The organism is Actinoplanes sp. NPDC051388, from assembly GCF_055586225.1.
In genome coordinates, this window is sequence record NZ_JBVJIP010000022.1 from 82,722 (window position 1) to 138,865 (window position 56,144).

At 67.5% G+C, this 56,144-nt stretch carries 51 protein-coding genes, 3 tRNA genes and 2 pseudogenes (1 of these 56 only partly in view); 21 read left to right on the forward strand and 35 right to left on the reverse strand.

Annotated elements, in window-relative coordinates; all coding sequences use genetic code 11:
- Positions 1-170: 170 nt before the first annotated feature.
- Both ACZ6TI_RS40180 and ACZ6TI_RS40185 read right to left on the reverse strand, forming a co-directional pair.
- Complete coding sequence (locus ACZ6TI_RS40180; protein ID WP_465350511.1) at positions 171-1,490, reverse strand: ABC transporter substrate-binding protein; 1,320 nt, start codon at positions 1,488-1,490, stop codon at positions 171-173.
- A 3-nt stretch (positions 1,491-1,493) separates the two neighbouring features.
- Positions 1,494-4,286 carry a family 78 glycoside hydrolase catalytic domain gene (locus ACZ6TI_RS40185; RefSeq protein WP_465350512.1) on the reverse strand — a complete coding sequence of 931 codons (2,793 nt, stop codon included), beginning with the start codon at positions 4,284-4,286 and terminating at the stop codon, positions 1,494-1,496.
- A 170-nt stretch (positions 4,287-4,456) separates the two neighbouring features.
- Here ACZ6TI_RS40185 and ACZ6TI_RS40190 point away from each other — a divergent pair, with 170 nt between their 5' ends.
- On the forward strand, positions 4,457-5,362 hold the full coding sequence (locus tag ACZ6TI_RS40190) for an AraC family transcriptional regulator (protein ID WP_465350513.1): 906 nt from the start codon (positions 4,457-4,459) through the stop codon (positions 5,360-5,362).
- Positions 5,363-5,407: 45 nt separating this feature from the next.
- On the opposite strand, the gene ACZ6TI_RS40195 is transcribed toward ACZ6TI_RS40190, so the two are convergent.
- The 5 genes from ACZ6TI_RS40195 to cbiE all read right to left on the reverse strand — a co-directional run bounded on the left by ACZ6TI_RS40195 (position 5,408) and on the right by cbiE (position 11,335).
- Positions 5,408-6,436, reverse strand: a complete 1,029-nt coding sequence (locus ACZ6TI_RS40195) for a hypothetical protein (RefSeq protein WP_465350514.1) — start codon at positions 6,434-6,436, stop codon at positions 5,408-5,410.
- Positions 6,437-6,481: 45 nt separating this feature from the next.
- Positions 6,482-8,116 (reverse strand): VWA domain-containing protein, encoded by a 1,635-nt coding sequence (locus tag ACZ6TI_RS40200; RefSeq protein WP_465350515.1) that lies wholly within the window; start codon positions 8,114-8,116, stop codon positions 6,482-6,484.
- Between the two features lie 206 nt (positions 8,117-8,322).
- A complete protein-coding gene (locus ACZ6TI_RS40205; RefSeq protein WP_465350516.1) occupies positions 8,323-9,351 on the reverse strand; it encodes a cobalt-precorrin-6A reductase in 1,029 nt (342 codons plus the stop codon).
- A 38-nt stretch (positions 9,352-9,389) separates the two neighbouring features.
- Positions 9,390-10,178 (reverse strand): precorrin-4 C(11)-methyltransferase, encoded by a 789-nt coding sequence (gene cobM, locus ACZ6TI_RS40210; protein WP_465350517.1) that lies wholly within the window; start codon positions 10,176-10,178, stop codon positions 9,390-9,392.
- A complete protein-coding gene (gene cbiE / locus ACZ6TI_RS40215; RefSeq protein WP_465350518.1) occupies positions 10,130-11,335 on the reverse strand; it encodes a precorrin-6y C5,15-methyltransferase (decarboxylating) subunit CbiE in 1,206 nt (401 codons plus the stop codon). Before cbiE ends, cobM begins: the two co-directional genes overlap by 49 nt.
- Positions 11,336-11,502: 167 nt before the next feature.
- On the opposite strand from cbiE, the gene ACZ6TI_RS40220 reads away from it, so the two are divergent.
- From ACZ6TI_RS40220 to ACZ6TI_RS40235, 4 genes are all read left to right on the forward strand, one after another.
- Complete coding sequence (locus ACZ6TI_RS40220; protein ID WP_465350519.1) at positions 11,503-13,068, forward strand: ferredoxin reductase family protein; 1,566 nt, start codon at positions 11,503-11,505, stop codon at positions 13,066-13,068.
- 34 nt (positions 13,069-13,102) lie between these two features.
- On the forward strand, positions 13,103-13,609 hold the full coding sequence (locus tag ACZ6TI_RS40225) for an FMN-binding protein (RefSeq protein WP_465350520.1): 507 nt from the start codon (positions 13,103-13,105) through the stop codon (positions 13,607-13,609).
- A 32-nt stretch (positions 13,610-13,641) separates the two neighbouring features.
- Complete coding sequence (locus ACZ6TI_RS40230; RefSeq protein ID WP_465350601.1) at positions 13,642-14,331, forward strand: FAD:protein FMN transferase; 690 nt, start codon at positions 13,642-13,644, stop codon at positions 14,329-14,331.
- 79 nt (positions 14,332-14,410) lie between these two features.
- Positions 14,411-15,019, forward strand: a complete 609-nt coding sequence (locus ACZ6TI_RS40235; protein ID WP_465350521.1) for a hypothetical protein — start codon at positions 14,411-14,413, stop codon at positions 15,017-15,019.
- A 103-nt stretch (positions 15,020-15,122) separates the two neighbouring features.
- On the opposite strand, the gene ACZ6TI_RS40240 is transcribed toward ACZ6TI_RS40235, so the two are convergent.
- On the reverse strand, positions 15,123-16,292 hold the full coding sequence (locus ACZ6TI_RS40240) for a GNAT family N-acetyltransferase (RefSeq protein WP_465350522.1): 1,170 nt from the start codon (positions 16,290-16,292) through the stop codon (positions 15,123-15,125).
- 383 nt (positions 16,293-16,675) lie between these two features.
- Here ACZ6TI_RS40240 and ACZ6TI_RS40245 point away from each other — a divergent pair.
- The 3 genes from ACZ6TI_RS40245 to ACZ6TI_RS40255 all read left to right on the forward strand — a co-directional run bounded on the left by ACZ6TI_RS40245 (position 16,676) and on the right by ACZ6TI_RS40255 (position 16,949).
- Positions 16,676-16,748: transfer RNA gene (locus tag ACZ6TI_RS40245), tRNA-Gly, on the forward strand.
- 37 nt (positions 16,749-16,785) lie between these two features.
- Positions 16,786-16,856: transfer RNA gene (locus ACZ6TI_RS40250), tRNA-Cys, on the forward strand.
- An 18-nt stretch (positions 16,857-16,874) separates the two neighbouring features.
- A tRNA-Val gene (locus ACZ6TI_RS40255) sits at positions 16,875-16,949 on the forward strand.
- A gap of 64 nt (positions 16,950-17,013) precedes the next feature.
- On the opposite strand, the gene ACZ6TI_RS40260 is transcribed toward ACZ6TI_RS40255, so the two are convergent.
- The 18 genes from ACZ6TI_RS40260 to ACZ6TI_RS40345 all read right to left on the reverse strand — a co-directional run bounded on the left by ACZ6TI_RS40260 (position 17,014) and on the right by ACZ6TI_RS40345 (position 27,778).
- Positions 17,014-18,180, reverse strand: coding sequence for a site-specific integrase (locus tag ACZ6TI_RS40260; RefSeq protein ID WP_465350523.1), 1,167 nt, complete (start codon positions 18,178-18,180; stop codon positions 17,014-17,016).
- Positions 18,177-18,389, reverse strand: coding sequence for a helix-turn-helix domain-containing protein (locus tag ACZ6TI_RS40265; protein WP_465350524.1), 213 nt, complete (start codon positions 18,387-18,389; stop codon positions 18,177-18,179). Before ACZ6TI_RS40265 ends, ACZ6TI_RS40260 begins: the two co-directional genes overlap by 4 nt.
- Positions 18,390-18,405: 16 nt before the next feature.
- Positions 18,406-20,247 carry a replication initiator gene (locus tag ACZ6TI_RS40270; protein WP_465350525.1) on the reverse strand — a complete coding sequence of 614 codons (1,842 nt, stop codon included), beginning with the start codon at positions 20,245-20,247 and terminating at the stop codon, positions 18,406-18,408.
- A 3-nt stretch (positions 20,248-20,250) separates the two neighbouring features.
- Positions 20,251-20,673: a hypothetical protein gene (locus ACZ6TI_RS40275; protein WP_465350526.1), complete on the reverse strand. Its 423-nt coding sequence runs from the start codon at positions 20,671-20,673 to the stop codon at positions 20,251-20,253.
- A complete protein-coding gene (locus ACZ6TI_RS40280) occupies positions 20,670-21,473 on the reverse strand; it encodes a DUF2637 domain-containing protein (protein WP_465350527.1) in 804 nt (267 codons plus the stop codon). Before ACZ6TI_RS40280 ends, ACZ6TI_RS40275 begins: the two co-directional genes overlap by 4 nt.
- A complete protein-coding gene (locus ACZ6TI_RS40285) occupies positions 21,470-21,760 on the reverse strand; it encodes a hypothetical protein (protein ID WP_465350528.1) in 291 nt (96 codons plus the stop codon). The genes ACZ6TI_RS40280 and ACZ6TI_RS40285 overlap by 4 nt, the downstream gene beginning before the upstream one ends.
- Positions 21,757-22,173 carry an RRQRL motif-containing zinc-binding protein gene (locus ACZ6TI_RS40290; protein ID WP_465350529.1) on the reverse strand — a complete coding sequence of 139 codons (417 nt, stop codon included), beginning with the start codon at positions 22,171-22,173 and terminating at the stop codon, positions 21,757-21,759. The genes ACZ6TI_RS40285 and ACZ6TI_RS40290 overlap by 4 nt, the downstream gene beginning before the upstream one ends.
- Complete coding sequence (locus ACZ6TI_RS40295) at positions 22,170-22,496, reverse strand: hypothetical protein (RefSeq protein ID WP_465350530.1); 327 nt, start codon at positions 22,494-22,496, stop codon at positions 22,170-22,172. Before ACZ6TI_RS40295 ends, ACZ6TI_RS40290 begins: the two co-directional genes overlap by 4 nt.
- A complete protein-coding gene (locus ACZ6TI_RS40300; RefSeq protein WP_465350531.1) occupies positions 22,493-23,029 on the reverse strand; it encodes a DUF6197 family protein in 537 nt (178 codons plus the stop codon). Before ACZ6TI_RS40300 ends, ACZ6TI_RS40295 begins: the two co-directional genes overlap by 4 nt.
- A 34-nt stretch (positions 23,030-23,063) precedes the next feature.
- Positions 23,064-23,570: a hypothetical protein gene (locus ACZ6TI_RS40305; RefSeq protein WP_465350532.1), complete on the reverse strand. Its 507-nt coding sequence runs from the start codon at positions 23,568-23,570 to the stop codon at positions 23,064-23,066.
- Positions 23,567-24,445: an FtsK/SpoIIIE domain-containing protein gene (locus ACZ6TI_RS40310; RefSeq protein ID WP_465350533.1), complete on the reverse strand. Its 879-nt coding sequence runs from the start codon at positions 24,443-24,445 to the stop codon at positions 23,567-23,569. Before ACZ6TI_RS40310 ends, ACZ6TI_RS40305 begins: the two co-directional genes overlap by 4 nt.
- 92 nt (positions 24,446-24,537) lie before the next feature.
- Complete coding sequence (locus ACZ6TI_RS40315) at positions 24,538-24,915, reverse strand: hypothetical protein (RefSeq protein WP_465350534.1); 378 nt, start codon at positions 24,913-24,915, stop codon at positions 24,538-24,540.
- Between the two features lie 15 nt (positions 24,916-24,930).
- Positions 24,931-25,143, reverse strand: a complete 213-nt coding sequence (locus ACZ6TI_RS40320; RefSeq protein ID WP_465350535.1) for a hypothetical protein — start codon at positions 25,141-25,143, stop codon at positions 24,931-24,933.
- A gap of 14 nt (positions 25,144-25,157) precedes the next feature.
- Positions 25,158-26,078 (reverse strand): hypothetical protein, encoded by a 921-nt coding sequence (locus ACZ6TI_RS40325; RefSeq protein WP_465350536.1) that lies wholly within the window; start codon positions 26,076-26,078, stop codon positions 25,158-25,160.
- Between the two features lie 93 nt (positions 26,079-26,171).
- Positions 26,172-26,447 (reverse strand): hypothetical protein, encoded by a 276-nt coding sequence (locus ACZ6TI_RS40330; protein ID WP_465350537.1) that lies wholly within the window; start codon positions 26,445-26,447, stop codon positions 26,172-26,174.
- A gap of 124 nt (positions 26,448-26,571) precedes the next feature.
- Positions 26,572-26,751 carry a hypothetical protein gene (locus tag ACZ6TI_RS40335; RefSeq protein WP_465350538.1) on the reverse strand — a complete coding sequence of 60 codons (180 nt, stop codon included), beginning with the start codon at positions 26,749-26,751 and terminating at the stop codon, positions 26,572-26,574.
- Positions 26,752-26,776: 25 nt separating this feature from the next.
- Positions 26,777-27,202 carry a DUF3307 domain-containing protein gene (locus ACZ6TI_RS40340; RefSeq protein ID WP_465350539.1) on the reverse strand — a complete coding sequence of 142 codons (426 nt, stop codon included), beginning with the start codon at positions 27,200-27,202 and terminating at the stop codon, positions 26,777-26,779.
- Between the two features lie 255 nt (positions 27,203-27,457).
- Positions 27,458-27,778, reverse strand: a complete 321-nt coding sequence (locus ACZ6TI_RS40345) for a hypothetical protein (RefSeq protein WP_253237660.1) — start codon at positions 27,776-27,778, stop codon at positions 27,458-27,460.
- A 210-nt stretch (positions 27,779-27,988) separates the two neighbouring features.
- On the opposite strand from ACZ6TI_RS40345, the gene ACZ6TI_RS40350 reads away from it, so the two are divergent.
- The 3 genes from ACZ6TI_RS40350 to ACZ6TI_RS40360 all read left to right on the forward strand — a co-directional run bounded on the left by ACZ6TI_RS40350 (position 27,989) and on the right by ACZ6TI_RS40360 (position 31,746).
- Positions 27,989-29,077: a hypothetical protein gene (locus ACZ6TI_RS40350; RefSeq protein ID WP_465350540.1), complete on the forward strand. Its 1,089-nt coding sequence runs from the start codon at positions 27,989-27,991 to the stop codon at positions 29,075-29,077.
- On the forward strand, positions 29,064-30,227 hold the full coding sequence (locus ACZ6TI_RS40355) for a hypothetical protein (protein ID WP_465350541.1): 1,164 nt from the start codon (positions 29,064-29,066) through the stop codon (positions 30,225-30,227). The genes ACZ6TI_RS40350 and ACZ6TI_RS40355 overlap by 14 nt, the downstream gene beginning before the upstream one ends.
- 88 nt (positions 30,228-30,315) lie before the next feature.
- Positions 30,316-31,746: an ApeA N-terminal domain 1-containing protein gene (locus ACZ6TI_RS40360; RefSeq protein WP_465350542.1), complete on the forward strand. Its 1,431-nt coding sequence runs from the start codon at positions 30,316-30,318 to the stop codon at positions 31,744-31,746.
- A 664-nt stretch (positions 31,747-32,410) separates the two neighbouring features.
- On the opposite strand, the gene ACZ6TI_RS40365 is transcribed toward ACZ6TI_RS40360, so the two are convergent.
- From ACZ6TI_RS40365 to ACZ6TI_RS40375, 3 genes are all read right to left on the reverse strand, one after another.
- Entirely contained in the window at positions 32,411-34,006 is a 1,596-nt protein-coding gene (locus ACZ6TI_RS40365; protein ID WP_465350543.1) for a Shedu anti-phage system protein SduA domain-containing protein, read from the reverse strand.
- Positions 34,007-34,256: 250 nt separating this feature from the next.
- The gene (locus ACZ6TI_RS40370) at positions 34,257-35,444 is read right to left on the reverse strand and encodes a hypothetical protein (RefSeq protein WP_465350544.1); all 1,188 of its coding nucleotides are present in this window, start codon (positions 35,442-35,444) and stop codon (positions 34,257-34,259) included.
- 387 nt (positions 35,445-35,831) lie between these two features.
- Positions 35,832-36,653 carry a DUF4231 domain-containing protein gene (locus ACZ6TI_RS40375; RefSeq protein ID WP_465350545.1) on the reverse strand — a complete coding sequence of 274 codons (822 nt, stop codon included), beginning with the start codon at positions 36,651-36,653 and terminating at the stop codon, positions 35,832-35,834.
- 244 nt (positions 36,654-36,897) lie between these two features.
- Between ACZ6TI_RS40375 and ACZ6TI_RS40380 the strand changes: the two genes are divergently transcribed.
- The 3 genes from ACZ6TI_RS40380 (at position 36,898) to ACZ6TI_RS40390 (ending at position 39,076) form a co-directional block, all read left to right on the forward strand.
- Entirely contained in the window at positions 36,898-37,290 is a 393-nt protein-coding gene (locus ACZ6TI_RS40380; RefSeq protein WP_465350546.1) for an NUDIX hydrolase, read from the forward strand.
- Positions 37,291-37,755: 465 nt separating this feature from the next.
- Positions 37,756-38,322 carry a hypothetical protein gene (locus tag ACZ6TI_RS40385; protein ID WP_465350547.1) on the forward strand — a complete coding sequence of 189 codons (567 nt, stop codon included), beginning with the start codon at positions 37,756-37,758 and terminating at the stop codon, positions 38,320-38,322.
- A 4-nt stretch (positions 38,323-38,326) separates the two neighbouring features.
- Entirely contained in the window at positions 38,327-39,076 is a 750-nt protein-coding gene (locus ACZ6TI_RS40390) for a hypothetical protein (protein ID WP_465350548.1), read from the forward strand.
- 441 nt (positions 39,077-39,517) lie between these two features.
- Here ACZ6TI_RS40390 and ACZ6TI_RS40395 read toward each other — a convergent pair.
- The 4 genes and pseudogenes from ACZ6TI_RS40395 to ACZ6TI_RS40410 all read right to left on the reverse strand — a co-directional run.
- A pseudogene (locus ACZ6TI_RS40395) lies at positions 39,518-40,309 on the reverse strand (IS5 family transposase); the annotation flags it as partial.
- A 470-nt stretch (positions 40,310-40,779) separates the two neighbouring features.
- Positions 40,780-41,468, reverse strand: a pseudogene (locus ACZ6TI_RS40400) (TRM11 family SAM-dependent methyltransferase); the annotation flags it as partial.
- Between the two features lie 19 nt (positions 41,469-41,487).
- Positions 41,488-41,802 carry a hypothetical protein gene (locus ACZ6TI_RS40405; RefSeq protein ID WP_465350549.1) on the reverse strand — a complete coding sequence of 105 codons (315 nt, stop codon included), beginning with the start codon at positions 41,800-41,802 and terminating at the stop codon, positions 41,488-41,490.
- Positions 41,799-42,284: a hypothetical protein gene (locus tag ACZ6TI_RS40410; protein WP_465350550.1), complete on the reverse strand. Its 486-nt coding sequence runs from the start codon at positions 42,282-42,284 to the stop codon at positions 41,799-41,801. Before ACZ6TI_RS40410 ends, ACZ6TI_RS40405 begins: the two co-directional genes overlap by 4 nt.
- A gap of 416 nt (positions 42,285-42,700) precedes the next feature.
- Here ACZ6TI_RS40410 and ACZ6TI_RS40415 point away from each other — a divergent pair, with 416 nt between their 5' ends.
- The 6 genes from ACZ6TI_RS40415 to ACZ6TI_RS40440 all read left to right on the forward strand — a co-directional run bounded on the left by ACZ6TI_RS40415 (position 42,701) and on the right by ACZ6TI_RS40440 (position 51,443).
- A complete protein-coding gene (locus ACZ6TI_RS40415; protein WP_465350551.1) occupies positions 42,701-45,784 on the forward strand; it encodes a winged helix-turn-helix domain-containing protein in 3,084 nt (1,027 codons plus the stop codon).
- 114 nt (positions 45,785-45,898) lie between these two features.
- On the forward strand, positions 45,899-46,720 hold the full coding sequence (locus tag ACZ6TI_RS40420; protein ID WP_465350552.1) for a class I SAM-dependent methyltransferase: 822 nt from the start codon (positions 45,899-45,901) through the stop codon (positions 46,718-46,720).
- Between the two features lie 8 nt (positions 46,721-46,728).
- Complete coding sequence (locus ACZ6TI_RS40425) at positions 46,729-47,064, forward strand: hypothetical protein (RefSeq protein ID WP_465350553.1); 336 nt, start codon at positions 46,729-46,731, stop codon at positions 47,062-47,064.
- A 248-nt stretch (positions 47,065-47,312) separates the two neighbouring features.
- Positions 47,313-48,818: an FAD-dependent monooxygenase gene (locus ACZ6TI_RS40430; RefSeq protein ID WP_465350554.1), complete on the forward strand. Its 1,506-nt coding sequence runs from the start codon at positions 47,313-47,315 to the stop codon at positions 48,816-48,818.
- A gap of 1,032 nt (positions 48,819-49,850) precedes the next feature.
- Complete coding sequence (locus ACZ6TI_RS40435) at positions 49,851-50,075, forward strand: hypothetical protein (RefSeq protein ID WP_465350555.1); 225 nt, start codon at positions 49,851-49,853, stop codon at positions 50,073-50,075.
- Between the two features lie 702 nt (positions 50,076-50,777).
- Positions 50,778-51,443, forward strand: coding sequence for a response regulator (locus ACZ6TI_RS40440; RefSeq protein ID WP_465350556.1), 666 nt, complete (start codon positions 50,778-50,780; stop codon positions 51,441-51,443).
- Positions 51,444-51,613: 170 nt separating this feature from the next.
- Here ACZ6TI_RS40440 and ACZ6TI_RS40445 read toward each other — a convergent pair whose 3' ends face one another.
- Entirely contained in the window at positions 51,614-52,822 is a 1,209-nt protein-coding gene (locus tag ACZ6TI_RS40445) for a monooxygenase (protein WP_465350557.1), read from the reverse strand.
- 260 nt (positions 52,823-53,082) lie between these two features.
- Here ACZ6TI_RS40445 and ACZ6TI_RS40450 point away from each other — a divergent pair, with 260 nt between their 5' ends.
- A complete protein-coding gene (locus tag ACZ6TI_RS40450) occupies positions 53,083-55,233 on the forward strand; it encodes an MMPL family transporter (protein ID WP_465350558.1) in 2,151 nt (716 codons plus the stop codon).
- A gap of 55 nt (positions 55,234-55,288) precedes the next feature.
- Here the strand turns inward: ACZ6TI_RS40450 and ACZ6TI_RS40455 are convergent, their stop codons facing one another.
- On the reverse strand, positions 55,289-56,144 hold the 3' portion of the coding sequence (locus ACZ6TI_RS40455; protein ID WP_465350559.1) for a sensor histidine kinase. It continues 566 nt past the right edge of the window; 856 of the gene's 1,422 nt are visible here — the last part of the coding sequence; the start codon falls outside the window, past its right edge; it ends in the stop codon at positions 55,289-55,291.

Below are 56,144 nucleotides of genomic sequence, written 5' to 3' on the forward strand. Positions count from 1 at the left end.
GGGGAAAACGACGCCGCGGTGGAGACAAGAAAAAGAACCCTAGAGCCCACCCCCGCGAAAAAAAAAACCCGTTCAGAGCACTTCCTCGGCCCCTCCCCCCCGCCGCCTTCCCCCCCCCCCGGCCCCGTGGCCGCCCGAGCCTGGTGGGGCGCGGACGTGGTCGCCATGCTCTACCAGCCTTCCAACCCGAGCTGCTGTGCCTGCTTTTTCACATCTTCGTCATACAGGGCGGCCGCGGCATCGGCCTTGCGGATGCCCGATCCGACCTCGACGCAGATCTGCTCGAGCGCCGGGCCCTTCACCGGGGAGAGGAACTCCAGCGCCAGGCTGGACTTGCCGGCGTCGATGTAGGTCGTCATGTCCTTGACCACCTGCGGCACGTCGGCCGGCAGCGTGCAGCCCTCGACCGCGAAGGCGCCGGTCGGGGTGGACGCGGTGGCCTGCGCGGCGCAGCCGTCCGGGCTGGCGATGAACGCGACGAACTTCTTGGCCGCCTCCAGCTTGGCCCCCGTGGTGCTGGTCGGGATGTAGGTGCCGGCCGGGCTCCACACGGTCAGGCCGTTCTTCGACGCGTCGGCGCCCGGGATCGGGAACAGGCCGATGTCCTGCTGCTTGCCGGGGTTGTCGGCGATCAGCTGGCTGATCGTGGCGGACAGGATCGGGTAGTGCGCGCCCTTGCCGTCGGCGAGCTGCTTCAGCCCGTCGGCCAGCTTGGCCGAGGCGAAGTCCTTGTTCTCGTACCCGAGGTCGTGCACCTCCTGCAGGTGCTGGAAGCCGGCCTTGGCGGCCGCGGAGGTCGCGTACTTGGCCTTGTTCTTCGTGTAGTCGTCGGCGAAGTTGGGCTCGGCCGCGCTCACGTTGTGGAAGTCGCCGAGGACGAACAGCTGCGACGTCCAGGTCTCCTGGTAGGTCTGGATCACCGGCGCGACGCCGTCCGCCTTGATCTTGGCGTTGTTGGCCATGAACTCGGCCCAGGTGGTCGGCACGGTGAGGCCGAGCTTGGCGTAGACCGCGCGGTTGTACATGATCGCGCCGGCCATGAAGTTGCCCCACGGCGCGCCGTAGACCTTGCCGTCCGAGGTGACCGTGGTCGAGAAGTTCTTGTCCAGCTTGCCGACCCATTCCTGATCGGCGAGCGACACCAGGTTCTTCTGCGGCGCCAGCGCCTGGAACAGCGAACCGGTGTTGTACATGAACACGTCGCTCATGTCGCCGGTGGACAGCCGGGTCTTGACGATGTTGTCGCCGTCGGTGCCCGCCGGCCGGGTCTCCATCTTGAGGGTGATGTCCGGGTTCTTCGCGGTGAAGTCCTTGATCAGCTGCTCGCCGACCTTCACCGTCTCGGGACCGTTGTCCACCAGGAAGGACAGCGTCACCTTGCCGCCGCCCTCGTCGTCACTCGAGCCGAGGCTGCCGGCGCTGCACGCGTTCAGTGTCATGGCAGTCGCCGCGAGCGCGGCGAGCAGTGCGGTGCTCATTCTTTTGCGCATTGGTCACTCCTGAGTGGGGGAACGGTCGGTGCGGAGAAGAGAGTCGAGACGGGTACGCAGCACGTCGGCGCCGGGCACGAAGCCGCCCGCGGTGGCCGCGTCCACCAGTTGCGTGATCGGGGCGTCGAGGAATCGCTCGAGGCGGTCGGCCATCCCGGCGTCATCGGCCGCGATGCCCGCTTCCTTCGCCGCGGCGCCGATCGCGAGCCAGGTCGGCTCGTGGTCCATGGCCTGCCGGATGGTCGGGTCGGCGGGCAGTGCGGGCGGGGTGGCGCAGGGGTCGTCCACCGCCCACTCGTGACTGCCGTGGCCCACCCGCACCGGCTCGGCCGCGCCCGGCAGCCGCACCTCCGCGGTGGCGCCGACCGGCACGGTCAGGCTCAGCCGGAAGGTTCCGCCGCCGCGTTCCCAGGCCACCGCCGCCTCGCCGTACGGGGTGAGGTGGCGGGCCGACGCGGAGGTGAGCTGTCCGGTCGGGATCGGGTCGACGAGCAGCGTCCGGTATCCGGGCGAACCCGGCGCCAGCCCGGCCACCCGCCGGTGCAGCCAGTCCGCGACCGCGCCCAGCGCGTAGTGGTTGAACGAGGTCATCTCGCCCGGGTTGATGCTGCCGTCCGGCAGCATGCTGTCCCAGCGCTCCCACACCGTGGTGGCGCCCATCGTCACCGGGAAGAGCCAGGACGGGCACTGCGTCTGCAGCAGCAGGCGATAGGCCAGTTCCGGCTCGCCCGCGTCGGCCAGCGCGTCCGCCATCAGCGGTGTGCCGACGAACCCGGTGCCGATCCGGAACCCGGCGATCCGCACCAGATCGGCCAGCCGCCGCCCGGCCCGGTCGCGCTGCACCTCGGTGGGCAGCAGCGCCCACTGCAGGGCCAGCGCATAGGTCGTGGTGGCGTCGCTGAGCACCCGTCCGCCGGCCGTCGCGTATTCGTCCGCGAACGCCCGGCGCACCCGCTCGGCGAGGTCGCCGTAGGTGCGGGCGTCCGCCTCGGCGCCGACCACCGCGGCCGCCTTCGACACGATCTCGGCCGACCGGGCCAGGTGCGCGGTGGCGATCACGTCGGGGTCGGCCAGCGCACGGAACGGGTCGGCCGGCGGCGCCTTCGGGTCGAGCCAGTCGCCGAACTGGAAGCCGCCGGCCCACAGCAGGTCCGGGCCGGCCAGGTCGGCGATCCGGTCCACCCAGGCGCGCATGCTGGGCAGCTGCCGGGCGAGCAGGCCGCGGTCGCCGGTGCGCTCGTAGACCACCCAGGGCACCACGGCGGCGGCGTCACCCCAGGCGGCTGCGGCCGGGCCGGGCTGGCGGATCACGTCCGGGATCACGTACGGGACCGAGCCGTCCTTCTGCTGCTCGGCGGCCAGGTCGGCGAGCCAGTTGGTGAGGAAGCCGGCGCTGTCGTAGAGGAAGCTCGCGGTGGGGGTGAAGACCTGGATGTCACCGGTCCAGCCGAGCCGCTCGTCGCGCTGCGGGCAGTCCGTGGGCACGTCCACGAAGTTGCCGCGCATGCCCCAGACGACGTTCTCGTGGAAGCGGTTGAGCAGCTCGTGCGAGGACTCGAACCAGCCGGTGCGGCGCATATCCGAGTGGATCACGACCGCCTCGAGATCGGCGGTGGTCAGGTCCGGCACGCCGGTGACCTCGGCATAGCGGAATCCGTGGAAGGTCAGCTCCGGGTCCAGCGTGACCTCCTCCGGGCCGGCCAGCACGAACGTGTCGGTGGCCCGCGCGGTGCGCAGCGGGCGTACCCCGAGCTCGCCGTCCTCGAGCACCTCGGCGTGCCGCAGCACGATCTCGTGCCCGGCGGCGTGGCCGCGCACGGTGAGCCGCACCCGGCCGACCACGTTCTGGCCGAAGTCCACCAGCGTGCGCCCGGACGGCGAGGTGCTGATCCCGGCCGCCGGCACCACCTCGGTGATCCGGATCGGCGGGCCGTCCGGGGCGACCAGCACCCGCGGGTCGCTGTCCAGCACCTCGACCGGCGTCGCGGGCCCGGGGGTGCGGCGCAGGTCGGTGTGCTGCCCGTCGTAGAGGTCGTCGCTGACCACCGTGCTCTCCCGGGCGGTCCAGGTGCCGTCGCTGGCCAGCGCGTGCACCGTGCCGTCCGCGGTGGTCGCCTCGAGCTGGGCCAGCACCGCCAGCCGGTCGCCGTAGACGCCCTTGCGGCCCTGGAAACCGAGCCGGCCGCGGTACCAGCCGTTGCCCAACTGGAACGCGAGCGTGTTCGAGCCGGCCACGACCAGCTCGGTGACGTCGTAGGTCTGGTAGCGCAGCCGGTGGTCGTAGGCGGTCCAGCCGGGCGCGAGCTGGTGGTCGCCGACCCGCGCGCCGTTGAGCTCGGGCAGGTAGACGCCGTGCGCGGTGGCGTAGAGCCGGGCCTTGACGACGCCGTCCGGCAGCTCTCCGCCGCCCGTGACGATCGGCCCGTCGCCGCTGGTGGCCGGTCCGACGAAGCGGGCGGTCCAGTCGCCGTCGGTCAGCAGGCCGGCCTCGACCGTCGCGGGCTCGCTCCACCCGCTCCACTCGTCGCCGCGCACCCGCACCCGGACCCGCGCGGTCTCCCGCGACGCCAGCGGCCGGGCCGGCCACGGCACGAGGACCTGGTCGGTGGAGTCCACGGTGTGGATCTCCGGCTCGGCGTCACCGAGGCCCACTTCGATCTGGTACGCGGACTGCCGGTACCCGTCGCCGGCGGCGGGAACGGTCCAGGACAGCCTCGGTTGTGCGGTGCCGATGCCCAGCGCGGGGCCGGTGTGGTGCTCGAAGCGGACGGGCGACGGGGCGTCGGCTCGCGTCATCTGACCTCCTGAAACGATTCATCCTCGCCGCGGCACATGATCGACAACGATTACGGGATTGTGGCGATACTGTTTCGCCGTCTCCCGATCCTGCGGTTCGAGCAGGTCGGGGCCTACTCCTGACTGCACCGGTGGTAGCACGAAATGCACTTCCGGGCCTATCGTGAGGCATGCACGAGCCCCCGGTGGAGAGCCGCGGAACGCTGGTTCACTTCGTCGACGGCCACGTCGCCTTCGCCGGGCACTGGATGCACGAGGGCACCCACGAGGCGCACACCCACAGCTTCTTCGAACTGGCCGTGATGACCGGCGGCGCCGGGGTGCACCACAGCCTGGCCGGGCGCCGGCGACTCGGCGTCGGCGACGTGATGCTGCTGCGCCCCGGCGTGTGGCACGGCTACGAGGAGTGCCGCCACCTGGACATGTACAACTGCTGCTTCTCGGCCGACCTGCTCCGGCACGAGCTGGCCTGGACCCGCGAGGACCCGCTGCTGGGATACCTGCTGTGGACCGGGCCCTATTCGGATCAGCGCCGCGGCGTGCTCACCACCCACCTCGACGGCCCCGGATTCGCCGAGTGCATCGATCACCTGGCCGCCCTGAGCGAGCTGCGGGACGCCCCGCTGGAACGGCACCGCGGCGACATCATCGGCCGCCTCTCGCTGATCCTCAGCTGCGTGGCCCGCGCGGCGGTGGCCGGCGCCGAGGCCGGTGCGCCGGCCGGCCGCACCCACGCGGCGGTGCTCGACGCGATGCGCATGATGGAGGCCCGGCCGGCCCACCAGTGGTCGCTCGCCGAACTGGCCGCGGAGCAGCACCTGGCGCCGGGTTATCTGGTGCGGCTCTTCAAGTCGGCGACCGGGCTGCCGCCGATCGCCTATCTCTCCCGGCACCGGGTCGAACTGGCCGCGGACCGGCTGCTGCACACCGACGAGCAGATCAGCCGGATCGGCGAGGCGGTCGGCTGGCCGGACCAGAACTACTTCGCCCGCCGCTTCCGCTCGCACTACGGCATGAGCGCCACCGCCTATCGTGCCCACTTCACCCGCAACGAGGTCCGCATCCCCAAGCACTGAGCGCCGGACCGGCGGTGCCGATGCCGGAAGCGCTCGGCGCCTACATCAACCCGCCGAGGCCGGGATGAGGCGCACGAAGACGGTCTCCGGGTGGTCGTACTTCTCCAGGAAGCGCCGGGTCGCCTCGGCCTGGTCGCCGGCCAGCACCTCGACCCGATAGACCCGCTCCGGCGTGTGCCGCAGGACCGCGCGCAGCCGGTCGCCGCCGGCCCGCGCGATGTGCGCGACCACCTCCGGATCGGCCAGGTAGCAGTGCTCGCCAATGGTCAGGAACCGCGACGTGTACGACCGTTGCTGCTGCTCGCCCGCGATAGTGACGTGCGCGTGCCAGTAGTCGTCGACCGGCGTGCTGCGCTCCCACAGGTCGTCGAACCGCTCCGAGACGAAACCGCCGAGCGGGGAGTCGTCCGCGACCTCGAGCTGGGCGTGGTCGCCGGACAGCCGGCCCAGCGGCAGGAACGAGGCCAGCAGCCGATCGTCCCAGCAGTAGACCTGCACGGACGCCGAGGTGGAGTAGAGCCGCACCTCGAACCGGTGTCGCAGGCTGTCGTCCAGGGTGCGGTGGAAACGGTCCAGGGTCTGCAGGTTGCGGCGCGACTCGATGGCCACGTCGCCCAGCCCGGCCAACTCGGCGGTGCGCTGGGCGGCGCCGATCGAGTCCGGGTGCATCAGCAGGATCCGGGCCGTGCCGCCACGCCGCAGCAGGTCCGTCGCCGCGGTCAGGAAGCGCTGGTCGAACGGCGGCAGCAGCAGGCGGGAGAAGGTGTGCAGGATCCGGATGCCGGTGGTGGCGGCCCGCACCCGGTCGATGTACCAGTCGAAGTCGAGATGCCGGTGCTCGCGCACCCGGCCCCGCTCGGCGCGCCGGATGATCGGGGTCAGCGCGAAGATGACCACCAGCGTGCCGATGAACTCGGAACCCAGGTTGAGCGCCAGGCCGGGGCCGTACCCCTCACCGCCGCGGGCCAGCCACAGCAGGACCACCGAGACGGCCGCGAAGACCACCAGCACCGGCAGGGTCCGCGACCGCAGGCCGTGGACCAGCGCGGCCCGCGCCGAGCGCACCCAAGCCATCCCCGTCACCATGGGGTCCACTGTGGCCGCCAGGTGCAAAATCGGTCAATGCCGCAGGCCACCCGCGGCGACGTGGATGAAGACCGCGGCCACCTCGTTCGCCGTGCCGAGCACGTCGACGTAGCCCTCGACCGGCTGCACCGCGTTCTCCACGATCTTGGCCTCGGCCGGCTTGCCGAAGGTGACCACGCTGAGCAGCACCGGCCGCTTCGGGTCCGCGGCCTGCCGCAGCCGTTGCGCCAGCTGCTGCGCGGTCAGCGAGTTCTCGTCCGACTCGTTGCGCCCGTCCGTGAAGATCAAGACCTGGTTGGGCACGCCCGCCCGATAACTGTTCCGCGCCGACGTGTACGCGGCCAGAATCGTGTCGTAGAGCCCGGTGCCGGTCTCCTGCGCCGCGAGCCTGTCGATCGAGCCGCGCATCGCCGTGCGGTGCGGCGCGTCCAGCCCGTTCATCGCGACCAGCTGCCGGTAGTCCCGGCTCCCGTCCAGCTCGCTGCCGAACTCCCACAGGCCCATCCGGGAGTCGTCCGGCAGCAGGGCGACCAGCGACCGCGAGCCCTGCCGCACCAGGTCGATCCGGGACGCCGCCGAGCCCGGCGTGGCCGCCGCCATCGACCCCGACACGTCGACCGCGACCAGCAGATTCGTGCGCCGATCCGCCGCGTACCAGGTGGCGAAGACGTGGTCGACGTTGTGCGCACCCAGCAACCCGAACGCGGGCGCCTTCAGGGCCGGCGTCTTCCCGACGGCGGCTTGCGCCTCGGCCACCGTACGCAAGCCCGCGGTCTTGACGGCGGCGGCGCCGGACGGGCCGACCAGCTTGAGCCGCAGCCGCTCGATCGACGCCGCGCGCGCCGGGTCGGCCAGGCCGGAGGTGAGCGGATACCAGGTGTAGCGCAACATCGCGGTGTGGTCGGTGCCGGGCAGGAGCACCGGCTGGGTGCCCGCCGCGGGCGTCTTGGCCAGCGCGTATTCCGGCACCACACCCACCTCGCCGGCCTTGGCCGGAGTGGCCGCGCCGCCGGTGACGATCCGGGTCTTGCGCTGCGCCCTGGCGAGCCAGAGCGCGGACGCGTCCATGTCCACGTCCGCCCACACCGCCTCGGCGACGGATCCGGCCGCGACCATCCCGTCGCCGGAGCCGATCGGGTCCCGGATCACCAGGCGCACGTCGCGCTCGCGGTCGACCAGCTTGGAGAGGCTCAGCCAGCCGCCGCCGGCGGTGGTCAGCCGGGCGCCGGTCGCCTTGTCCGTCACCATGAAGAGCGGGCTGGTGGCGAGCACCGCCCCGGCGCCGGCCAGCGGCGCCTGGGCCAGGCTGAGCGCCCCCGCCGATCCGGCCCAGGATCCGTCGTCCGGAATCCAGACGTCCGCACCGACCTCGACCGCCCGGGTGATCGCGGCCCGCCCGTCCGCCACCGTGACGTCGAGCCGGATGCAGTCGTCGCCCTTCTCCAGTTCGGGGGTCAGCGCGGTGAGCACCGGCGCGAACGACGACGCGGTGACCACCCGGACAGGCTGGTCACAGGGCAGCCGTGCGGCGTTGCCGGCGCGCTCCGGCGTCGAGTCGTCGTTCAGAGCGGTCACCGCGACACCGACGACCAGCCCCAGCACGGCAAGCACGCCCGCAAGGGGCAGAATCCACCGATCGACGCCCTTTCCGGCGCGATGCTTGGCCATTCGTCCGATCCGTCCTGTAGCCCCTCCGGCGCGAGGCCGGACCACTCAACGGGCATGGATGCGCACGCTGCGGTGCACACGAGATTGCGCTCCGATCATGGCCACGTTCGGAGCGTGCTCACATCACCCGCGCGACCGAGATGCATCGTCCCTTCGGACCGCCCTGACCAGCACGCACGTCAATGTCACCGCACGTGTTCAAGCATTTACATCTTTCGGTGCGTCAGCCCTTCGATCCAGCCCACCGCATCCGCCACCGACCCGACAACCGCCGCGTCCCCAAAGGAAGCAGAGCGCTCTGCTTCCTCTGGGCCAGCGCCCGGCCGTGCTGCCTCTGAGGGCGCAGAGCGCTCTGCTTCCTCTGGGCCAGCGCCCGGCCGTGCTGCCTCTGAGGGTGCAGAGCGCTCTGCTTCCTCTGGGCCAGCGCCCGGCCGTGCTGCCTCTGAGGGTGCAGAGCGCTCTGCTTCCTCTGGGCCAGCGCCCGGCCGTGCTGCCTCTGAGGGCGCAGAGCGCTCTGCTTCCTCTGAGCCAGCGCCCGGCCGGGCTCGCCCGGCGATTCCCGGCAGCGCCGGCCGATCCACCATGACGACCGGAATGCCCACCGCCCGAGCCGCCTCCAGCTTGGCCGCCGCCCCGCCGCTGTCCTTGGTCACCAGCACGTCGATCCGATGCTCCCGCAGCAGCGCCGTCTCACCCTCGACGGTGAACGGCCCCCGATCCAGCAGCACCTGCAGCCGGGCCGGCATCGGCGGCTCCGGCGGCTCGACCGACCGCGCCAGAAACCAGCAGTCGTCCCGCCCGGCGAACGCGTCGATGCCCTGCCGCCCGGTCGTCAGAAACACCCGCCCGCCGGTCAGCAGCGCCGCGGCGTCTTCCAGCGACGGCACTCGCCGCCAGTCGTCGCCGGGCCCTTCCGACCACCCCGGCCGGCGCAGAATCAGCAGCGGCACGCCGGTCTCGGCCGCCGCCGCGCAGGCGTGCTCGGTCATCGTCCGCGCAAAGGTGTGCGTGGCATCGACCACCGCGTCGATCCCCTCGTCGCGCAGATAGGCGACCAGCCCGGCCACCCCGCCGAACCCACCGATCCGCAGCTCACCGGCCGGAATGATCGGATCCGCGGTCCGCCCGGCCAGCGAGCTCACCGTGGCGACGTGGGGGAGCGCGGCACACGCGGCGGCCAGCAGCCGCCCTTCGGTGGTCCCGCCGAGAATCAGCACCCTGCGCTTTCTCTGCACACCTGTACGCAACACCCCGGCGCCGGCGGGCTGCCCGCTCACGGCCGGCATCGGTCCGCCGAATACAGGTGGCTGTCCGGGAACTGCGAAGCGGTCAGTGCCGCCCCCACCACGATCACCGCGGTCCGCTTGATCCCCGCCTCCCGCACCCGGCCGGCGATGTCGGCCAGCGTCCCGCGCACGATCAGTTCATCCGCCCGCGACGCCCGAGCCACCACCGCCACCGGGCAGTCCGCGCCATAGGACCCGACCAGGTCGGCGACCACCGCCTCGATCCGCTGCACCGCCAGATGCAGCACCATCGTGGACCGGCTCGCGCCCAGCGTGGCCAGATCCTCGCCGGGCGGCATCGCGGTGGCTCGCTCGGCGGTCCGCGTCAGGATCACGGTCTGCGCCACCCCGGGCACGGTGAACTCGCGGGCCAGCGACGCGGCGGCCGCGGCGAACGCGGGCACCCCGGGCACCACGTCATAGGGCACACCCGCCGCGTCCAGCCGGCGCATCTGCTCGGCCATCGCGCTGAACACCGCCGGATCCCCGGAGCAGAGCCGGGCCACATCGAGGCCCGAAGAGTGCGCGGCGACCATCTCGGCCACGATCTGGTCCAGGTCGAGCCCCGCGGTGTCCACCAGCCGAGCGCCGGGCGGGCAGACCGCGAGCAGGGCGGGCGGCACCAGGCTGCCGGCGTAGAGGCACACTGGGCTGGCGGCGAGCAGGCGCTGGCCGCGTACCGTGATCAGGTCTTCGGCGCCGGGGCCCGCCCCGATGAAGTGGACCGTCACGCCTTGACCACCGACCAGGTCGTCACCGGCATCATCGAGCGCCATCCGGTGAAACCGCCGACCGGCGTGGCCCGTTGTACCGCCACTCTGGTCAGCGAACCGCCGAGCTTGCCGTGCCAGGCGGTCAGCACGGCTTCCGATTCGAGCGTGACCGCGTTGGCGACCAGCCGGCCGCCCGGCGACAGGGCGTCCAGGCAGGCTTCGACCAGGCCGTCGCCGGTGACGCCGCCGCCGATGAAGACCGCGTCGGGCGCGGGCAGGCCGGCCAGCGCGTCCGGCGCGCGGCCGCAGACCACCCGCAATCCGGGTACGCCGAGCGCGGCCGCGTTGGCGGTGATGGTCGCGACCCGGTCCAGAGCGGATTCGACGGCAACGGCCCGGCACGACGGGTGTGCGCGCATCCACTCGATGCCGATGCTGCCCGAGCCCGCGCCGACGTCCCACAGCAGTTCGCCGGGGACCGGCCCGAGCGTGGCCAGGGTGACCGCGCGAACCTCCCGCTTCGTCAGCTGACCATCCGAAATGTACGAATCATCGGAAAGGCCGAAGCCAACCGGTGTGGCCGGGCCGGAGCAGGAGATCGCGACCACGTGCAGCGGATCGACCACGCGAGCGTCCCAGTCGCCGGCCGCAAGCGTGACGATCTCCTCGGACTCGCCGCCCAGCTGCGACAAAACGGTCATCGAACTCTCTCCGAAACCGCGTTCGACCAGCACGCACGCCACCTCGGCAGGGGAGACCGCACCCAGCACGAGAATGCGCCGCCCCGGATTCAGCAGCCGATGCAGCGCGGTGACGGGGGTGGTGACCAGGCTCAGCACGTCGACGTCGGCCAGCGGCCAGCCCAGGCGCGCGGCCGCCAGCGACGCCGACGACGGATGCGGCAGCACGCGCAGCCGGGACGGCCCGACCAGCCGGGCCAGCGTCGCGCCGATCCCGTGGAACATCGGATCACCGCTGGCCAGCACGCAGACCCGCCGTCCACGATGCGCTTCGAGCAGGCCGGGCAGGGCGGGCAGCAGCGGCGACGGCCAGGCGACCCGGTCGCCCGGCACCGACAGGGGGAGCAGGTCCAGCTGGCGGCGGCTGCCCAGGATCACCTCGGCGGACGTGAGCGCGCTCTCACTCGTACGGGAAAGGTCGGTGAACGAGCCGGCGCCGATGCCGACCACCGTGAGCAGGTCGGGGTTGTCGGCGGTCACGTCAGGACGCTACCGCGACCGAGAACGAGGAACTTTCTCGGCCGATGGTTGAGCCATCGCGGCCGGGGCTGCGTACAACCAGCCGACGGCCCACCCGAAACAGGTCGTCACGCCGGCCGATGGGGGTCGACCGGCGCCGACAGACGACTTGCTGAGGGTGAGGACGAATGGCGCGGGCCTACAACGACACCGCAGACCAGCAGTTCCGTACCTTCGAGGACCAGCGTTACGCCCGGGAACAGCCGGTCGAGACCGCTCGCTACCTCGCGGAAGCGCGACCGTCGCCGGAACAGCCGGACAACTGGTGGCAGGACGACGCCTACCAGCGCAGTGACGTCGTGCTCGAATCGCACACCGACCCCACCGGCTGGAAGGCGCAGTCTCTCGCCCCGGCCATCGACGACCGCCCGCCGGCCGAGGCCACCTCCGGGAACCGCCTGCTCACGGTCCTGTTGTTCTTCGCCGGCCTGGGCACCAGCGTGTCCCTCTGGCTGTTCGAGACCGAGGCCGGCGACGTCAGCGACACGGCCTCGCTGATGATGGCGGTCGGCCGGATCACCGGGCTGATCGCCGGCTACCTGCTCTTCATCCAGCTCCTGATGATGAGCCGGGTGTCCTGGCTCGAGGAGTGGGTCGGCGCCCGCGACCTGCTGAAATGGCATCGGTGGCTGGGCACGTCACTGGTGGTCATGGTCCTGACCCACGCGGTCTTCATCATTTACGGGTACGCGCTGACGGCCGAAACCGGCGTCGTCGAGCAGGGCAAGACGATCATCACGTCGCTGCCGGACATGATCAGTGCCACCGTGGCCGCCGGCCTGCTCGTGCTGATCAGCCTGATTTCGATCCGGGGCATGAAGAACCTGCTGCCGTACGAGCTGTGGCACCTGATCCACCTGTCCGGTTACGCGGTCCTGCTGCTCGGCTACGGCCACCAGGTCGCGACCGGCGCCAACCTCAGCGGCCCGTACGCCAGCATCTGGTGGCCGGGGCTCGCCGCGCTGGTCATCGCCGCGCTGGTCTGGGGCCGCCTGATCGAGCCGGTCTGGCTCAACGTGCGGCACCGCTTCGAGGTGGCCGAGGTGGTCGCCGAGGGCTCGAACACGTTCTCCATCTACATCGACGGCAAGCGGCTCGAGCGGCTCCCCGCGCAGGCCGGCCAGTTCATGCGGTGGCGCTTCCTGACCGCGAACGGCTGGTGGCAGTCGCACCCGTTCTCGCTGTCCGCCGCGCCCAACCCCGAGTGGCTCCGGCTGACCATCACCGCGGTCGGCGGGCACACCGCCAAGCTGGCCGAGATGGAGCCCGGCACGCCGGTCTGGGCCGAGGGTCCCTTCGGTACGTTCACCGCCGAGCGGCGTACCCGTCGTCGTGCTCTGCTCATCGCCGGCGGCAGCGGCATCGCGCCGATCCGGGCGCTCCTCGAGGACATGCCGGCCGACACCATCGTGATCTACCGGGCCAGCCGGCCCGAGGAACTGGTGTTCCGCGCCGAGCTGGAGGACCTCGCCGAGCGCCGCGACGCGTGGGTCCGCTACATCGTCGGCTCCCGCAACGACCCCGGCCCGCGCCGCCTGTTCACCCCGAACGGCCTGCTCGGCCTCGTGCCCGACGTGAACCGCCGGGACGTCTACCTGTGCGGCCCGCCCGGCCTGGTCGACGCCGCCGTGGCGACGCTGCACGAACTCGAGGTGCCGGACAGCCAGATGCACCTCGACCCGTTCGAGTTCTGACCATCCCCGATCCCCTATCGACGGAGTTCTTCTGATGCGACGTAGCACCGCAGCAGCCGTGGGCACCCTGACCGGCGCCGCCCTCATCGTCGGGGTCCGGCTCAGCGTGCAGGCGCCAGAGGCGCCCGCGGCGTCCGCGCCCGTCGACGTGGCGGCGACCGAGCCCGCTGGGGACTCCGCCGGGGCGGCCGGCGCCGACAAGAAGAAGCCGGCCCCCGAGAAGTCGGATAAGAAGGAAGAAGAGGCTCCGCCGGCCGACGAGGGCAAGTTCAAGAACGGCACCTACGCGACCAAGGCGAAGTACGTCTACGGCACGATCGAGCTGTCCCTCAAGGTGACCGGCGGCAAGATTGCGACGGTGCAGGCCACGTACCCCACCGCGAACGACAGCGCCACGATCAACCCGCCGGCCATCGCGTCGCTCAAGGCCGCGACGCTCGAGGCGCAGAGCGCCGAGGTGGACGCGGTGTCCGGCGCGACGCTGACCAGCGAGGCCTACATCAAGGGCCTGCAGGCCGCGCTGGACCAGGCCGCGAAGTAGGCTCCCGGTCCGTGCGCCACGTCGAGCAGGTCATGGGTACGGCCGTGAGCATCGAGCTGGACTCCGCTGCTCTGCTGCCCGATGTCTGCGCGTGGCTGCATCTTGTCGATGCCCGCTTCAGCACCTACAAGCCGGATAGCGAGGTCAACCGCTTCCAGCGGCGTGAGCTGGCTCTGTCCGAGTTGTCGCCGGACATGCGGCATGTGCTGGACGCGTGCGCGGATCTGTGGAAGTCGACCGAGGGTTACTTCGACGCCTATGCGGCCGGGCCGCTCGACCCGTCGGGTTACGTGAAGGGCTGGTCGGTCGAGGTGGCGTCGGAGCGGCTGGCGGCGGCCGGGTCGACGCGGCACTACATCAACGCCGGCGGCGACATCCGGGTGCGCGGCGGGCCGTGGCGGATCGGCATCCGGCACCCGTGGGAGGCCGACAAGCTGGCCTGGGTGCTGTCCGTCTCGGATGGCGCGGTCGCCACGTCCGGCGTCTACGAGCGCGGGCAGCACGTGTGGAACCCGCGCACCCGGCAGCCGGCGTCGGGGTTGCGCTCGGTGACGGTGGTCGGGGCCGATCTGGCGGTCGCCGACGCGTACGCGACGACCGCTCTCGCGATGGGCGAAAACGGCATCGACTGGCTCGCCAAGCTGGTCGCAGACGGTTATGAGTCCGCGGTAGTGACCGACGACGGCCGGGCGTTCACCTCACCCGGCCTGCCCATCGGTTGACCGATCGGTTTATCGCATTTGTCCCTATGGCGGCCCGTCGTAGGCGTTGTTGCTCCGCCGCGGCGCTTACCTTGACGGTGTGAAGCGAAATGTAATTATTGCTGCTTTCGCCCTGGTCAGCCTGGGTGGGTGCTCGTCCACGGATCTCGCCGAATGGGAGTCTGCTCCGGCGTCGGAGACCAGTGGTTTGCCGGCATCCTCCCCGATCCTTGCCACGCCTGGCATCCCGCTCCCGCCGGCGGCTGTCGGGCTGGCCCCGGACGGCCGTCTCGTCACCGGAAGCCGGGTCCCGGACGGCCGCTCGTTCACCGGCGGACTGGCTCCGGACGGCCACCAGGTGATCGAACGCGCCGGCCGGCCGGCGCTGACCCTGGCCGGGACCGTCACGCCGGCCGTGCGCCCCGGGGTGGTGGATTCCGGTGCCGGTCTCGGCCTTCCGGGGCTCGAGGCGCCGCCCGACCCCACCCCGACGTCCGCCCCCGACCCCGGTCCCGTCCTCACCGACCCCGACCCCGTTGTCGCTGATCCCGACCCCGATCCCGTCATCGTCGCCGATCCCGATCCGGTCGTTGCCGATCCCGATCCGGTTGTGGAGCCCGAGCCCGAGCCCGATCCCGTCGTGGAATCCGATCCCGTCGTCGCCCCCGAGCCCGACCTCCCGAGTGCTGCTCCGACACCGTCCAGTTGAACCGGAAGGTGCCGCTGAACGGCCGTTCCCGGTCACCGTCGAACCGACCACTCGCACTCGTCCCCGGTCCGCGAGTCCCGCACCTTGATCGTCCCGTTCGTGCTTAGAAATCCGCGAAGACGTAGGGCATCTCGCGGGGGAACATCGACCGCAGCGGCTCGACGGCGCTCGGGTCGATCTCGCCGAGCCCGCGGGTGATCACCTCGACCGGATCCAGCACGCCGTAGACCAGCCCGCTGAGGCCCGCCGCGGTCAGCTTTGCTGCGGGGTTCTTTCCGCCGCTGATTCTCATCCGGCCGGCGTCGCTCTCCAGCTCATGCACGCCACCGATGAACTCGTCGTCGACCACTTCGATGGTTACCCTGCCCGGCCCGGTGCGGATGCCGTCCAGCCCGCCGAGGTCGAGGATGCGGGCCATCGGGGCGTTGAACCGGGGCGAGCCCACCAGGCCCTGGGTGGTCACCTCCATGTCGACGCCCCACAACTCCGGCACCTCGTCCACGCCGACCTTGACCTCGACCCGGCTGACCTGGTCGACGTGCCCGCCGAAGAACTGCAGCAGCAGCGCCCGCCCGAGCGGCCCGGTGGTCAGCAGATCCTGCCCGAGCAGCGTCCCGCCGAACCGATCGATCCGATACCGGATGGCGCCGACCACCTCACCCTCCACCCGAGCGACCGCGACCAGCAGCTCGTCCGTGGCGTATTCAGCGGTCCTCACGTCGTCATAGACCGCGAACCCGTGGCGTTCGCCCGCCAGGCGCCGGCTGAGGGCATCCCAGGCCCCGAAGCCGTCGCGCATGGACACGCTCTCCACCTCGCCCGGAAGTTCCCGCCGGCCGATCCCCTCCGGGGCGAACGAGACCCGGCGAGCCCGGATGAGCCCCACATAACCGAACCGGGCGTAGAACGAAGGCCGGAAGGGATAGAGCACGCTGACCGGACACCCCTGGTCCCGCATCTGCCGCAGAAGCTGGTTGAGCAGTGCCCGCACATACCCCCGCCGCCGACTGGCCGGATGCGAAGCAACAGAGGCAACCCCAGCCATGTCGACGAGCAGGCCACGAACGTTCTGCCGCATCGGAAAGGCGGCCACACAGGCCCTGACCTGCCCCCCTTCCTCAGCGATGAGGCTGGTAGAGGTCTCGTAGTAGCGCATCCGCCCCCGATAGCGCTCGCGCATCTCCTCGAGCGGCCCGGTGGGTTCAAACGCATAGGCTTGCAGCGGAAACATGGTTTCCGGCCGCTCGGCAGCACCAACCTGACGGATCTCCATCCCCCCATCCTCACCCGGGCCCCTGCACCGGCGCAGGCCCGTCGATCTCCAAGCTCACCCCACGCCGGCCCCCGTCCGGCCCACTTGCCGGGCCCGCTTGTGGATCTCCCGCCGCCGGCCTCTTATCTCACGCTGCCCCTCGCCGGTCCAGCCCGTTGATCTCCAGGCGCGGCCTCGTCTGCCTAGCTCAGCTCGATCGCCGGCTCCGGCCTGTAGATCTTCGCGCCTGCCCTTGCTGGCCTCGCCTGACGCTTTGCCGACGTTGGCCCCTGGATCTCCATGCCCTGTCATACCGACTCGCCCAGGGGTACCCCGGTTTGGCAAGGCGCGAGGGGACCAAGTACAGTTCCTATCCGTCGCCGGGGAAAGTTTTCCGGGGGCAAGCGGACGTAGCGCAGCTGGTAGCGCATCACCTTGCCAAGGTGAGGGTCGCGGGTTCGAATCCCGTCGTCCGCTCGGAGTGGCCGCCACAGGTTACGTGCGGGGCCGGCTCGGTGGAGTGGCCGAGAGGCGAGGCAACGGCCTGCAAAGCCGTCTACACGGGTTCAAATCCCGTCTCCACCTCGGCAAGACCCTTGGCACGGGCGATTGGCGCAGCGGGAGCGCGCTTCCTTGACACGGAAGAGGTCACTGGTTCGATCCCAGTATCGCCCACCAGCTCAGAGGCCATGTCCGACCCCGGACATGGCCCCTTTTTGTAGCTGGGTGACTAACTGGGTGACTAAGCCTGATCGGCGAGGTTGGCCGGGAAGATCCGGTCCATAGCCGCAGCGCCCTTGAGCAGGACGGGCCGCAGTTGATGCCGGTACACCCGTTCGGTGACCGAGGTGCCCGAGTGGCCGCACAGGTCGGCGATGTCGTTGATCGAGACGCCGTCGTCGGAGAGCAGCGAGACGAAGCTGTGCCGAAGATCGCGGGGCGACCAGCCGGACGGATTCAGTCCGGCAGCTTTGATGATGCGTCGGAAGGCCCGCCGGACGTTTGCGGCGTCAAGCGCGGTACCGGTCAGTGATGCGAAGACGAGGCCGAGATCGTGCCAGTCGTTGCCGGCCTTCTGGCGGTCCTCGTCTTGAAACGCCTTGTGAGCTCGCAGGGCCACGACACCGCGTGACGGGATGGCGAGAGTGCGGCGGGACTTGCGTGTCTTGGTGTCGCCCGACTCGCGGACGGAGACCCACACCTGGATCGAGGGTGGGATGGGATCGTCAGCTTCCGGCTTGCCCTCCAGGTCGACGAGGGACCAGGTGAGGGCGCGGAGTTCCTCGGTGCGTGCACCGGTCAGCAGGGACAGCACGACATATGCGTAGAGGCGGCTGTCTTCGGCTGCTGCGAGAACTGCTTTGGCGGCTTCCAGCGTGAGCGACTTGGACGGACGTCCGGGGAGTCCGGTCGGCACCTCGCAGAGGGCGGCCACGTTCTTCTTGACCTTGTCGCGGGCGACAGCGCGGTCAACTGCCCTATTGAGGCATTCGTGGATTCGTTGCACAGTGCTTGTGCTGAGAATTTTGGCGAGGCTTAGTAGCCATTTGTCGACTTCCGTGGCGCTGAGTTCGCGAAGCTTGCGCGCGCCAAGCCCGGCAATGATGTGTCGGCAGAGGTATCGGTTCTTCTCGACGGTGTTTCGTGATCGGCCGGATAGTCCGTAAGCGAGCCAATCCTCAACGGCTTGCGTGACTGTAAATCCGGTCTGGCTTTGTGAAAGGCCATCCTCGTATTCGCGGACCTTCTCGCGGAGAGATTTGTTGGCCGCGGTCTTACTCTTTCCCGTTCCTTTTCGGACGATGCGTTTACCGGCAGGGGTGTAGCCGACGGTGGCTGTGGCGATCCAGCGTTGACGCTGCTCGTCCCAGTACAGGCCGCCGTCTCCCCGGCTGCGGCGTTCGGTCATGCAGCGGTTCTCCCTTCGCTTTCGTGTTCGAGGAGGGTGACGTACGCGTCGATAGCGCTGGCGGGTACCAGCCTGGTTCGCCCCTCCTTGACAGTGTGTAGACGGCCGGATCGGATCAGCTCATAGATGACCGACCGGCTGAGGCTCAACATTCGCATTGCCTCGGGAATGCGGTAGAGAGCCTTCGGGGTGGTGTTGTCCAACAGCATTACCTTTCTCTAGTCACTATGCAATCTTCAAAGAACGAATGGGAGCCTGCCCGGCTTCGTGCGCGAGTTCTTCTCGTCCGGCTTCGTGTCGAGCCCGCGCCATGGCGGCGGCGGTGTTGGCGAGCATGGCGTCGCCGTTGTTGTGCCAGCCGACTCCCGCAAAGGTGAGAGTCCCGACGATGAGGGTCGTTTCCTCGCCTTGGTGATCGAACGCGCGCACGGTGCCGGTGTCGGGATCGACGGGGTTTTCGGTACGGCGGAAGTTGATGCGGGTTTCGCGGAGGGTGGCGAAGCGGACGACACGGCGACGGGTTTTGGTGAGGAAGTGTCCGGCGAAGCCGAAGCGGTGAGCCCATCGGCGGAGCCGGGTGTAGGGACTGGTGGCCGCGTCGCTGCCGGCCGGTTTGGTGTCAAGGCTGGCTTGACGCTCGGCGACGCAGACGGGGCAGGCCCGGTAGCGGGTGTGCGTGCCGCAGTCTGGGCAGTCCCAGGGCTCAACGAAGGGTCCACCGAGGGGGGCGACGTAGGCGCGGTGGGCGCGTAGCCCTTCATCTCGGTGGGTGCTGTGATTGGCGGGATCGCGGCCGAGACGCCAGCACGCGGCGAGGAGCCGGGCGATGTGGTCGCCGCCGGGGTGGGCCAGGCCGCCGATGCTGTCGTCGTCGAGGCGGGTGGAGGAGAAACCGGTGGCCTCGGTGCTCTTGGTGGTGTACTTCGCGAGGTAGCCGGCCTTTTGGGAGGCGACCTGTTCGGCGACGAGTTCGTCGGTGATGCCGCCGTCGCCTGACAGGGTCAGGGGTTGCGCGTCGAAACCCTTGTCGGGGTCGCCCCAGCGGATGTCCCAGCCTTGCGGCCGGTCGGGGTGTGCCGGGGTGGTGAAGGCTTCTTTGCGGACGGCGTGGTCGAACGCGGCGATGACGTCGTCGACGTCCAGGCCGGGTGGTGGGATGAGCACGGCGTCGGGGTCGGTGGGGTGGACGCCGTCGAGGCGGACCAGGGCGTGGAAGTGCACGACGGCCCGGCGTTGCATCTCGGCGGCCTTGCCGTGGGTGAGCTGGGCTGGCGGGACCATCCGGACCCGCCCGGTGAGCGACATCTTTGGGACGCGGGGGATGCCGCGGGTTTTGCAGAGCCGGGCGAGGTAGCGGTCGGCGGTCTGTTTGGTGCGGTGCCACAGTTCGGTGGAGAACAGGTTCCAGACGACGTGGTGGTCGTGGTCGTAGCAGTCCAGGCACAGCGGTCGGCCGAGGGCGGGGTCGTCGGTGGTGTGCCGGGCCCAGCAGACGACCGGCTGCTCGTGGGGGCACAGGCCGGGGGTGTCGCGGCGAGCGTGGCAGGGGTCGGGGCGGCAGTCGCACCGGCGCCGGTGCGTGCAGGTGTGTTTGCGCACGTTGCGGGTGTGGACGGTCCCGAAGCTGGGGGCGGTGAAGGTGAGGAATGCACCCGGGTGTTTGGTGACGGTGGCGGGGATGCCTTTGCCGCCGATCAGCATCGAGTGCAGGATCTGGTAGGCGTCGCGCTGGTAGGTGCGGGCGCAGGACGGGCAGACCGAGGCGAGCCGGGTGCCGCAGGCTTTGTAGATGGCGGCGTCGGGGAGCTGGTCGGTGTGCCGGGAGTCGAGCAGGGTCCCGGCCGGGCTGTAGGTGTCGAGGGTGCCGGACAGGCGGACCGGGCGGGTGCAGCCGGAGGCGGCTTGCACGTGGGTTAGCCAGTCGTCGTAGTCCGGGCGTAAGGCGCGAGCGAGGGCTTGCCCGGCGGCGGACGAGGCGGCGAACGGGGGCATCCAGTCGGGTTCGGCGTTCGAGCTCGTGCCCCGGGCATGGTGCTCCCGGGGTACGAGATCCAGCGTCGAACTCATGGGTTAGGCAGCGTTCCGGTTGGCGGTGTGCTGCGGCTTGTGCCAGGGCTGGCAGAGCAGGTGGACGCCGTGGTCGGCGAGGATCGCGGCGAGTGGCTGCTTGCAGATCCGGCAGGACCGGGCGGCGTGCCTGGCCGGGGTCGGCTGGGTGGCCGGTTGACGGGTGATGGTGAGGGGCAGGGTAAAGGTCACCGCGTGTTCGATGACGGTGATGCGGCAGGCCGGGCACCGCTGTTCGCGGGGTACGTGGCGTCCGCAGGCGATGACGGCGGTGTTGTCTCCGGATCGGATGGTGATCGGGTTCCGGCAGGGGCCGCCGGGTGCGACGGCGACGATGGTGCGCCGGGTGTCGTAGGGGTGCGGCTCGGCAGGGTTGGCCGGGCAGATGTGGGTGTAGTGGTGGACGTCGACCTGGATGGCGGTCATCGGACACCGCCGAGGGCGGGTGTGTGGCCGTTGATCCGGGCCGGGGCCGGGTTGTCGATCGTGGCCAGAAGTTGCGCGGCGAGCGCGGGGCTGGTGTTGAGCCGGACGGCGAGCTGGTCGGCGGTGATGGGCTCGGTGGCGGTTTGCCGGTGCTGCACGGTGATCATGCGGGCGGCCGACACGAGCCGGGCCGGGACGTCGGAGGTCGGGTGACCGTCGGTGGTGGCCGGCGTTGCGGTAAGCACGGGTGTGAGCGGCGCGACCGGGTTGCTCGTGTCCGAGTTGTTGGCAGTGGTTGTGTTTGCCAGGGTCGCCGCGCTGCTGGCCTTGATTTTGTTGACGGCGGCGAGAAGTTCCGCGGCTTGTTTCTCGATGGCGGTGAAGTCCGGGCGGATTCGTCCGGCGACGAGTTCAACGCCGATCACGAGGACGACGACCAGGGCGAAGACCATGCGCAATCCGAGGTCGCCAGGGGCGGCGAAATTGACGGTGGACGAGAGCAGGGCTGCGCCGATGAACACGACCATTGCGGCGCGTTTGGCGTCCCTGGCGATGCCGTGGGTGCGGACGACGATAAGCATGGACACCATCGCGGTGTCGAAGATCGCCGGTGGCAGGTAGGCGAAGAGGCCAGCGCCTTTGCCCGCGAGGTAGTGGGCTTGGTGCAGGTAGCTGGTGACGAGCGCGAGAATGAGGGTGGCCCGGTTGTAGCGCTTGACGCTGTTGATGGCTTTGAGCATGTTCGGCACCGCGCTTTTGGCGTACTCGGTGGCGAACTGTTCGGTGAGATTGTTGGTCATCGGAGGCCTCCGTCGTTGGTGAGCGGGAGGACGGCGGTGATGCCGTTGCATTGCGAGCACCAGACTGCGGCGTAGCCGTCGCCGAGCATCTCGTTGATGCGGTCGTCGAGGGTTTCCCACTCGGCCGGGAACAGTGAGGTATCACCGCATTCGCCGCACCAGGTCTGGGTGGGGCAGAGACGCAGGACGGGCCCGAGTTCGGGGTGGATGCCGACGGGAGTCATGCCGTCGACGCACCACAGGCAGTGCGGTGCGGTTTCCGCGTCGTGCCTGTCGAAAAGACTCATCGGGGGCCTCCGGGTTCGCAGATCAGGCAGGCGCCGGTGGAGCGTGGGATGTAGTAAGGCCGGGTGGTGCCGCAGTGGCGGCAGGTGCGGCGGGCGAGGAGCATCTTGGCGATTACGGCCATTTGGGCCGGGGTGGCGACGCGCTTGGGTGCGGCGAGGTCGCGGCGGTAGAGGTGCGCGATGCGGATCTGTCGGCGGTGCCGCCACAGGATTTGCGCGACGGGGTCGTATCCGTTGGGGCACAGGCCTTCTGCCCGCAGTTGACGGCGAGTGGCCAGGTTGTCGGGGGCGTAGCGAAACGGGAAGGTCGGGAAGCCGTAGCGGCTGCCGGTGGGGTCGTAGAACTCGACGCGGATGCCGGTGCGCTGGCCGAGCGCTTCGAGGAACTCGTTGCTCAGGGCCGATGCGGTCATTGGTCGTCGCCTCCCCAGCGTTGTTGGGCTGCTTGGCGGCTGATGCCGAGGCGTTGGCCGATTTCGGCCCAGGAGTAGCCGTGGCCGCGAAGGCCGATGACGGCTTCGCCGATGGCGTCGTCGAGCAGGGAGGACAGTCCGACCATGTCGGTGAGGGCTTCGACGTCGCCGGTGGCGACGCGCTTGGCGTAGGCGCGGATGATGCGCCGGACGAAGGCGGCGTATTCGTCGTTCTCGACGACGTCGCGGCGGCGTGGCTTGGGTGGCCGGCTGTCGCCGGATGAGTGGAGTGTCAAGGCTTGGTTGACGTAGGACAGGCTCACCGGGCACCGCCGGTGGGGTGTGCACGGTCGTAGTCGTTTGCGGCGTCGTTGAGCGCCTCGATGACTTCGGTGACGGTGCGGCCTTGGTCGTCGTTCCAGTCGCCGATGACGTCGATCGAGCTGATCGTGTATGCCTCGGAGGGGTCGGGTCCGCCGTTGAGGAAGTCGGCGAGGATCCGCATGGCTCGCATGGCGGCGGCGATCTCGGGGTCTTCTTCGTCCTCGGTGAAGAACGTGTCGGTGACGCATCGGCCGCATGCGGCGGTGAGGATTGCGCCGGAGGCGCAGGCGGGCATGAACGGGCCATCGGTGTTGTCGAGGTACTCGAAGAACTGGCCTTTGGTCCAGCCGTGGTTGGTGAGGTAGAGGGCGGCACCGCGGAGCAGCTCAGGCGGTGTCATGGCGGTGTCGTTGTCGGAAATGGGCAGCGTGTGGGTAGCCTTCACGGCAGCCACGTCCTTTCTTCGGATGGGCGTTCGGTGAGGGACAGGACCGGTCGTTGCTGCCAGGCGTGGGCCGGTCCTGTCGTCCATTGGGTCTATGCAGTTGTGGTGTGGGCTCTTTGTTTCAGCAGCCGGGGCAGTGCCGACGGCCGGAGGAGCTGCGGCGTGCCGCGAGGGCGGCGAGGATGGCCACCAGGGCCAGGACGCCGAGGATCAGACCGGCGTGTGTGGTGACGAGTTCGACCAGCTGGCCGAGCAGGTGAGCGGCTGCGGCGAGCAGCCCGGCGAGCGCGCCGGAGACGGCCAAGGCGATGGCGGCGACGCGGGTGTGACGGGGCCGTGGTGGCACCGGTGTGCCGAGGGTGGAGGCGAGCGGTCGGCCGGCAGGCCGGTATCCGTTCGGGAACGGCGTTGGCGCGGTGTCGTGGATGACGTTGCGCAGGCGCAGCTTGACTGCGGCGTCGGCGGGTCCGATGGTTTGGGGCGCGGTGGCGTGCACCAGGGTGCCGTTGTCGACGTGCAGGGCGATCAGTGCTTGCAGGTCGGTGAGCGGTCCGGTGATGTAGAAGTCGCGGGCGTCGCCGTGGGCGCCGACGATCCGGGATTTGATGGGTGTGGGTCGGGTGTTCATGCGGCCATCTCCCATTGGTTGGTGGTGGGTGGTGCGGGGGTGGTGATGCCGGACGGGCGTCGCATCCAGGCGGCGTAGTCGGCGATGGCGTAGATGTCCTCGTCGGACAGCCAGGCGGCTTTGATCCGGCGGGGGATTCCGCCTTCGGCGAGGAGCCAGGCGGCTCCCCGGTTGTCGGGGTCGATGTCGGTGGCGGAGTAGCCGAGGTCGGCCCAGCCCTGGCCGAGGATCACGTCCGATGAACCGTTGGTGGTGCAGCGGAACGCGCACCGGTAGCCGAACAGGTCCCGCAGGCTGGCGGGGATGATGTCCCAGGAGGTGCGCTGCGTGGCAGCGATGACGGGCATGCCGCAGGCGCGGCCGAGGGAGACGAGCCCGCGAAGCAGGCCTTCGAATTCCTCTTGCTTGGCTTTGTTGCCGAGCACGGTGGAGAACATGGCGAGTTCGTCGATGATGGTGACGATCACGCTGAGCTGGTCCTCGCGGCGGACTTTGCGCCGGCGCTGCGAGAGGATCCACAGGTAGCGGTTACGGGCGACGGTCAGTAGCCGTTGCAGGACGCTGATAGCGGCGTCGATGTCGTCGCCGATGAACGCATCAGCGCACTGGCGGTAAGGGCCGAGTTCTACGTACTTGGCGTCGAGGAGCACAAGGCGGGTGTTGTCCGACAGGGCCGCCGTCGATGCGGCGAGGTTGACGAGTCCGGATTTGCCGCCGCCGGGTTCTCCGGCGATCAGCAGGTTGCGATAGACGGTGTCGAGCGTTACGTGCTCGCCGAATTCGTTGATGCCAATGAACATGGGATCGAACATCGACATGCCAGGGCCGACAGGCACGCGATCGGTGCCCGGCGGTGAGAGGGCGTTGACGGTCATGGAAGTGGCCTCCAGTAGGCGATAAGCTGCGGAGACCGACGCGGAGGACGCTGGTTGTTGGAGGCCGGTGCGGCCTTCGCGTCGGTTCCGTTCTAGGCAGCGGTGGGTGTGGTGATGGGATCCCAGCCCGCGTTGACTCGCTTCATGCGGCGGCGTTGCGCCTCCTGCACGTAGAGGTTCGCGTTGTAGGTGCAGGTCGAGGCGAGCGTCAGGAGCTGGTGACGCTGGTGGTCGGTGTATCCGTCTCCGGCTGTGCCGGTGGCGTGGTCGTAGCCGTCCTCGAGGAACAGCCGCATCAGCGTTTGCGCCGCGACCATCAGGTCAGCGGCGGTGTGCAGTAGATGCGCAACGAGCTCGCGGTTGCCGCGCAAATAGGCGAGTCGCCACAGGTCGGCGTGGTCGGTGACCTCGCGTGGGGACAGGCAGCCGAGGTGTTCGGGTTGGTTGTAGGGAGACAGGTCGAGGCTCACGGAGTTACCTCTCCTTCAATCGGCGGGGACGCAGGTGTGCTCGCGCTGCGAGCCATGGCAGCCGCAATCGAGGTAGCCGCCGACGTCGAGTACCGGGACGTCGATCGGGCCGATGTCGCATTGGCCTTTGATGAGGTCGGACGAGTTGTGGTCGCGTACGTCCACACCGCGATTGCGTGGACAGGACAGGTCGTCCGGCCGCCCTGGTGCGTTGGAGTCGAGGCTCATGGCGTGATGTCCTCTCAGTCCCAGGGGTCGTCGTCGTAGGTGCCAGCGGTCGCCGTAGCGGTGGCCGGCTTTCTGCCGTTAGCCGCGTTGACGGGCTTGGCGGTGGGGGTGGGTTCGGCCGGGACGTCGGGCAGGTCCAGGGCCGTGGGTAGCTCAGCCGTCGAGACGGATGCCGGGATGTCGTCGTCGGTGTCGACCAGGCTGGGCAGCGTGGAGTTGACCTTCGCGTCAAGCACCTCGCGGCGTTTGATGTCGAACCGCAGATAGGCGGCTTTCCTGCTCTGGCTGGCGAGTTCGACCAGGGCGGAGGTGGCGTGGCAGGTGACCGCGATCTCGTCGAGGCGGTCCTGCAATTTCTTCAGGGACAGTCCGGGCCGCAGGTAGACCCAGACGCGTTCGCCGACCGGGGTAGGGCGTGCCCACAGGATCAGCGGGAGGCTGCCGGACTTGTTGGCGATGATGAATTGGGAGAAGCACACCCGCAGGCGGTGCCGGACGATGGCGCACCAGGCGAGTGCGACGACGCGGCGGCGGATGGCCGGCACTGCGGCCGGGACGCCTACCAGGGGTGCCAGGATGGCGAGGGTGACCACGGCCGGGGTGGCGTTCGCAAGCGCGATCCACCCGTAGGTGAGGCCGATCCCTGCGGTGATCTCGAACGACCACCACCAGAGCAGGCGCAGGACCGGCCAGATGCGTACGAGCGTCCACACCAGGCTGCCGCTGACAGCGGCGATCGGGGCGGCGAGCAGGAACGCGAGGACCGGGTGCGTGTGGTCGGAGGCGACCGTCATGGCGAGTACGCCGACGACGATCGCGGTGATGATGAAGGCGAGCCGGGCGTTACGCGCGGAGGAGCGCTGCACCTTCAGCTCGATGACGGGAACGGTGCCGGAGCTTCTGCCGAGACCGAACGCTCGGGTAGATTTGGACACGACTTGTCCTCCCTGCGAGGGGTTGGGTGGGTTGGGAAGGCGTGGGGCCGGAAGGTTGGTAGCCGGTACCGGCCCTACGCGTTAACCGCGAGTTCAGGGGACTTCGTCGGGAAAGAAAGCAACGCCGGTGCGCGTGCCGTACTCGTAACGCATTCCAGCAGCTTCTTCGCGAGCCCTGTACCATTCGTCGACAGTGCGATTCCACCTATCCCGGATCTCGCTGTCGCCGGGGTGACGCTCAACTTGGTCGGTCTCGTGCCGCATCCGCTCGGTAATCCGGATAACGGCGGCGTGTGCCTCTCGCACGTTTTCGATTGTCACGTCCGTGTTGATAACCTTGGGATTGTTCGTCATCGTGACCACTTCCATTCAGGTGGGGTCCAATTCGTGCTGCTAAGAGCACCGATGAACAAGGCGGTAACCCACGGGTTGGGAAGGTGGGGTCGGAAGGTTGGTAGCCGGGTAGCGGCCCTACGCACTTATCTCGGAGGAACTATCTGTTGCCGAGTCGGTTGAGTCCGGCCGCAATGAGCTGTTTCATGAGCTGCGTCGCGTAATTCTGACCCGCCACAATCCGGATCATGTCGATCGTCCTGGCGGCGGAGTCTCCGTCCTTACGGGAGATGTCGTCTTGGAGTTGGCTCAACAAGTTGACGAGGGCAGCCTCGTTCATGGCGTGAGTCCTTTCCGGGAGGCATTCAGAGCCAGGCGATAAGCAGCGCTGCCGCCCAGAGGCAGCCGTAGTGCAGGGCTTGATCGGCGAGGTGCATGCCGCAGATCGGCGACATGCGGTCCGCGAACGCGGCGGAGCCGGTGTGCTGGAGGATCCAGCGGACCGGCCAGCGCCGGTCGAGGAAGGCGTGCGTGAAGGCGGAGAAGCCGAGACCGGCGATCAGGCCGGTGACCGTGAGCGGCACGTCGAGGGTGACGGCCGTGACGATCAGCATCACCAGCGCGGTGGCGTGGTAGGTCCCGACGTGGATCAGGAGGTGACGCCAGCCGTTCAGACCGGGTGCGGCTTTGGCGTTGGCGTCGGTATCGGTCTGCACGATGTGGTCCGCGAGCTGGTGTGCGGCCACGAGAGTCGCCATCGCGACGGCGAAGACGAGAGCTGAAGTGGACATGGTCAACCGCCCCCTATTGGGGTTGATGGGTTGGGAAGGCGGCGAGGCCGGCAGGAATCGGTAGCCGGTACCGGCCCCGCGCCACACTTCGGAATTGCTACGGCCAATTGGTGGCCGGGTGGTCCAGGACGCTGGCAAGACCAGCGATGGTTCCTGGGCCGTCACAGGTGAATCAGTTGGAGAATGCGACCGCGAAGGGGTCGAAGGGTTTGCCACGGACACTGTGGCTTGGGTGTTCCGGTGTTGCTGGAAGTGCTACTTGCTCGCCGAGGTACTCGTCAGGGGCTTCAGCGACGCCGCGCGGAACGCCGTGCCGTTACGACCGTTGGTAGCCCATGCCTTGGCCTCCAGCGCCTCGACAGCGACGAACTGACCAACCTCCACCGACGGAATCTCTCCTACCGTGGTGACGTTGATGACTTCGCCGCCCGTCTCGTCGAGCGCGACGACCTGGGTCTGCCACATCGGACGGCCCGTTCCTCTCTCGGACCGCTGGTTGCCCTTCTCGTCCACCTTCGGCTGAGCCTTCTTCGCCACCGTGAACGTGATGCCGGTGGTGTCCACGTAGATCTTCACGAGGGTTCCTCCCTGATAGTGAGCTCGCCCTTCTGGACGACTTCTCTGGAACTGAATCCATCGTCGCTAAGTTCGGAGTCCGTCTCGACTCCGTCTATGTGACACGTCGAATCCTCTGAATATCGGCATGTCTCTTCTATGTCTCTCCGCTGTAGACTCGACGTGTTTCCACACTCGCTACCGAAAGGCCGAACCGTGACGTCGGCGCCTGTGCTGCTGAAGACGCTTCTCCGCGAGCGTCACTGGCAGACCTACCGCACTTTCTGCAACGAGTACGACAAAGCTGCGCGCAACATCGATCAGAGGTTGGTGGGCACTTGGCCGAGCCGGGCCCAGTTGCATCGCTGGCTATCTGGCACCTTGAAAGGCCTGCCATACCCGGATCACTGTCGAATCCTGGAAGGGATGTTCCCAGGGCATTCGGCAGAGGCACTGTTCTCTACAGTCAGCAGCTCGGCTGACGTTCCGCCTGGGTCCGACGCAGCGAAGGTGTTTTCGACAGTGGCAGATAGTCTCGCTGCTTCGGAGAGGAGTCAGGCCGCCGACTGGGACATCGCCGCGAGCCTGTCAAACGCTGCCGCCGGCCCCGACGACGGTCCTTTGCCTGTGCGCATGACGGAACACAGTGCCGGCGTCGAGCCGTTCGCACTGGAAATCGGGCAGAAGCTGCTTGAGTTGCAGAAAGTCTTGCGACTGTCAGCCGAGGAGGTCCGACTGCTTGCCGGTCTCTCCGGCAACGTCGTCGAGCTGTCTGTCAGCCTTGAGATGGAAATTGACGGTGAGGGACGGGCACGGCTCGCATATCGTCATGACCTCCTCAACCTGACAAGTAAGCCAATCACCCGCCTTCCGCGCGAATTGTGGTTTGTCTACACTGACGGCCCGCTCGTCATCGAGCCCATTTCTGACGGACGACGACGCGTAGCAATACAGCGCGTCCACGACACTCCGACACTTTCAAAGTTCGCCTGCCAAATTTCCCCAGCCATCCAGCCAGGCGAGACAGGGGTTGTCGGATACGAATGCACAGGCGGGCTCTTCAAGGAACTTCTCTACTGGCGGCAATCCATTCAGCGGTATACCCGCCACTTCACGATCAGGCTTCGTCATCAGAAAGCCGGTGCCCTGACCAGTTGTTCAGCCGTGGAAGAACACCCTGACGGCTCCGAGACGTTCGCAGCGGAAGACCTGTTGTGGGACTACGAGGGCGATGACATCGTAATCACCATGGCCCGTGACTACCTGCGCCCGAACCAGTGTGTGACGCTCAGATGGGACGTCCAGCGTGCGGCTGCGTGATGAAGTGGAAGCTGCTGTCCGCTCGTGGGATGCCTACGAGCGCAACCGCGGCTCGGTGCCGGTCATCGACTACGACTGCCACCCGCTGACTGAGCCGGTTGAGGCCGCTCACAGCAGGCTCGAAGTGTTGCAACGCCTGCAAGCACTGGACGTTGACACCGGAGACGCGGCCGGTGAAGAACGTGTCCGCGCTCGGCTCAGCGGCGACATCGCATACCTGCGTGCCCTACTGGGTGAGCGTGCACCGCTTAAGGACTACATCAGACGCACGCAAGGCTGCCTGTCCGAGAGTTGGTCCTCGGACTACGTGGCTTCGCGGGCGGAACTAGCGCGAGCCGCCGTCGAGGCGGTGGGTGTTCGGTGGGGTGCCAACACCCTGACGGAGCTCGCGTCACGCGAGGGCCGGCTCACGGTTGAGCAAGCGCCAGACGCCATCCGACGGGCAGCTACGGACCTTGAACCAGTCGTGCGGAAGCTAACTGGCACAGACGCACCGTTCAACCTCAACATCGAGTCCGCGAACATCGACGCCTACTGGGCCTACTGGTTGGACGGCAGCGGCTCCAATGCCCGACTTCGGCTCAATCTCCGACGAGCACAGTTCACCGAGGTTCAGGCGCGGGTCTTTGCACTGCACGAGGTGCTCGGGCACGCTCTCAAAGGAGCAAGCTATTCAGCGCGATGCAGCGAAGCCGATGTGCCATGGGTGAGACTTCTTTCCGTACACGCTCCACAGCAGGTCCTCATGGAGGGCCTGGCCCAGGCGCTGCCCATGTTCGTCGTGCCGGACGACGACGAGGTGATTGCCAGAACTCGGCTGGCACACTTCGGCCAGCTGGTGATGGGCGAGCTGCATCAAGCGATCAATGACGGTGCTTCGATTGAGCACTGTGTGCAGTTCGCGCGTTCCTGGGTGCCTTACTGGACTGACGAGTCAGTAGGCGACATCCTGCATGACCGTTCGGTCAACCCACAGCTGAGAAGCTACTTGTGGTCCTACGCAGCTGGCATCGATTGGTTCGTCAATCTTGCCGAAGCCGGGGGAGCAGCCGCAGCCGAATTGCTGAGGGCGGCGTACAGGGATCCGCTCACGCCGACGGACCTAGAAGCTATCTGGCCCGATGGCCCGAAGGTCGGCGGAGGGCTGTAGCCCTCCGTGCTTGCAACCCTCGCATAGCTTCCTCCAGGGTAGCCGCGCGGTCCAGGACGTCCCGCAACCCCACGGCAGGGAGATCGACATGGAGCGCATCGATCAGCTGGGCATATTTTGGCTCGCTCAGGATCCCGACGACACCCTGTCTGGCCGGCTCATCTTCGACCCAGCCGATCACGCAGTACAGCTGACACTTATTGGTGCCTTCAATGCAGAATCGGAGGACGGGTCGGATCTGCGCATCTTCGGCTGGATCGGCTCGGATCCGATTACGATCGAGAACGCATATCACGCTGGGAGAAATGAGCGGGTACCCGGCCTGTCCGAGAGTCTGTACAGGGCCAATGGGCTACTTAGAGGTCATCATCTGCAAGATGGTCAACTCTACTTTAGGTCGGCTCGCTTTGTCTTGGCTGACTTGGATACTTGGCTAGGAGCCAACGATACCAAGTCCGACCGCGTCACAGACGACAGCGGAAAAATCGTTTACAAAATTGACTACGCGTTGCCAGGAGCCAACCTGGCTAGATTCTCACGCGGCACCGTATCCATGGTTTTTGGTGCAACATTTGAAAAAGGGCCGGGCGGAGGAGTCGCCATCAAGCAAAACTCAGCCGTCCGTATCGACTACGACAATGACCAAACCTTTAGCGTCATACGAAGAGACGTGAGCCGAATACAAAGCCTTGTGATTCTATGCACTGGAGCGTCAACCATCCTGGATAGCTTCAGCGTTAGTCGACCAGACATTAAAGCAAGAATGCTCGATGGTTCAGAACCAGGACCTGCCAAGCACATCGATGTGCTCGTAGCACCGATCAACTACGTGACCGAGGCGGAGCGTAGGCGGCAACCCGTACATCGGATGCTCCTGACGTACGGGGAGCTTGGCGGCACCGTAGCGGTGGCGCGCTGGATCGATCAGTCCGAAGTATTCGAACGACCGCTCGAATACTTCGTGGCAATCAGAATAGCAAAGCAGATGTACGCACAGAATCGTTTCCTCAATGTTACATTCGCAGCGGAAGCCTTCCATCGTTTAACCGTAGGCGGTAGTCGGAAGGACGATGACGAGTTCCGACGAAAACTCGCCGAGTGCGTCGACGCATCGCCGGAGCAACATCGAGAGTGGCTAGAAGCGGAACTTGTTCACAACAATGAGCCGACGCTGCGGCAGCGCTTGGTCGCGCTGGCGAAAGAGGCCAGCTCTGCTATGCGTCCGATCATCGGCAACGGCGACCAGAGATCCCGCTGGGCGTTCATTGCTTCGCAGGTGCGCAACGAGGTAACCCATATTGGATCGCGGTCTCAAGAAATCGACGGCGAGGATCTGTTTTTTCTCACTGAGTCGGTCTACGACACGGTCAGAATATGCATGCTTCTCCGTACCGGAGTCTCACCAGACGTACTTGAGCGCAAATCTGCAAATTACGCCGCCACGTGGTACAAGGATCGCTTGTGGGAAAGGGTCGAAAAACTTCGCAAAGCCTTGACGCCAAAATCTCCTGCGAGTTAGCGAGAAGCTCTGGCACCCTCCATGCAGAGCCCCACTTGCCGGATTCCGCGCTCGGTCTCAACTGGCTTGAGTTGAGGCCGGGCATTGAGGGTCGGGGCACGATGCCGAGGCACGATGTCGGGGCACGATCTTGTTCAAACTTTCTGTACGTCTTCAAGGCGGCCCGAAACGGGCCGCTAACTCCGTCGCCGAGGGCAGCGCACCGCCGCCCGCTAGGGATGCGGGCGGCGGCACGCTAACCGCTCCCCGGCGACACTCGTGGAGAGCGTAAGAGAGTCGGGCCTGCCGAAGGACTGACGAAAGCCCCGGTGCGGGGATTCGGCGTGGCGGCCGACCGGCACGGCCTGGGCGACGCGGCCGAGCTGCCTGCGCCTAGCCGTAGTGCGCAGACAGGCTGAGAAGGTGGCTACCGTTACTGCGCCTCCGGCGGGGGCACTCCGGCTCCGGGATGGCCGCGCACCCCGTCACCCTCGCCCCGGGCAGAGCCGAGCAGAGCCCCGCCGGCGCCCACCGGCCTGGGTGCCTATGTCAAGGCCATCTTGACGCGGCGGGCACCGGCGGTGCCCCGCTCCCAAGATGGGCGGGTCGAGGGTGACGGGATGGCTTGGTGCGTCCATGAGTTGATTCGACTGCGTAGCTTCTGCCTTTGACCGGTAGCGTCAACCTAGGAGGATGCCTCTAGGTTCGTTGTCTTGGCGCTCACATCTTCCACGAGCAGAGAACGGACGGCGGTGCACCTATCAACTAGGTCATCGAACGTAAGAATCGTAATACGACCACCAAAGGTGCTGTTCCGCCATGACAGGCGGACGCTGTTCTTCTCCGTAAGGGATCCACGGCGGCCCATCACAACTATCCCGCGCGGCCGTCTAATTCCCGGCAGCTTCGCCCTGGCATACGATGAATGCTCATCGAGCCATGCTAGCCAGTCTTGTACTTGCTGTTCGGCGTGCACAAGTGCAGCGGTTGGATTTCCCGATCGGGTGTAAAGTGAGTGGGTGCTGGCTTCGATCTCTACCACGTCGATCGAACCGTCCAACAGCTCAAGCGCATAGTCGGTCTCGAAGTCACTGCCGAGCTTATGTTTAGGTATCACTCGGCTGTATTCTGTGCCGAAGAGAATTGGATTTCGAGTAAGGCACCGCTGGAGGTCGTGCTCGTTCCTATTAGTATTCCTTAGGAGTTCGCCAAGCTCGCGCAATGCTGTATCAATACGCGAGATTGCAGCTTTGGCCTTCGCTGTCGCGAGTTGTTCGCGTCTAAGGTCGTTCAGGGCATACTCTAGCTCAAAGGGCTGCACGACTCCCCTGAGGACTTTGTGGTTCGAAGTGGAATCGCGGAAAAAGCTATCAGCAGGCTTGAGTGTGACTTTACTACCATCGTCATTCGTAAATCTCACTCCGTCCTCCCGCAGGCTGCTGTAAATGCGGCTCAGCTGCTCCGCCTCCGCTGACGTATTGGGAACGATTGGCACGTCAGCCATCATCGTCTGAAACAGCCAGCCCTTAATCGTATTGTCGTGCGCAGTGATGAACTTCGTCATAGGGGCAAGAGTCTGCATGAGCGTATTCGGATCCACGACCCAGCCGATCGGGCACAAGAAGTACTTTCGATCGTCAGTCATTCCAAAAACGACTTCTTTTGCGATCCGAAAAAACCAAAGCATTGCCCGGTCCATCTCGTCATCCGGGTTGGAAGTGGTGGTATCCGGGATCAGATCCTCATGTCTAACGATGGGCAAATTCCAACCCCGAGAAATCCATTCGGATATTCTGTCAATATCGGCAGGAATATCCGCCCGACGCTGTATTTCAACCTCAAGATACTGGTCCTCGTTGACCTGCGGGATGGAGTACTCCAACGGGCCTTGTTGTTCCAACTCGGCCATTGCGGCGTAGAGCAGTTGAGCGACAGCAATTATCTGATCGCTGTAATGCATTAAATCTTCGGGTTGCTCGACCTGCTGACTACGAATCCTGGAGGCCAAGGCGCGCATGTTTTTTGCAATGCCATGGCTTGCGCCTAGAGCTTCGATGGCCGCGGCTTCCACCCGGTCCGTCCATGCAAAAAAGTCGGCAATAGACCAACCGGTAATTGAGGCTTCGATCTCAGATGCAAGATCGCTCAACATTGCAGCCGACGGTGTTCCATTCATACCATCCAGGCTAGTGCCAGCAACGCCGTCGGTGGGCGACGGTGTCGTGTCGCCCCGATCGATGCATGGTAGGTGGGTGGCGGACGAGTCGGACGGTACGAGCATCCAGGCAGTCTGGCCGGGTCACCTGCTGGGGCTTCACGTTGAGTCATTGCATCTACCAGGCGTCGGACAGGGCGCAGCCGACTCTGACAGCAACGGTGACAGCAACCGGCCCGGATCATGACGACCAGGCCGACACGGCGACGAACGTTGGTCCGAGGTCGCAGCCACGCACGGACGGCCTCGGACGAGTCGCCCAGGTCTTACAAGCGAGGGGTCGCACGTCGAAACCTGCCGTTGTCCATCAAGTCCGTTACTCGCGCTCGTCGTGCCGATACGAAAAAGTGAGAGCTTTCGGCAAGGATGTTCTTATATCGGAAAGTCTTTCATTGATCCAGTCCTTGACTTCTGGGTAGTACGTTGCCCAAAGGCGATAGGCGCGTCTGTTTGTGAGTAATAGGCGTGGCTTCAGGTCCGCAAGGTTGTTTTCGACTATCGAACTCAAGTCCATGTACCCTATTTGGACGTCATGGATGATATCCGGCCGAGCAAGAAGTTCGACGTCATTACCTTTCCCGTCCACTAGAAGGTAGACATACAGCGACTCGCCGGCACGCACTGGCGCCGTCAACACCGTCACGGAGTCAGCCGTGTTTTCGACGCAACCTTCAACCACCGTGCGCTCACCGGATGCATGGCCCCGGTAGGTTCGCGCCCAGGCTACCCTTGAGTCTTTCCAGCGAAAGATGAGCGGCGGGTCGAGCTTGACTCGCTCAGCATCGCCAATTCGTTCGAGCACAATTGTCACGATTTTTGCGTTTCGGGCGCGTCCGCGGTCAATTGCACACTCGAAGCCTTCGGTGAACGTCTCATCGGGAGAAATTAACACTGGCATAACCATGAACTTGGCGTCAATAGGCCCGGGGTCGGGCCATTCATCCACCCGTGCATGTGTTAACGACGTCACCTGAAATTGGGATCTAAGTGTGTGGCGGACAGGCTGAAGATGAAGAATGCGCTCCACTCCCGCGATACGAGCTGTTACTTCGGGCTCTGCTGGAGTTCCATCCACCACTAGCATCAGGTTTATCTGGTCACCCGGATTAAGAAGCATGGGCGCAAATTCCATACAGGCCCCATCCACTTTTAAACCTTCGGGAGCATCTAGTAGATCTACGGGATCCCAACTGACACTTCCGTGACAGATCCACGCGTTATCTCCAAAGGACACCTTAAGCGGGCCGCCGAAGTCTTCACGCCTGATGGGCGCTCGGCCTGTATTCTCAATCCGTAGCACGTGAAGAGTCGGAAAGACCAGTGGCAAACCGGAAACGAAGACCTTCATTTCGTCCTTGACGAATTCAACTTCCGGCAACACCATATACCGCCAAAACCCGGTGTAGTGCAGACGCTTGAAGGTAGTGCTTTGTTGGCTTCGGAGGGTGATGTACGCAATGTAGGCAGCGCCGAGAGCTATAGCGGACGTCACAAGAAGTTCCAATTCTCCACTCCCCACTCGCAATGATCCAATTCGTCGCTTGCTACGGCCAATTGACATCATCCACAAGTCTTCATTCTCCCCGTCGGAGGCCAGCCGGCAAGGGACACCTTCCCGAGGGCAGCACTGGTGACGTCGGAGTCCCAGCCGTGGGTGACTAACTGGGTGACGATCAGGACGGACACCGGCGGACGAACGCGGATGCTGGAGGACCCTTCAGCCCAGGCCAACGGGCGTAGAGCAGCAGGTCGATGGCCCGGATTTGTTGCCTGGGGGTCAAGGGGTCGTGGCGGATTCGGTCAAGACTTTTCCCAGGTCAAGCGGCTCGCGGCAAGCGGAATTAAGAATCTAAGGCCGCCAGACTCGACATCCCGCAGGATGACAGGACTGCTATGGAGACGAGGCGGTCTGGCCGGCAGGATTTGTCGACGCCCGGTCTGCCGACTGCTCGAGTTGAAGCTCCCGATTCCGCTGCTCCTCTTTGAGCGCCTCCACCCGTTCGGCGAAGACCCGCATGGCTTCAGTGTTATCGGATGTTAGTTCGCCGTAGTCGTGAATCCGTAGTTCTACGGCGTTGTATTCTTTTTCGATTGCATTTGCAGTTTGCTGCAAGTTGAATCCCCGTTCTCTGAACTTGAAGTAGCTGCTCAGCCCGGCCGATGCGCTAACGAGGATGCTTAGAACGATAGTAATCCAGTTAACTGGATCGGGAGAAGCCATCGCACTGGTCAAACTAGTAACTAAGATTGATCCGAGAATGATAATTGCTTGAAAGATATTGTGTACTCTTCTGTTGCGCGCCGCTGCTTGTCGCGCTTCTTCTACGTAGTCCCAGGATTCACTTTTGTAGCGTTCCCTACTGCTCTCGAAACTTTCGGCGCCGGCAGGTGCTGCTACTCCCTTTCGATTTCGACGCCACGCCCGTATTTGACGAAGCTCGGATCGAACCGAAAAAACTGCGTCTCTCTGAATTTTCAACAGGATGCCGGACGTGATTAGTGAAACTCCGGCTACTCCGAGGAACCATGCTTGCGTTGTCCGTGAAAAGGACCCAAGGCCAGCGATAATAAGCCAACCGAAGACCACCGTAAGGGCAAGACTTAGCACCACCCACGACGCGATGACTTGGAAATAGAATTGGGCCTTCTCGAGCTGCCCCTCGACCTTGGCAATTCGCATGTCAGGGTCTTGATGCTCACCCCGGTCGGTCACTCCGCCTCCCTAGGGCAGTCGCACAACGCACCCAAACAGGCACGCTCCGTATTGGAGATTACCTATATGCACGCGATGGCTCTACGCGACGAACTGTCGTCTATTTGTCAAGCAGGCGAAGCAAGGACTTCGTGATGGGTTCTGGGACGAACCTACTTAGGTGACCATGGGTGACGCAGTCTCTGGCCGCCACGGACGGCGGTGGAAGGCCCGACAGCGATCCGCCTGCACCTATCCTTGATGCGTGACCGCGCAGGCCTGGGTAGCCGCCGCCGTTGTGCCGCACAACGGCCGAGTCCTGCTGGTTCGACGGCGAGAGACAGGAGGCCGGCTCTCTTGGCAGTTCCCTGCCGGAAAGATCGATTCCGGCGAGTCCGCTGATAGGGCAGCGGTGCGCGAGGTTCTGGAGGAGACCGGCGTTGCCGTGCAAGCGGTCCAGGTCTTGGGTCAGCGCGTCCACCCTGACACTGGCCGAACGATGGTCTACGTCGGCTGTGACTTTGTCAGCGGAACGGCGCACGTTGCGTCCGAGCGCGAAATCGCGGAGGTGGTTTGGTGCAACCGGTCCGTCATCAGTCTCTACATTCCGTACCCGCTGTACGGTCCCGTGCAGGACTACCTGGCCGACGCGATCTAGGCAGAGCGATCAGCCTGGGTGACTAACTGGGTGACAACGGAGGTCTACGGCGACGGACGACCACGGACTCTCGCGGACTGTTGTGCCTGGTCAGATGTGCTGCTGCCACTGGTGAATAGGCCAAGATCGTTCCTTGACACGGAAGAGGTCACTGGTTCGATCCCAGTATCGCCCACCGGCTCAAAGGCCATGTCCGACCTCGGACATGGCCTCTTGCGGTTCCTGAGCGACTAACTGAGTGACTGAGAAATCCCGGACGGCCGAGGCTCAGCGCGCAGGTGCGGGACGGACACCCTCGTCGGCCAAGCCGTTGACACGTCTTCGTCAGGCTCGCTCTGACTTACACGGCTCGCTCGGTGCTCTAGGACGCATACCAGCGACATACTGCTATCTGCAATGACTCCGTCGAATGATTCCGGTAACATCGGTCGGCTGTGCACCCACAGGCCGAACAAGGAGACGAGTGTGCCCAACCTGGAGATCGACGCGATGTCGAACGTGCATGATGCATTGGAACCGCTCGATGAGGCGGCACGCGCGCGCGTCCTGCGCTGGGCGGCGGACAAGTTTGGGGCGTCATTGCCCGCTCCAGCTCGCAACGGCTCTGGGACTCCTGCGCGAGGTCTGGGCGAGGGGCAGGAGCCTGAGGATGACGGAGACCTTGATGACGAGGTCGCGCCATCTGGCAGCGGTGCCGGTGCTGGTGCTTCCGGTACGTTCGACCACTTCGCCGAATTGTTCGACGCGGTGCAGCCAAAGACCGAAATGGAAAAGGCGATCACAGCCGCGTACTGGGAGCAGGTGATTCGCGGGCGTACGGAATGGCAGTCGCAGGCGCTCAACAAGGAGCTCAAGGACCTCGGCCACTACGTGTCCACGATCAATAAGGCGTTGACCTCCGGGATGGCCAAGAAGCCTGCGCTGGTTCTGCAGCTGAAGAAGACCGGCGCTGCACGGCAGGGACGGAAGACGTACAAGCTAAGCGCTGAGGGCCTCAAGTTCATCCGCTCCCGCATCTCCCAGAACGTCTGAGCCGATGAGCCTCACCGCTGTGGGTGCACTCGGCGACCTTCCGGCAGGGCTGCGTAAGGATCTGCTCGACGCGTTCAACCAGATCGTCAAGAACTACCGCGAGCGGCGCTGGGAGCCGGCCGAGTTGAACGGTGGCAAGCTCTGCGAGGCGGTGTGGACGGTGGTTCGCGGACGCGTCGACGGGCAGTACGCCGACCGATCGAGCAAGCCTCGTGACCTGCTGAGGGCGTGTCGAGACATCGAGCAGGAGACATGGACCGAGCGATCGGTCAAGATTCAGATCCCTCGCATGATCGCTGCGTTGTACGAGATCCGAAACAACCGAGGCGTAGGGCACGCAGGCGGTGACGTGGACCCGAACCACATGGATGCCACGGCGGTGCTGTACATGAGCAAGTGGTTGCTCGCTGAAGTGATCCGGGTCTTGCACAGAGCCACGACCGAGGAAGCCGCAGCGCTGGTCGAGGCACTGGTCGAACGGCAGGTCGAACTCGTTTGGTCCTCGGGTGACGTGAAGCGCGTGCTCAAGCCGAAGATGACTCTCAAGCAAAAGATGCTCGTCCTTCTGGCGTCCGAGTCGGGCGACGTCAAAGACGTCGATCTTCTGCGTTGGGTAGAAGCGTCAGCCTTGGGCGTATTCCGACGCGACGTTCTCCGGCCTGCGCATAGGGCAAAGCTCATCGAATACGACCAGACGACCGGCATTATCAAGCTCTTGCCGCCGGGGGTCGAAGCAGCGGAAAAGCTGCTGTAGCCGACCGGCTCAGGTTGCCCGCGAGCAACAGCGCGAGATCGTGCAGCAGCATCCGGAGTTCCATGCGACGGCTGCCAGCGCGTGCGATTGGTCGGTCGTCCCGGGAACCGACTCCTGAGCCTCGCCCCTGCCAGATAGAAGAGCCTCTTTGGCAGGTTCGGAGCTTCCGTCGTGGCGCTGCCCGTAGGAGCGAGGACTGACACGTCGGAGTCGAGGCGCGGAACTTCAGCCGTCCAGGACTCGGCGAGTGCCGCAACCGAGCGTGCACCAAGAGGTGATAATCGGTTCCATAATGCTATTCGGAAGTCTTCGGAGAAGACGCTCCTCACGGGCCAACGCTGGGGTGGACAAGCGGTGTCCATCTATTCGGCCCGGATTCGGAACTTGCAGAACTTTTGGCGGCGTCAGGGCGCATGGGCGAAGTGACTGCGCTCTGGCGGCTAATCTTCGGCTCATTGTGTTAGCCATCGCCCACAGGATCATGGCCCTTGATCGCTGCGGCAAAGCCTCGTAGTCGCGAGCCAGCCGACGGTGCTGCATGAGCCAGCCGAAGGTCCGCTCAACGACCCAGCGGCGCGGCAACACGCGGAAGCCCTTCTCTGTCGGCCGGCGAGTAACCACCTCGACGTCGATGCCGTGCTGGGCGCCGTGCCGCCAGACCGCGGCCTGGTATCCGCCGTCGACCCACACCTTGCTGACCGCAGGATGCTCGGCTGCCACGACGTCGAGAAGATCCTTGCCGGCAGCGGTGTCCGAGACTGATGCTGCGGTGACCACGACGGCCAGCAGCAGCCCCAACGTGTCGGTCACGATGTGCCGCTTACGGCCTTTGATCTTCTTCGCGGCGTCGATGCCTTGCTCGGATTCCCTTACGTTGCAGGAGGTTTTGACGCTTTGCGCGTCGATCGTCGCCGCGCTCGGCGACCGATCGCGGCCTTCTGCGTCTCGCAGTCGGTGACGCAACAAATCGTGGATCTGCTGCGTCGTGCCGTCGCTTTCCCACTTGGCGTAGTAGTCGTAGACGGTCTTCGCGGGCGGGAAGTCGTGAGGCAGGTACTCCCAGGCAATTCCGGTGCGTGTGACGTAGAAGATGGCGTTCACGATCTCCCGCAGATCGTGCACTGGCTGACTGATTCCCAGTCCTGGCCGGGCTGCCCGCCACTGCGTCAGGACCGGTTCGATCAACGCCCACCGTGTGTCCGACAGGTCCGATCGATATGGACGCCGTTCCATCCCCATGTCTCACCAACGAGCCGCCACACCACCCGGCGGCAGCGGAACGCGAATCAACCCGTTAGAGGATCAGATGCCCTCTAAGACTGATTTGTGCGCTCCCAGGGTGAGCGCCACTACGTCGCGAACGTGGTCACCGTTCGGGCCGGGCATGCGCGGTGTTCTCCCAGCGTTTCTGCAGGCCGTCGATGAGGCGCTGTTCGACGGTGGGGCTGACGTCGCTATAGATGCCGCGGACTCCGGGTAGGCGATGGCCGAGGCGCTTTGCCTGAGCGACTTCGGGGACGCTGTCTTCGATGATCCAGGTCTTGTGGGTGTGTCGGAGGTCGTGGAAGTGCATGCCGGGGATTACGGGTGCGATGACCTTGCCCGGGTTGCCGTCGGTGGCGGGGCGCCAGTGGCGGCGGCTGAAGTTGGATCGGCGATGGAGGCCGCCGTCGGCGCCGACGAAGACGTGGGCGTGGTCGTGAGTGTCGAGATCGGCGCCAGGCAGTTCTGACCACGACGTGTCCGCCGGGGCGTAGCAGCGTCCGGCAGCCGGTGAGGATTTCGGTGGACCCGTCGGCGAGTTGGTCGTGGCTGCGGTAGGCGAGGTTGTCCGCACTGCCGTAGCGGTGGTGAATCTTGCGGACCTTGCCGCGCCGCGTGCCGGGGGTGCGGACGTGACCTTGGGTGGACGGCCCGTACGGTGGCGAGGTGATCACCAAAGCGACCCGGCCACGCAGGCTGGCCGGCACGAGCGTCGGCAGTCGGGTGGAATCGCCGGTGTAGACCTCACCGCGCCCCGGTGCCCCGGCGCCCCGGCCTGCTCGGTGTGTCGGACGTTGTCAGCGGCCTGGGCGGCCCATTCGGGTTCGTACTCCACGCCGATGCCCGTGCGGCCCAGCCGCATCGCCTCCACTACCGTGGTGCCGATGTCCGCCATCGGATCGAGCACCACCTCGCCGGGTGCGGTGTAGGTGCGGATGGCGTAGCGGGCGATCGTCGGGATCATCTTCCCGGGGTGCTCCATCGACTCCGGGGTGTACCGACCGCGCCGCAGGTCACGCGAGGCCGTCTGGCCGGTCAGCCACACCGAACCCAGGTAGCCCGCAGCGAGCAGCGTTGCCCGGTCGGCCGCGTCGGTCGTGAACCGATCGGCACCCTGGAGAGCGACGATGCCGAACGGCGAACGCAGTTCAGGCACGGGCGGTCTCCTGTCCGGTGGCGGTGCTGGCGAAGACGAGCAGGTCCCGGAAGGTCGGCACGTGGCGGCCGTCGAAAAGCCGCCGTCCGTCGTCGGCCTCGTCGGGCCGTTCCGGCTCGGTGCGCGGCTCGTGCTCCGGAAGGCCCACCCGCACGAACGGGAGGTGCTGGTGGTAGAGCAGTCCGGCCGCGCGGGCGGCGGCTATGACCGTCGAGCGGTGGCTGACCGTGCCCGGCTGGGGTCCGGGGGCGGTCAGCGCCGAGACGAGGAACCCGCCGGGGCGCAGCAACGGCCGCCACGAGCTCATGGCCCGGGTAATGCCGTGCAGGTCCAGGCTGTACGCCCGGCGCGAGGCAGCGTGACCAGGACGAGGTTGGCGCCCGGCCCGGGTCGGCGCACCACGCGACGAGGCCAGCGGCCATTCGGCGGTGGCACGAGTCGGACCCGAGGACCGTGGCGGCCGGCGACGATCCGCGCCGGGGCGCGCCGTAGGTACCGGGCCGCCTCGATGACACCGGGGTGCCCGTCGAGGTCGACCACGACGTCCCCGAAGCGGGTGTAGCGGCGGATCAGGTAGGCGAGGGTGGCCGAGGGCAGGCCGTTCCAGTCCGGCGCGGCCACGGCCGTGCGACCGTGACGCGGCGTCTCGGGCTGGAGGCAATCAGTGGTCGGGATGCTGACTCGCACGGCCGGATCGGCCGCGAAGCCGATCTCGCCGCCGCACGGTCGCACTCCTCGCGCGATGAGGCGGGCTGGATCTCGGGTGTTGATCGTGCTGCGGTGGCTCATGGCCGGGCATCTGGGATCGCGTCCGTGCTGGAGGGTGTGGGTCGAGCCCATTGGTACGACTCCGAGGTTCCCGAGTAGCTGCGGTCATTGGCCGATGGTGGTGTCTACGACGCTGCGACGTTGTTGGCGAGGCTGGTGGTGCGCTCCTGGATCACAGCCCGTAGCTGGGTGCGACACTCGAAACGTGTTGTGCGTTGTACCCGTCCACAGTTGACAACTCGGCCTGCAGCCACACCGTTGGGCGGGGCGCCGCCGGGCAGACCGCCGGCCGTGAGGCCCGCCGGCCTGGCCGCGCCGCTCCCGCCGGGGCCGCCGGGACGGGATTGTCGTCGCCTCGACCAGGCGGTGGGCTGTTGGGTAGGTTGGGTACTCGGGCTCTGGATCGGGACGGGCAGGGAATGAGACAGATCCCTTCTGTGGCGGACGGGCTGCTGCAGGGAACCGCGGCCTCCGGGACCGCCGGCCTGGCCGTCGGCTCGCCGGCCTGGTTCGCGTGGCTCGCCGGCGACGCCGCCCGATCGTTTTCATTCCGGTCACCCGCGGGGCAGTTCACCGCGCGGAGAGAACGCCGGCAGCGTGGCGGCAGCTACTGGGTCGCCTACCGAACGGCCGCCGGCCGTCAACACAAGATCTACCTGGGCAGGGGTGCGGAACTCACACCCGAGCGCCTGGCCGAGGCGGCCGCCACGTTGGCCACACGCATCGCCGGCGCCGCCCCTGGTGCATCGCCGAACCGGGAAACGTCGGCGGGCCCGGCAATCCAGGACACCGACAGTGTCCTGCTGTTGACCACCCGCCTGTTCATGCCCCGACCGCGTCCGGACCTGGTGTCCCGCCCCCGGCTCATCGCTCGCCTCAACGCCGGCTTGGACGCGAGTCGCTGCTCGCTGCTGTCGGCCCCGGCCGGTGCAGGCAAGACCAGCCTGCTGGCCGCCTGGCTCGCCCAGGTCGACCGTCCGGTTGCGTGGCTCGCGCTCGACGAGCGCGACCGGGCGGCCGACCAGGTGCTCCGCTATCTGGTCGCCGCGTGCCGGACGATCGCGCCCGGCTGCGGGCGGGGGGCGTTGGCCTGGCTCGACGGCCCGCGGCCCCTGCGGCCCGAGGTCGTGGTCACCGAGCTGGTCAACGACCTGGCTGCGTTGCCCGCTCCGAGCGTCCTGGTCCTGGACGACTACCACCTCGTGCGGGACCCGGCGGTGCATGCCGCGGTCGTCTTTCTGCTCGATCACCTGCCACCGGCGCTGCATCTGGTGATCGCCAGCCGCGAGGACCCACCGCTGCCGCTGCCACGGCTGCGGGCCCGCCGCCAACTCGTAGAGGTGCGGGCCGCCGATCTGGGCTTCAGCGTCGAGGAGGCGACCGCATTCCTGGACGCGGGCCTGGGGCTGCGCTTGCCCGCGACGCAGGTGGCGGCGCTGGTCGAGCGCACCGAGGGCTGGGCAGCCGGGCTGCAGCTGGCCGGGCTGGCCTTGCGCGACCGGCCCGACCCGGCGGCGTTCGTGGCCGCCTTCTCCGGCGGACACCGGCTGGTGGCCGACTACCTGCTGGCCGAGGTGCTGGAGCGCCAGCCGCCGCCGATTCGGCGCTTTCTGCTGGCCACCAGCGTGCTCGATCGGCTGTGCGCCCCGCTGTGCGACAGCCTGATGACGGCCGACGCCGCGAACAGCCAGGAGGCCCTGGACGAGCTGGAGCGGGCGAACCTGTTCCTGGTGCCGCTGGACGACGAACGGGTGTGGTACCGCTATCACCACCTGTTCGCCGACGCGTTGCGGCCCCGCCTGGCCCGCGAGGCAGGCCCGCCGGCGGTGGCCGCCCTGCACCGGCGGGCCAGCGCCTGGTTCGGGCGGGAAGGGCTGCTGCCCGAGGCGATCGGCCATGCGCTTGCCGGCGGCGCGACCGAGGATGCCGCGACCTGGATCGAAGCGCTGACGCCCACCATGTTTGCGACCATGAGTGTCCACCAGGCGCTGGCGGACTGGTTGGCGGCGCTGCCCGAACCCGTCGTCCGCGCCCGGCCAATGCTCTGCCTGGTGCGGGCCTGGCTGCTGATCCACCGGGTCGAGCTGGAACCGGCCGCCGGCTGGATCGACGCGGCCGAACGCGCTCTGTCGGCGGTCGACGACGATGCACGCAGCGCGCTCGCAGCCACGCGTGCGTACATGGCCACTGTCGTGCCGGACACGGCGCCGGACCGGGCCGTGGCGTGGGCGGAACGGGCGCTGGCCGACCTCGGCGCCGACAACGCAGCCTTCCGCGGCATCGCCGGCATCAGCCTGGGGCAGGCCGCTCTCGCGTTGGGCCGGCTCGACCGGGCCGAAGGGGCGTTCGCGCAGGCCGCGGCTGCCGAAAGGGCGGCCGGGGTGGTCCAGGGCAGCCTGACGGCAAGCACGCAGCAGGTCAATGTCCAGCGACTGCGCGGCCGTCGCCGGCAGGCGCTGGCCGCCGGGCGGGCTGCCCTGGCGTGGGCCGGTGAGCACGTCACGCCGTCGACCGTGGGGCGGCTGCAGACGGTCCTGGCAGAGCTGCTCCTCGACGAGAACGACCTGACGGCAGCCCTGCCGTTGGCAACCGATGGGCTGGCTGTCCTGCGCGAGTTCGGGAACGCGCCGCCGCTGGTGCTGCTCGCGAGCCTGCCGATGGTCAGGCTGCACCTGGCCCACGGCGAGACAGCGGCAGCGGACGCCGTGTTGGCCGAGGTGCGGCCGCTCGTCCAGAACGGGCCGTTCGCGATGGTGACCCAGATGCTGGCGGCGGCCGAGGCGCGCGTGCGGCTGGCCGACGGTGCCGGGGCCGCTGCTGTCGCCTGGGCCGACGCGGCCGCCTGGACCGCCCCGGTCGAACCGCCCGCGCTGTCGGACCTGTTCAGATTCGCCGCCGCCGCCGTCGAGGCCATAGGCGTCACGCCACCGCGAATCCTGATCGCGCAGGGACAGGTCAGCGGCGACGCCGCCCTGTTGCACCGGGCGCAACAGCATCTGGAATCCGCCCGGCGGCTAGCGGAGAGGCACGGCCTGGGCTGGCTCGGGCTCAGGGTGTCGATCCTCCAGGCGCTGCTCGACAACGCTCAGGGCGACCCTGAGGCGGCGCTCGCGTCGTTGGCGGTGGCGGTCGCTCAGGCCGAGCCGGAAGGCGTCATCCGACCGTTCGTCGACGAGGGCGAGGCGATGGGCACGCTCTTGGCCGACCTGCGCGCGGCGGCGCGCGATCCGCGCGGGCCGGTGGGCGGCTTGTCACTGCCCTATGTGGACACTCTGCTGGCGGCCTTCCCGAGCCAACCGGCGCTGCCGCACCGGGCCGGGCTCCTCGAACCGTTGACGGTGCGGGAGCTGGACGTGCTGCGGCTGCTCACCGCCGGAGGATCCAACGCCGAGATCGCGGCTGCTCTGTTCGTGGAACAGAGCACGGTCAAGACCCACCTGATCCACCTGTACAGCAAGCTCGGCGTCGGCAGCCGCACCCAGGCGGTGGCCCGGGCCCGTTCGCTGCGGCTGGTGGACTGATCCCGGTCGCAGGTTTCCACCCCGCGCTCCACCCTCCGGTTGAGGTGCCGCTGCGGCGGCGCCGCCAAGCTGACGGCCAAGCAAATCCCACAACGACCGAGAGAGGTCGAACCAATGTCCATCACTCTGCCGACCTTCACGCGGCTCGAGGAGAGCTTGTGGCTGACGCTGTGCGCCAGGGCCCTCGACAACCGCTCAGCACATCCCGTCCTCGGCGACGCTATGGCCGACCAGATCGTCCGCACCCTCGACTACGACTACGGCAAGCTCAACATCGACGCCAACCTCGTGCTCAGCGCGGCGCTGCGGGCCAAGAAGCTGGACCAGGTGACCGCCGCCTTCGTGGCCCGCCACCCGGATGCGGTCGTGCTTGACCTCGGCGCCGGGCTCGACACCCGCCTCGCGCGCCTGTCCGTCCCGGCCACGGTCGACTGGTACGACGTCGACTTCCCCGCGGTCGCCACGGCCCGGAACAGCGTGATCCCGGAACACCCCAACGGGCACGTCATCGGCGCGGACGTGCGGGACCCGGATTGGCTGGACGCCGTCCCGCGCGATCGGCCCGCCCTGATCGTGGCCGACGGACTGATGGGGTTCCTCACCCACGACGAGATGGAGACGTTGTGGAACCGGCTCATCAGCCATTTCCCGAGCGGCGAGTTCGTCTTCAACGCCTACACCCGGTTTGCCGTCTGGGTGGCCCGGCACGCTCGCGGCTCCAAGTCGGTCGCCGACATGATCGAGTTTCCCGGCATGGACGACCCCCACGAACCGGAAGGCTGGAACCCCAAGCTGCACCTGGTCAGCGAGATCGTACTCAGCCGGCAACCGGAGGTCGCCGAGTTCCCGCGGTTCTTGCGCCTGTTCCACCGGCTGATCGCCCACAGCACCATCTTGTCCCGGATGGCGAGCTTCGTCCTGCACTACCGCTTCTGAGACAGACCGTGAGCGCACCGGAGCGTCCACCTGCCCGCTACCGCATCCGCATCCGCGGCCACATCGATCCGGCCTGGTCGACCTGGCTCGACCACCTCGCGGTCACCCCGGCCGACGACGGCACGACCGAACTGGCCGGCCCGCTGATCGACCAGGCGGCCCTGTACGGCCTGCTGGCCCGCCTGCGCGACTTGGGCGCGACCCTCCTGCTGGTCGAGCGCCTGACGGCGGAACCGCAGCAGCCCCAGACCCGCAGACGATCCGGTCGTGAACCTTCCTGTCCGCGGCCCGGACCCGACTCACCTGACCGCCGATACGACACGACCACCCGGAGCCCGCCATGACCCGGACGCACCCACACCGGACCACGCGGACCGCAACACGCGGTCACCGCGGACCGGCGGCCCGCCAGCTCAACATCGCCGCCGGCGCCGGGTTCGTCCGCACCGGCCTGGTGGCGGGCCTTCTGCACGTGGCGACCGGCACTGCGTTCACCGCCGACGTCTTCGTCGTCGGCAACGTGCCCGTCGGGTGCGGCGTCGTGACCCTACCGATAAACCAAGGCCGACAATCAACCAGACAGGAGTGACCGATGACCCACCCCGACGTGATCGTGGTCGGTGCCGGACCGACCGGCCTCATGCTCGCCTGTGAACTCGCTCTGGCCGGCGTCCGCTGTCGCGTGCTGGAACAGCGCGCCACGCAACCCAACATCACCCGCGCCTTCGCCGTCCACGCCCGTACCCTCGAACTGCTCGACGCCCGCGGGCTCGCCGACGACCTGGTCCCGCGCGGTGTGCCGGTCCGGGAGATAGCCCCGGCACCCGGCGCCACCCTTGATCTCCGCGAAGTCGACACCCGGTACCAGATGATCCTCATCGCCCCGCAAAGCGCCACCGAGCACCTGCTGGAGGCACGCGCGCGCACCCTCGGTGTCGAGATCCTCCGCGGGGTCGAGGTCGTCGGTCTGCGGCAGGACACCACCACGCACGTCGTCCTGCAACTCGCCGACGGTGGCACCGAAACAGCCCGCTACGTCGCCGGTTGCGACGGCGCACATAGCGTGATCCGCGGCCTGCTCGGCATCGACTTCGTCGGCATGCAGTACGAGACCCACATCCTGCTCGCCGACGTGCAGCTAACCCATCCGCCGGAGGAGGCCATGTTCGCCCGAACCAGCGGCGAAGGCGCCGTGGTCGTCGTGCCGTTCGGGGACGGCTGGTTCCGTGCCATCGTCTGGGACCGGCAACGCGAACAGGTACCACTGAACGTCGCGCTGCCGATGGACGAGATGCGCGACGCGTTCGCCCGCATCGCCGGCACCGACTTCGGGATGCGCGAACAACGGTGGAGCTCACGGTTCCTCAGCGAACGCCGCCAGGCCCGGCACTACCGCGTCGGCCGGGTGTTCCTCGCCGGCGACGCCGCCCACGTGCACTCCCCACTCGGCGGGCAGGGCATGAACACCGGCATCCAGGACGCAATGAACCTCGGCTGGAAGCTCGCCGCCGCCGTGCGGGGCCGAGCACCGGACTGGCTGCTCGACAGCTACGAATGCGAACGGCACCCGGTCGGCACGCGGGTACTCGCGTTGACCGACAACTTCAACCGCCTCGTCCTCGGCCGCTCCGCAGCACGCCGGGCCATGCAGGCCACCGCGATCCGGCTGATCCTGCGTTGGCGTCGCACCCGGATGCTCATGGCCGGCCGACTCACCGGCCTGTCCATCGCCTATCCCGCCCCCGATCGCGGCGCCCACCCGTGGACCGGGCGACGGGCACCAGACCTGACGTGCGGCGACTGCCGGCTGTACGAGGCGCTGCGCGACGGCCGGTTCCTGCTCGTCGACAGCACCGCCGGCGGCATCGCCGCCGACACCATCGCCGACGGGCTTCCACAGCTTCGTGCCCTGCGCCTCCAGAGCGCGACACAACCCGCCGCATTCCTCGTCCGACCCGACGGCTACCTTGCCTGGGCAGCAGACGACCGACCGGACACTGCTGCCGCGGCCCGCGCCGCCGTCACGCGATGGTGCGCCGCTGAGAGCGCGCCCCTAGGAGCTGGCAGTTCGACCATCCGTGAATCACCTCGCCGCTGACGATGCACATTGCGAGACCCACCCAGATCGGTAGTTCCCGATCGGCGGGTGTGGACGACGAAAACGGCCCACCTCCCCATCTGGGAGCCGCCGGGTCCTGGTACGAGAGACGCCGACCGGTCCGGACCCTTCCGAAACAGCGGATCACTCCCGGATCACACCCGGGTCCATGGTGGACAGGCGACGAGAGGCGGTTGATCTATGTTTCCGCAGCCCAACCGCCTCTTGATGGCGCGCGCCCGAAGGGACTCAAACCCGAGCGGCCTGTAACCGTCGCCAAATCGAGAGATCGACGGGCCCTTCACCACCGCGACCCGAGCCACCGTGAGCGGGCACGGAGCCGAGAACGGCTCGGGCCTGTCCACCGGCTGTTCTGCGGCCGGCGGGGAACCGCCGCCGGTCCCGCCACGGCGCATTCAACACACTTCCGCGCACGGAACAGGGCCGATATAGAAAGCTTCTCCACCGCACTACTTCGGCTACTTATCCGTGCACGTGACCATGCCGTCCTGCGACCCTTGGGCGGCGCGGCGGCGTGACCGGACGGGCTTTGGGCGGGCACGGCGCCGATCAGGTACAGGGCTTGTAGTCACGCTCGCGGCGCGGTCCTCACGGCGGCTATTCGATCTCCGGTGTGCCCGGGGGGTCACCTGGCGGTCGTAGCCGGGCTCATCGGAGTGGGCCTATGCCGCTACGACGAAGAGATGACGCGCCGCGCCAACGGGGCCTACGAGCGCGACAACCCGGACGCAACCACCAGGCAACGCGAACACGGCTGGTACCTGCCGAACGACGACTAGCCGGGGCGTGTTCAGGCGGCGATCGCCGCGCTGAAGTGTTTGTGCACCTTCGATACTCACCGGATACCGTGCGGGGCAGCACGGATCGGGCGCCAGCCCGCACCGCCTTGGCTCCCGCGAAGACGGTGGCGTCGTCGAGCAGCGCGATCACCGTGGTGGTGGGCGCAGCGGACAGACGTCGCAGAAGATCCCAGTCCGACTCGGCCCGGATCGACAGGAGCACACAGCAGTCGTGCCGGCGCGACACCCAGCGCACCACATCGGCGGGCGTATCCACGACGCGGCCTGCGGCCGCCAGCGTCCGGCGATCAGCCGCACGCAGCACGATCTCATTCTCGGGCTGGCACGGCAGCATCCGGGGTGGACAGCCCGCGACATTCACCGCTGTATCCGGCACGAGATCGGCCGCAATGACGTTTCGCTGAAAGTGATCAAGCGGGTGCTCACGAAGGGATGACGAGAACGGATATCCGACACCCGCCCGTCGACACGATGTGCCACCTTGTCGTGACGCTCGTCTGTTTGGGCAGTCGCCGCGCGCGGGTGCGGGAAGCGCCGCGCACCCTCAGTGGTGCGGGAGCCGAGGACCGCGCCGATGTCAGCGGCGAACCGAAGACAGGCGGTCACGGCGTTGACAGTCATGATTCACCAGTGGTGGTCGGGTGACCGGGGCCGTAGCGCCGATGCTGGTGATGGTTCGGGTCGGCGCTACGGCAGGTGGACCGGTGATCCGGTCAGGATGTGCGTCTGCGGACGGCCGTTAGCGTCACGATTGGCCCCTGAGCTGCGGGTATGCGGTTCTTATTCTGCCAACGATGGTCCACTCGGGTTTTGCTCGCGATCATTTCGCGATCTGGCATTTGCGCCCTGGTCGAGATATCGGCCGGGGCTCCTTGCTGTTTATTTCGATCTTGTCGAGCGCGAGGTCGCAGAGGGCTGCGCGTGCACGACAGCGGCCCGCCGACGAACCCGCGCCCTCGGCCAACCGGCCTGAGCGCCGCTTTAACAGTTGTCTCAGGATCGCTCGGTATGAAGTAGGCATCGCCGGGCGATGCGGGTCTCGGCCTCGCCGGCGTGGCCGAACGCGCCGCGCTTCACGGCGGCACGGTTCAGCGCCGGCCCTGTACCGGACAGCCGCGACCCTGAAAGGCAGCCATTCATGATCTCTGTGCTCGTGGCGGACGGCCAGCCGCTGCAGCGCTTCGGCTTTCGTATGCTGCTGGAGAACACCCCCGACACCGAGATCGTCGGCGAGGCCGAGAACGGCGCCGAGGCCGTTCGTCGGATCACCGAGCTGCGTCCCGACGTGGTGCTGATGGACATCCGCATGCCGGGCGTCGACGGGATCGAGGCCACCCGGCGCATCGTCGCTGCCGGTGGGCGTTCGCGGGTCCTGGTGCTGACGACGTTCGACTCGGACCGGTACGCGTTCGCCGCGCTGCGGGCCGGGGCGAGCGGTTTCCTGCTCAAGGACATCCGCCCGGAGGAACTGCTCGCCGGCATCCGGGCCGTCGCCGCCGGGGACTCGGTGATCGCGCCGGCGCTGACTCGGCGGCTGCTCGACGCGTTCGCCGACCAGCTCGACGATGACCTCTGCGGGCCCGTGCGGGAGGATCCCCGGTTGGACTTCCTGACCGACCGCGAACGCGAGGTTCTCGTCGCCATCGGCCACGGCCTCACCAACGGCGAGATCGCGCAACGGTTCACGCTGTCGGAGTCGACGGTGAAGACCCACGTCGGGCGGGTCCTCGCCAAGATCGGCGCACGGGACCGGATCCAGGCCGTCATCCTCGCCTACAACCTGAGACTCACGCGGCCGGTTTAGCACTTCATCTCGCGCGTCCGTCGAGAGCGCGACCGTAGTTCTCAGCCGCTCCGCTGTCGGTCCGCCTGCAGCCGCCCACGTCACCGCCCGTTCAGTGCGGGATGTGTGTGAGCTCAGCGCCGCTTTCGGCTCGTCGACCTCAGGTGAGTTCACACACGTTCGACGCATCGTCAGGACTTGCGGGGGGAGACCGCCATGATGCCAATGCACATCTCGTCGCTGGTGCCGTCGCCCCACACAACGTAGCGGGGCGGCAGCTTCTTCAGCTGCGGCACCTGTTTGCGCAGCCCGGCGTCGTGCGTACACGTCACCCGCAGCGTGTCCCCCGGACCGATCTCCACCGGCGACGGCAGCTTCATCAGCCGCTGGTTGTCGAAGTCGAACTGCGGCACGTCGAGCACGACCTTGGCGTTCGGCGTGCCCGGGTTGAGTTCGACCTTGATGGCCCGCCCGAGCATGTGCATGTGGCCGAAACCGGCGAACAGCGTCGCCGGCGCCTCCACCTTGTGGTCGCAGGTCTGGGTGTCATCGGGCTTCGGCGCGCCGCCCTGGTTGCATTCCTCCACCTGATCGTCCGCCATTTCGCCGACCTCCGGCCCGAACCGCTTCGTCACGTCCGCGATCGAGGCCGCCCGGTCACAGAGCGGACCCGACTCGTCGGCGGTGCAGGGCAGGTCGGTCGGCGCGTCGAGCGACCACGTTTCGAGTTCCCGGGTCTGGGGCGTGCCGTCCGTCAGCCGCAGCCGCACCGCCGAGCGGTCCGGCCCGGTCGGCTTGCCGTCGGTCGCGAGCAGGTTGTAGTGGATCTGGAGGACGATCAGGCCGCCCGGCTCCAGCTTGTAGCCGGCGTCCTGGTCGAGCAGCGTCTCCGTGGCACCCGGCGCCCAGGTGTCCACCCACGCCGCGTCCCCCTCCTCGACCTCGGCGCCGGCCACGCCGGTTCCGCCGAAACACTGCCAGCCGAGACCAGGGGTCTTCGCGTCCTGCTTGCGCACCGCGGCAGCGCCGCCCGGCGGAACCGCGTACACGATGGCGTGGTGCGCGATGGCGACGTTCTCCGGTGTGAATTGGGTCCCGGTCAGGAACGCCGTCTTGGTCAGGCCCGGATCGATCATCTGGCACCGGTACTCGTCCGAGCCGCCGCCCTCCGGCGGCGTGGGCGTGTAGGCCTCGGCCATCTTCAGGTCCAGGAACCGCTCGCCGGCGCGCAGCGGCTGCGGTGGAGTCGACGACCCGCCCGCGTGCATGCTGTGCGGGCCGGCCGCTGGGGGCGCCGCACTGTCGGCGTCCGACCCGCAGGCGGCGACAGCAGCGAACGCTGTCACCAGCGTCATGGCGCCCGCCGCGAACTTCCACCGTGGACTGTCAGGATTCCTCATAGCCCGAACGCTAGGACCGATTCCGTCTCGTCTCGTCGTACCGCGGTCGTCATCGTCGGGAGGGAGGCGGTACCGCGGTACTACTCCCGGAGCGCCGTTCGACACCCGCACGAGAGCCGTGCCGCGTTGCTCATCCGGTCCGACGGCTGTGTCGCCTGGGCTTTGCCAACCGGCCTGATCACCGGATTAACGGTCGTCTCAGATTCGCTCGGTACGAAGTCGGCCTCAGACAAGCGATGCAACTCGTCAGGAGGCTATTGATGTCAGTCAACGCAGCGCCGCCCAGGGAAGCGCCGCCCGGTCGGTTGGCCGGCCGGTGGGTGCCGTGGCTGGTGATCGGCTTGTGGCTGGCGCTGGCGGCGGTCATGGTGCCGTTGAGCGGGAAGTTGAGCTCGGTCACCACCGACAAAGCCGTGGACGCCCTGCCGGCCAGTGCCGAGTCGACCAAGGTGGCGGTGCTGGAGGACAGTCTTCCCAGCGGTGAGGACAACACGTTCGTCTTCGTGTACCACCGCGCCGGCGGCTTGACCTACGCCGACCGCGCAACGGTCGAGCGCCAGTACAACACCCTTGCCAAGCGGTACCCGCCGAAGACGGCGGCGGCCGGCGAGGACGACGACGAGGGTTCCCCGATCAGGCCGTCCAACAACGGCAAGGCGATGATGTTCAGCCTCGATGTGGACACGACCTACGGCGCACCGGAGGACATCGTCGGCCCGTTGCGTGACGCCGCTAAGGACCGCCCCGCCGGCCTGGAGCTCGAGGTGACCGGCCCGGCCGCGATCGACGGTGACATGGACGCCGTCTTCGACGGCATCGACCTGCAGGTCTTCCTCACCACCGTCATCGTCGTCACGGTCCTGCTCATCCTCACCTACCGCAGCCCGGTGTTGTGGTTCGTCCCGCTGGTGGCCGTGGGTGTGGCCGCACTGACCGCGATGGCGACCGTCTACCTGCTCGTCAAGGGCTTCGGTATCGTGGTCGACAACCAGAACTCGGCGCTGCTGACGATCCTGGTGTTCGGCGTCGGCACGGACTACGCGCTGCTGCTCATCGCTCGATATCGGGAGACACTGCACCACCACGAGAACGTCCGTGTCGCGATGGTCCACGCGCTCCGCGGCGCGGCGCCGGCCATCGTCGCGTCCGCGGCCACCGTGGTCGCCGGCCTGCTCTGCCTGCTCGTCGCGGACCTGAACAGCATCAGCGGGTTGGGCCCGATCGGGGCGGCCGGCATCCTGTGCGCGCTGGTTGCCATGCTGACGCTGTTCCCGGCGGTGCTCGTGGTGCTCGGCAGGTGGATCTTCTGGCCGGCCATCCCGCGGTTCAGCACGGCCGTGCAGGAGAAGCCGGGGCTGTGGGGACGGCTCGGCACCGCCATCAACCGCCGCCGGTGGGTGGCGACGCTCGGCTCGCTCGGAATCCTCGGCGTGCTCGCCATCGGGCTGACGGGCAACACCGGCGCCCTGCGGGAGCAGGACCAGTTCCTGACCCCGCCGGAGTCGGTCACCGGCTTCACCGTTCTCCGCCAGCACTTCCCGGAGCTGGGCGGCCAGCCGATGACGATCTACACGCGGCCGGCGTACCAGCAGCGGGTGCTCGCCATCGTCAAGCGCACTCCCGGCGTGGCAATGGCTGAGCCGGGCCAGACCAGCGGAGGCTGGGCCGACATCTCCGTGTTCCCGACCGACGCGCCGGACACCGCCGCGGAGTACGACACGATCAAGCGGGTGCGCACCGCCGTGCACGCGGTGAACGGGGCGGAGGCGATCGTCGGCGGGCCGAGCGCGGAGAACCTCGACACCGAGGTGACCACCAGCCGCGACGAGAAGCTGGTGATCCCGCTGGTGCTCGCCGTCGTCCTGATCGTCCTCGGGCTGCTGCTGCGAGCGATCGTGGCCCCGCTGATCTTGATGGCCACCGTGATCGTCTCGTTCGCCGCGGCCTTCGGCGGCAGCGTGTTCGTCTTCGACACGATCCTCGGGTTCAAGGGCGTCGACTATTCGGTGCCGCTGCTGGCATTCCTGTTCCTGGTGGCGCTCGGCGTCGACTACAACATCTTCCTGGCCAGCCGGGCCCGGGAGGAGACCGTGCGTCTCGGCACCCGAGAGGGCATGCTCAAAGCCCTCTCGGCCACCGGTGGCGTCATCACCTCGGCAGGCCTGGTCCTGGCGGCCACGTTCGCGGTCCTCACCTCACTTCCGCTGGTGATGCTGATCGAGGTCGGGTTCCTGGTCGCCTTCGGCGTGCTGCTCGACGCCCTGCTGGTGCGGTCGGTCCTGGTGCCCGCACTCACCCTGCTGATCGGCCGGCGAATGTGGTGGCCGAGTCGGCTGTCCCGTCCGACGCCGGAGCCGCCGAACGCCCGACACTCGCTCGCCGACGACGAGGAGCCCGCGCTGCAACGGTGAGCGGGGCTGCACGGACGAGGGTCCGGGACGGGGACCATGCCCGTCCCGGATCTTTTCATGGGCGCGCGATCGGGGCGGGCGGGGCCGCGGCCGGAAGGTCGACCCGAAGCAGCGCGCCACCGCGTGTGGAACGGGCGACGGTGGCCCGGCCGCCGTGGGCGTCGACGACCCGCTGCACGATCGACAGCCCGAGACCGGATCCCGGCAACGCCCGGGCGCTGTCGGCACGGTAGAACCGGTCGAATACCCGCGGTACGTCGGCGGCGTCGATGCCCGGCCCGGCGTCGTCGACCTCGAGCACCGCCGACGCGCCCTCGGTACGGAGCCGGACCTGGACCGGCTGGTCCGCGGGGGACCACTTGCCGGCGTTGTCGATGAGGTTGAGCACCGCCCGCTGGAGCGCAGCGGGACGCCCGCTCGCCCACACGGAGGTCACGTCGAGCGCGACCTCGATGTCGGGCACGCGGGAACGCGCCCGGGTCGCGGCGGCCACCACCACGTCGGCGAGGTCGATCAGCTCGGTGCTCTCGTCGCTGACGTCACCGCGTGCCACCTCAGTCAGCTCGGCGGCGAGGGTGCTCAACTCGGCCACCTGGGCACCGAGATCGTTGAGCAGCCGGGTCCGGCTCTCCGCCGGCAATGCGCTGTTCAGGGTGCCGCGCCGATCGAGCCGGATCAGCAGCTCGACGTTGAGGCGCAGGCTGGTGAGCGGGGTCTTGAGCTCGTGGGCGGCGTCCTCGGCGAGCAGCCGCTGGGCCTGCCGGGAGTCCCGGAGCGCGGCGAGCATGTCGTTGATCGACTGGATCAGCCGCCGGATCTCCCCACCGCCCTCATCCGGGATGTCGGCGTCGAGATCCCGAGTGTGCGCGACACGTGCCGCGGCGGCGGTCAGCCGGTCGATCGGTGCCAGC

What these genes read in the sequence shown, in the direction of transcription:
- ACZ6TI_RS40450 (WP_465350558.1), top strand. Translation starts at nt 53,083, where the DNA reads ATGTCAGTCAACGCAGCGCCGCCCAGGGAAGCGCCGCCCGGTCGGTTG.
- ACZ6TI_RS40305 (WP_465350532.1), bottom strand. Translation starts at nt 23,570, where the DNA reads ATGAACACCCGACCCACACCCATCAAATCCCGGATCGTCGGCGCCCAC.
- ACZ6TI_RS40200 (WP_465350515.1), bottom strand. Translation starts at nt 8,116, where the DNA reads ATGGCCAAGCATCGCGCCGGAAAGGGCGTCGATCGGTGGATTCTGCCC.
- ACZ6TI_RS40290 (WP_465350529.1), bottom strand. Translation starts at nt 22,173, where the DNA reads ATGACCGCATCGGCCCTGAGCAACGAGTTCCTCGAAGCGCTCGGCCAG.
- ACZ6TI_RS40300 (WP_465350531.1), bottom strand. Translation starts at nt 23,029, where the DNA reads ATGGACGACAGGACCGGCCCACGCCTGGCAGCAACGACCGGTCCTGTC.
- ACZ6TI_RS40270 (WP_465350525.1), bottom strand. Translation starts at nt 20,247, where the DNA reads ATGAGTTCGACGCTGGATCTCGTACCCCGGGAGCACCATGCCCGGGGC.
- cobM (WP_465350517.1), bottom strand. Translation starts at nt 10,178, where the DNA reads ATGGCGCTCGATGATGCCGGTGACGACCTGGTCGGTGGTCAAGGCGTG.
- ACZ6TI_RS40445 (WP_465350557.1), bottom strand. Translation starts at nt 52,822, where the DNA reads ATGAGGAATCCTGACAGTCCACGGTGGAAGTTCGCGGCGGGCGCCATG.
- ACZ6TI_RS40335 (WP_465350538.1), bottom strand. Translation starts at nt 26,751, where the DNA reads ATGAACGAGGCTGCCCTCGTCAACTTGTTGAGCCAACTCCAAGACGAC.
- ACZ6TI_RS40195 (WP_465350514.1), bottom strand. Translation starts at nt 6,436, where the DNA reads ATGGCTTGGGTGCGCTCGGCGCGGGCCGCGCTGGTCCACGGCCTGCGG.
- ACZ6TI_RS40240 (WP_465350522.1), bottom strand. Translation starts at nt 16,292, where the DNA reads ATGGAGATCCGTCAGGTTGGTGCTGCCGAGCGGCCGGAAACCATGTTT.
- ACZ6TI_RS40365 (WP_465350543.1), bottom strand. Translation starts at nt 34,006, where the DNA reads ATGCTCGTACCGTCCGACTCGTCCGCCACCCACCTACCATGCATCGAT.
- ACZ6TI_RS40410 (WP_465350550.1), bottom strand. Translation starts at nt 42,284, where the DNA reads ATGAGCCACCGCAGCACGATCAACACCCGAGATCCAGCCCGCCTCATC.
- ACZ6TI_RS40280 (WP_465350527.1), bottom strand. Translation starts at nt 21,473, where the DNA reads ATGACCAACAATCTCACCGAACAGTTCGCCACCGAGTACGCCAAAAGC.
- ACZ6TI_RS40285 (WP_465350528.1), bottom strand. Translation starts at nt 21,760, where the DNA reads ATGAGTCTTTTCGACAGGCACGACGCGGAAACCGCACCGCACTGCCTG.
- ACZ6TI_RS40390 (WP_465350548.1), top strand. Translation starts at nt 38,327, where the DNA reads ATGAGCCTCACCGCTGTGGGTGCACTCGGCGACCTTCCGGCAGGGCTG.
- ACZ6TI_RS40220 (WP_465350519.1), top strand. Translation starts at nt 11,503, where the DNA reads ATGGCGCGGGCCTACAACGACACCGCAGACCAGCAGTTCCGTACCTTC.
- ACZ6TI_RS40340 (WP_465350539.1), bottom strand. Translation starts at nt 27,202, where the DNA reads ATGTCCACTTCAGCTCTCGTCTTCGCCGTCGCGATGGCGACTCTCGTG.
- ACZ6TI_RS40420 (WP_465350552.1), top strand. Translation starts at nt 45,899, where the DNA reads ATGTCCATCACTCTGCCGACCTTCACGCGGCTCGAGGAGAGCTTGTGG.
- ACZ6TI_RS40260 (WP_465350523.1), bottom strand. Translation starts at nt 18,180, where the DNA reads ATGACCGAACGCCGCAGCCGGGGAGACGGCGGCCTGTACTGGGACGAG.
- ACZ6TI_RS40190 (WP_465350513.1), top strand. Translation starts at nt 4,457, where the DNA reads ATGCACGAGCCCCCGGTGGAGAGCCGCGGAACGCTGGTTCACTTCGTC.
- ACZ6TI_RS40310 (WP_465350533.1), bottom strand. Translation starts at nt 24,445, where the DNA reads ATGACCGTCAACGCCCTCTCACCGCCGGGCACCGATCGCGTGCCTGTC.
- ACZ6TI_RS40430 (WP_465350554.1), top strand. Translation starts at nt 47,313, where the DNA reads ATGACCCACCCCGACGTGATCGTGGTCGGTGCCGGACCGACCGGCCTC.
- ACZ6TI_RS40360 (WP_465350542.1), top strand. Translation starts at nt 30,316, where the DNA reads ATGGAGCGCATCGATCAGCTGGGCATATTTTGGCTCGCTCAGGATCCC.
- ACZ6TI_RS40320 (WP_465350535.1), bottom strand. Translation starts at nt 25,143, where the DNA reads ATGAGCCTCGACTCCAACGCACCAGGGCGGCCGGACGACCTGTCCTGT.
- ACZ6TI_RS40265 (WP_465350524.1), bottom strand. Translation starts at nt 18,389, where the DNA reads ATGCTGTTGGACAACACCACCCCGAAGGCTCTCTACCGCATTCCCGAG.
- ACZ6TI_RS40440 (WP_465350556.1), top strand. Translation starts at nt 50,778, where the DNA reads ATGATCTCTGTGCTCGTGGCGGACGGCCAGCCGCTGCAGCGCTTCGGC.
- ACZ6TI_RS40405 (WP_465350549.1), bottom strand. Translation starts at nt 41,802, where the DNA reads ATGAGCTCGTGGCGGCCGTTGCTGCGCCCCGGCGGGTTCCTCGTCTCG.
- ACZ6TI_RS40180 (WP_465350511.1), bottom strand. Translation starts at nt 1,490, where the DNA reads ATGCGCAAAAGAATGAGCACCGCACTGCTCGCCGCGCTCGCGGCGACT.
- ACZ6TI_RS40330 (WP_465350537.1), bottom strand. Translation starts at nt 26,447, where the DNA reads ATGGAAGTGGTCACGATGACGAACAATCCCAAGGTTATCAACACGGAC.
- ACZ6TI_RS40275 (WP_465350526.1), bottom strand. Translation starts at nt 20,673, where the DNA reads ATGACCGCCATCCAGGTCGACGTCCACCACTACACCCACATCTGCCCG.
- ACZ6TI_RS40230 (WP_465350601.1), top strand. Translation starts at nt 13,642, where the DNA reads ATGGGTACGGCCGTGAGCATCGAGCTGGACTCCGCTGCTCTGCTGCCC.
- ACZ6TI_RS40225 (WP_465350520.1), top strand. Translation starts at nt 13,103, where the DNA reads ATGCGACGTAGCACCGCAGCAGCCGTGGGCACCCTGACCGGCGCCGCC.
- ACZ6TI_RS40185 (WP_465350512.1), bottom strand. Translation starts at nt 4,286, where the DNA reads ATGACGCGAGCCGACGCCCCGTCGCCCGTCCGCTTCGAGCACCACACC.